The 50466-nt window shown below is 71.6% G+C and carries 34 protein-coding genes and 3 pseudogenes; 21 read left to right on the top strand and 16 right to left on the bottom strand.

Translation table 11 applies throughout. The features are described from left to right. Window positions 1–126: 126 nt before the first annotated feature. From ACF1B9_RS28645 to ACF1B9_RS28635, 3 genes and pseudogenes are all read right to left on the bottom strand, one after another. Window positions 127–615 (bottom strand): annotated as a pseudogene (locus ACF1B9_RS28645) (S8 family serine peptidase); the annotation flags it as partial. Next, a complete protein-coding gene (locus ACF1B9_RS28640) occupies window positions 612–3941 on the bottom strand; it encodes a right-handed parallel beta-helix repeat-containing protein (protein ID WP_391745379.1) in 3330 nt (1109 codons plus the stop codon). The gene ACF1B9_RS28640 and the pseudogene ACF1B9_RS28645, both read right to left, overlap by 4 nt. Window positions 3942–4163: 222 nt before the next feature. After that, the gene (locus ACF1B9_RS28635) at window positions 4164–5438 is read right to left on the bottom strand and encodes a glycoside hydrolase family 18 protein (RefSeq protein WP_391745381.1); all 1275 of its coding nucleotides are present in this window, start codon (window positions 5436–5438) and stop codon (window positions 4164–4166) included. A 375-nt stretch (window positions 5439–5813) separates the two neighbouring features. On the opposite strand from ACF1B9_RS28635, the gene ACF1B9_RS28630 reads away from it, so the two are divergent. Further along, entirely contained in the window at window positions 5814–6986 is a 1173-nt protein-coding gene (locus ACF1B9_RS28630; RefSeq protein WP_391745382.1) for an acyl-CoA dehydrogenase family protein, read from the top strand. 460 nt (window positions 6987–7446) lie between these two features. On the opposite strand, the gene ACF1B9_RS28625 is transcribed toward ACF1B9_RS28630, so the two are convergent. After that, a complete protein-coding gene (locus ACF1B9_RS28625) occupies window positions 7447–7836 on the bottom strand; it encodes a hypothetical protein (protein WP_391745384.1) in 390 nt (129 codons plus the stop codon). A gap of 203 nt (window positions 7837–8039) precedes the next feature. On the opposite strand from ACF1B9_RS28625, the gene ACF1B9_RS28620 reads away from it, so the two are divergent. The 4 genes from ACF1B9_RS28620 to fxsA all read left to right on the top strand — a co-directional run bounded on the left by ACF1B9_RS28620 (window position 8040) and on the right by fxsA (window position 12167). Beyond that, entirely contained in the window at window positions 8040–8480 is a 441-nt protein-coding gene (locus ACF1B9_RS28620; RefSeq protein WP_328892807.1) for an Lrp/AsnC family transcriptional regulator, read from the top strand. 46 nt (window positions 8481–8526) lie between these two features. After that, entirely contained in the window at window positions 8527–10173 is a 1647-nt protein-coding gene (locus tag ACF1B9_RS28615; RefSeq protein ID WP_391745386.1) for an amidohydrolase, read from the top strand. A gap of 549 nt (window positions 10174–10722) precedes the next feature. Further along, window positions 10723–11490, top strand: a complete 768-nt coding sequence (locus ACF1B9_RS28610) for a polyprenol monophosphomannose synthase (RefSeq protein ID WP_391745387.1) — start codon at window positions 10723–10725, stop codon at window positions 11488–11490. A gap of 86 nt (window positions 11491–11576) precedes the next feature. Then, window positions 11577–12167, top strand: a complete 591-nt coding sequence (fxsA, locus tag ACF1B9_RS28605) for an FxsA family membrane protein (RefSeq protein WP_391745388.1) — start codon at window positions 11577–11579, stop codon at window positions 12165–12167. 91 nt (window positions 12168–12258) lie between these two features. Here fxsA and ACF1B9_RS28600 read toward each other — a convergent pair whose 3' ends face one another. From ACF1B9_RS28600 to ACF1B9_RS28585, 4 genes are all read right to left on the bottom strand, one after another. Next, window positions 12259–12633 (bottom strand): RNA polymerase-binding protein RbpA, encoded by a 375-nt coding sequence (locus ACF1B9_RS28600; RefSeq protein ID WP_007262928.1) that lies wholly within the window; start codon window positions 12631–12633, stop codon window positions 12259–12261. Window positions 12634–12907: 274 nt separating this feature from the next. Continuing rightward, complete coding sequence (locus ACF1B9_RS28595; protein ID WP_391745389.1) at window positions 12908–14272, bottom strand: MFS transporter; 1365 nt, start codon at window positions 14270–14272, stop codon at window positions 12908–12910. A 46-nt stretch (window positions 14273–14318) separates the two neighbouring features. After that, on the bottom strand, window positions 14319–15083 hold the full coding sequence (locus tag ACF1B9_RS28590) for a glycerophosphodiester phosphodiesterase (RefSeq protein ID WP_391745390.1): 765 nt from the start codon (window positions 15081–15083) through the stop codon (window positions 14319–14321). Continuing rightward, a complete protein-coding gene (locus ACF1B9_RS28585; RefSeq protein ID WP_391745391.1) occupies window positions 15080–15775 on the bottom strand; it encodes a YitT family protein in 696 nt (231 codons plus the stop codon). Before ACF1B9_RS28585 ends, ACF1B9_RS28590 begins: the two co-directional genes overlap by 4 nt. 151 nt (window positions 15776–15926) lie before the next feature. Here ACF1B9_RS28585 and ACF1B9_RS28580 point away from each other — a divergent pair, with 151 nt between their 5' ends. After that, window positions 15927–17426 (top strand): PLP-dependent aminotransferase family protein, encoded by a 1500-nt coding sequence (locus ACF1B9_RS28580; RefSeq protein ID WP_391745393.1) that lies wholly within the window; start codon window positions 15927–15929, stop codon window positions 17424–17426. A gap of 71 nt (window positions 17427–17497) precedes the next feature. On the opposite strand, the gene ACF1B9_RS28575 is transcribed toward ACF1B9_RS28580, so the two are convergent. Both ACF1B9_RS28575 and ACF1B9_RS28570 read right to left on the bottom strand, forming a co-directional pair. Further along, a complete protein-coding gene (locus ACF1B9_RS28575; RefSeq protein ID WP_391745395.1) occupies window positions 17498–19135 on the bottom strand; it encodes a hypothetical protein in 1638 nt (545 codons plus the stop codon). Between the two features lie 36 nt (window positions 19136–19171). Continuing rightward, entirely contained in the window at window positions 19172–19366 is a 195-nt protein-coding gene (locus ACF1B9_RS28570) for a hypothetical protein (protein WP_018103962.1), read from the bottom strand. Window positions 19367–19691: 325 nt separating this feature from the next. On the opposite strand from ACF1B9_RS28570, the gene ACF1B9_RS28565 reads away from it, so the two are divergent. From ACF1B9_RS28565 to ACF1B9_RS28530, 8 genes and pseudogenes are all read left to right on the top strand, one after another. Further along, the gene (locus ACF1B9_RS28565; RefSeq protein ID WP_391745397.1) at window positions 19692–20084 is read left to right on the top strand and encodes an ankyrin repeat domain-containing protein; all 393 of its coding nucleotides are present in this window, start codon (window positions 19692–19694) and stop codon (window positions 20082–20084) included. Window positions 20085–20303: 219 nt separating this feature from the next. Next, window positions 20304–21722, top strand: a complete 1419-nt coding sequence (locus ACF1B9_RS28560; protein WP_391745398.1) for a HEAT repeat domain-containing protein — start codon at window positions 20304–20306, stop codon at window positions 21720–21722. A 152-nt stretch (window positions 21723–21874) separates the two neighbouring features. Continuing rightward, window positions 21875–22007 (top strand): annotated as a pseudogene (locus tag ACF1B9_RS28555) (glycosyltransferase family 1 protein); the annotation flags it as partial. Window positions 22008–22200: 193 nt separating this feature from the next. Beyond that, window positions 22201–23105, top strand: a pseudogene (locus ACF1B9_RS28550) (glycosyltransferase). Window positions 23106–23203: 98 nt separating this feature from the next. After that, window positions 23204–26860 (top strand): hydantoinase B/oxoprolinase family protein, encoded by a 3657-nt coding sequence (locus ACF1B9_RS28545; RefSeq protein WP_391745400.1) that lies wholly within the window; start codon window positions 23204–23206, stop codon window positions 26858–26860. 83 nt (window positions 26861–26943) lie between these two features. Next, window positions 26944–28470, top strand: coding sequence for a hypothetical protein (locus ACF1B9_RS28540; protein ID WP_391745401.1), 1527 nt, complete (start codon window positions 26944–26946; stop codon window positions 28468–28470). A 169-nt stretch (window positions 28471–28639) separates the two neighbouring features. Next, window positions 28640–29569: a hypothetical protein gene (locus tag ACF1B9_RS28535; RefSeq protein ID WP_391745402.1), complete on the top strand. Its 930-nt coding sequence runs from the start codon at window positions 28640–28642 to the stop codon at window positions 29567–29569. Between the two features lie 59 nt (window positions 29570–29628). Beyond that, a complete protein-coding gene (locus ACF1B9_RS28530; protein ID WP_391745404.1) occupies window positions 29629–34458 on the top strand; it encodes a hypothetical protein in 4830 nt (1609 codons plus the stop codon). Between the two features lie 224 nt (window positions 34459–34682). Here the strand turns inward: ACF1B9_RS28530 and ACF1B9_RS28525 are convergent, their stop codons facing one another. Further along, window positions 34683–35135, bottom strand: a complete 453-nt coding sequence (locus ACF1B9_RS28525) for a hypothetical protein (RefSeq protein WP_391745405.1) — start codon at window positions 35133–35135, stop codon at window positions 34683–34685. A gap of 429 nt (window positions 35136–35564) precedes the next feature. Between ACF1B9_RS28525 and ACF1B9_RS28520 the strand changes: the two genes are divergently transcribed. The 4 genes from ACF1B9_RS28520 to ACF1B9_RS28505 are packed head-to-tail and all read left to right on the top strand — an operon-like array spanning window position 35565 to window position 39989. Further along, window positions 35565–38531, top strand: coding sequence for a nitrate- and nitrite sensing domain-containing protein (locus ACF1B9_RS28520; protein ID WP_391745406.1), 2967 nt, complete (start codon window positions 35565–35567; stop codon window positions 38529–38531). Next, window positions 38528–38971 (top strand): roadblock/LC7 domain-containing protein, encoded by a 444-nt coding sequence (locus ACF1B9_RS28515; RefSeq protein WP_351083768.1) that lies wholly within the window; start codon window positions 38528–38530, stop codon window positions 38969–38971. The genes ACF1B9_RS28520 and ACF1B9_RS28515 overlap by 4 nt, the downstream gene beginning before the upstream one ends. A 9-nt stretch (window positions 38972–38980) precedes the next feature. After that, window positions 38981–39403 carry a DUF742 domain-containing protein gene (locus tag ACF1B9_RS28510; protein ID WP_351083770.1) on the top strand — a complete coding sequence of 141 codons (423 nt, stop codon included), beginning with the start codon at window positions 38981–38983 and terminating at the stop codon, window positions 39401–39403. Then, on the top strand, window positions 39384–39989 hold the full coding sequence (locus ACF1B9_RS28505) for an ATP/GTP-binding protein (RefSeq protein WP_391745408.1): 606 nt from the start codon (window positions 39384–39386) through the stop codon (window positions 39987–39989). The genes ACF1B9_RS28510 and ACF1B9_RS28505 overlap by 20 nt, the downstream gene beginning before the upstream one ends. 377 nt (window positions 39990–40366) lie before the next feature. Here the strand turns inward: ACF1B9_RS28505 and ACF1B9_RS28500 are convergent, their stop codons facing one another. Together ACF1B9_RS28500 and ACF1B9_RS28495 are read right to left on the bottom strand one after the other, a co-directional pair. Beyond that, the gene (locus ACF1B9_RS28500; RefSeq protein ID WP_376281694.1) at window positions 40367–40714 is read right to left on the bottom strand and encodes an Mpo1-like protein; all 348 of its coding nucleotides are present in this window, start codon (window positions 40712–40714) and stop codon (window positions 40367–40369) included. A 106-nt stretch (window positions 40715–40820) separates the two neighbouring features. Next, window positions 40821–41624 carry a M15 family metallopeptidase gene (locus tag ACF1B9_RS28495; RefSeq protein WP_391745410.1) on the bottom strand — a complete coding sequence of 268 codons (804 nt, stop codon included), beginning with the start codon at window positions 41622–41624 and terminating at the stop codon, window positions 40821–40823. A gap of 57 nt (window positions 41625–41681) precedes the next feature. Here ACF1B9_RS28495 and ACF1B9_RS28490 point away from each other — a divergent pair, with 57 nt between their 5' ends. Further along, on the top strand, window positions 41682–42224 hold the full coding sequence (locus ACF1B9_RS28490; RefSeq protein ID WP_391745412.1) for an NUDIX domain-containing protein: 543 nt from the start codon (window positions 41682–41684) through the stop codon (window positions 42222–42224). Between the two features lie 35 nt (window positions 42225–42259). Here ACF1B9_RS28490 and ACF1B9_RS28485 read toward each other — a convergent pair whose 3' ends face one another. Next, window positions 42260–44611: a glycoside hydrolase family 31 protein gene (locus ACF1B9_RS28485; RefSeq protein WP_391745414.1), complete on the bottom strand. Its 2352-nt coding sequence runs from the start codon at window positions 44609–44611 to the stop codon at window positions 42260–42262. Between the two features lie 222 nt (window positions 44612–44833). On the opposite strand from ACF1B9_RS28485, the gene ACF1B9_RS28480 reads away from it, so the two are divergent. Together ACF1B9_RS28480 and ACF1B9_RS28475 are read left to right on the top strand one after the other, a co-directional pair. Further along, on the top strand, window positions 44834–46810 hold the full coding sequence (locus ACF1B9_RS28480; RefSeq protein ID WP_391745416.1) for an acetoacetate--CoA ligase: 1977 nt from the start codon (window positions 44834–44836) through the stop codon (window positions 46808–46810). Between the two features lie 67 nt (window positions 46811–46877). Next, window positions 46878–47804 (top strand): hypothetical protein, encoded by a 927-nt coding sequence (locus ACF1B9_RS28475; RefSeq protein WP_391745418.1) that lies wholly within the window; start codon window positions 46878–46880, stop codon window positions 47802–47804. 61 nt (window positions 47805–47865) lie between these two features. Here the strand turns inward: ACF1B9_RS28475 and ptsP are convergent, their stop codons facing one another. Further along, window positions 47866–49536, bottom strand: coding sequence for a phosphoenolpyruvate--protein phosphotransferase (gene ptsP / locus ACF1B9_RS28470; RefSeq protein ID WP_391745420.1), 1671 nt, complete (start codon window positions 49534–49536; stop codon window positions 47866–47868). A 76-nt stretch (window positions 49537–49612) separates the two neighbouring features. Then, the gene (locus tag ACF1B9_RS28465; protein ID WP_391745422.1) at window positions 49613–50062 is read right to left on the bottom strand and encodes a PTS glucose transporter subunit IIA; all 450 of its coding nucleotides are present in this window, start codon (window positions 50060–50062) and stop codon (window positions 49613–49615) included. Window positions 50063–50466 lie beyond the last annotated feature (404 nt).

Here is a 50466-nt window from a genome sequence, read left to right as displayed (position 1 = left end):
GGGGGCCCGCCCCCCCCCCCCCGGGGGGGGGGGGGGGGGGCCGGGGGGGGGGGGGGGGGCGCCCCCCGCCCCCCCCCCCCCCCCGCGGGGCCCCCCCCCCCCCCCCCCCCCCCCCCCCCACGCCGCGGTTGCGGTCCCGCGCTCGTTCGTGCCTCGTACCGCGATGATCCGGGACTCCTGGGCGACGCCCGCGACGCGCACGTTCGCGGCGGGGGCCGCCGCGATCAGCCCGGCCACGAACGTGCCGTGGCCGACACAGTCCGCCCCGGCTCCACCGACCGCCGAGACCCGGCCCGCGAGGGTGGGCGCGTCGGCCGAGACCCCGGTGTCCACCACCGCGACCTTCACCCCCGCCCCCTTGCCGAACGCCCAGGTACGGGCGAGCTGGAGGTTCTGCTGCTCCCACGGCACCGCAGTGGCCCGCGCTTTCGACCCACCGGTGCACGGATCACCGGCTTCGAGCCGTGCGGGCATCACCGGCAGCCTGACCTTCTGCCCGTCGGCCGCGGTCGCGGGACCGGCTCCCGGCAGGACCAGAGCCGCGGCGAGGAGCGCCGCGGCCGGAAGGCGACCGGTGCGGCGCCGCACGCACCGTCCACGAGGGCCGGGCGTCATTCGGGCACCGCCTGCGGACGTACGACATCCTCCGGGAGCAGCAGCCGCAGATCGTCCAGACCCGGTGCCGCCATGGCGCTCACCCGGCCCGCCTGGCGCGTCATCATGCCTTCCAGAACCTGCCGCGCCAGCCGCGCGTTGCCGAACGAACGGTCCCTGGGCAGCGCGTCGAAGTACTCCCGCATGACGGCACCCGCCCCCGGACCGCACTCGTATCCGGACGCGGTCGCGTGCTGGCGGACGATGGTGACCAGCTCGTCCGAGGAGTAGTCGGCGAACTCCACCCGCCGGGAGAACCGCGAGGAGAGGCCGGGGTTGGACGCCAGGAAGCGCTCCATCTCACCGGTGTAGCCGGCGACGATCACCACCACCTCGTCGCGGTGGTCCTCCATCAGCTTCAGCAGCGTGTCCACCGCCTCGCGCCCGAAGTCGCCGCTGCCCGAGGCGCCTTCCGGAGTCAGCGTGTACGCCTCGTCGAGGAACAGCACCCCGCCCCTGGCCCGGTCGAACACCTCCCGGGTGAGCTGGGCGGTGTGTCCCACGTACCGGCCGACCAGGTCCGCCCTGGCCACTTCGACGAGCTGGCCGCGCGGCAGCACACCGAGCGACTTCAGCAGCTCGCCGTAGAGCCGGGCGACCGTGGTCTTGCCGGTGCCGGGCGGGCCGGTGAAGACCAGATGGTGGCTGATCCGCGGCGCGGGCAGCCCGGCCGCCTCCCGCTTCTTCGCGGTGGCCAGCAGATTGACCAGATCGGTGACATCACGTTTCACGGCGGCCAGCCCCACCAAGTCCCCGAGCCGGGCGAGCGGATCGCTCTCCGTCCCGCCGTCGGCCGACTGCCCGGACACCGCGGCGGCGGCCTCCTCGCCGACGTCCTCGGGCAGCAGCCGGGTGAGGTCCAGTTCATCGGCGTCGGGGAGTGCGGCCAGCCGGTACGCCTGGCGGTCCACCATCTCCTCGAACACCTGCCGGGCGGCCCGGCCGTTGCCGAAGCCGGCGTCCCTGGGCATCCGCTCGAAGTGCGTGGCGAGCGCGGTGAGTGTCGACTCGTCGAGCTCGTATCGGTGATGGGCACACATGCTCTCGATGATCGCGACCAGTTCGGGGACCGCGTAGTTCTCGAACTCGACCGTACGGGAGAAGCGCGAGGCGAGTCCCGGGTTGGAACCGAGGAAATCACGCATCTCGTCGGCGTATCCGGCGGCCACCACGACCACGTCGTCGCGATGGTCCTCCATCAGCTTCAGGAGCGTGTCGACGGCCTCACGGCCGAAGTCGGCGCCCGAGCCCCGCCCGTCCGACAGCAGGCTGTACGCCTCGTCGATGAACAGCACCCCGCCCAGGGCCCGTTTGAACGTCTCGGTGGTCTTGATGGCGGTTCCGCCGACGATCTGCGCCACCAGGTCCGCGCGCGAGACCTCCACCAGGTGGCCGGAGGGCAGCGCACCCAGTTCGGCGAGGATCGCCCCGTACAGCCGTGCCACGGTCGTCTTGCCGGTGCCGGGCGGACCGGAGAAGACCAGATGGCGGCTCATCGGCGGAGCCGGCAGGCCGAGGCGGGCACGCCGCTGGGCGAGCTGGATCAGATTGACCAGCGTGCGCACCTGGTGCTTGACGTTCTCCAGGCCGATCAGCGCGTCGAGTTCGGCCAGCGGGCCGTCCTCGCGGGCCGTCCCGGCATCGCTCCCAAAGGCGCCCGTCCCGGCCGGGTCGGTGCCCTCGGCCTCGCCGAGCCCCCAGGCGTCCCGCTTTCCGTTGCCCGTACTGGTCAGCTGCTCGACCGCCAGCCGGTCGCCCGCCAGAGCCTGCACCAGACCGCCGCCCTCGTTGTCCCGGGCGGTGCAGTTGACCACCGACACCGCGGCCGTGGTCTCCACCCGGAAGCCGTCCCGGCCCGAGCCGCCGACCTCGCAGGCGGTGAAGGCGCCCCGGCCGCCCTGGGCCAGCAGCACACCGTGTCCCGCCGCTGCGGTGACCCGCAGCCGGGTCGCGGTCAGTTCGCCGCCGTCCTCGACCAGAACACCTGTGTCCGTGGACTCCTGGACGTCGCAGTCCCGGACGGTGACGCTGCCGCCCGCCGCCACGGAGATGCCGTGCGCGGCGCCGCGCACGGCGCCCCCGCCGACGTAGACGCTGCCGTCGTCGGCGACCCGGATCCCGGCGTCACCGGGACGGTCGATCTCGCAGTCCTCCAGCCGGCCGCGGCCGTCCTTGACGATCTCCACGCCGTTGCCCTTCGGGGCGCCGATCCTGGCCCTGCGCACCAGCGGGTTGGCGCCGGACCGTATCCGGACACCCGTGCCGCCGGCGTCGAGCACTTCGAGGCGGTCCAGCTCGGCGACCGACTCCTCCTCCAGCAGTACGCCCGTCTGCGCGCAGTCCCGGACGGTCAACCCGATGAGCACCGGGGACGCCGAGCCCCGCACATGCAGCGCGGCGTCCTGCGCCGAGTCCAGCCAGCAGTCCTCGAAGGTGCCGCGGGCCCGGTCCGAGACGAGCAGCCCGGGGCCCTTCGTACGGGCGGTGCGGCACCGGCGCAGCAGCGGATCGGTGCCGCCCGACAGGACGATGCCCGGCCCGCTCGTGCCGGTCACCCGGATGTCCTCCAGCACCGTCCGGGCCGACGAGGAGAGGTGGAGGCCGACACTGGTGTCGTGGACCACGGTCCTCAGCACCTGGGTGGTGCTCTGCTCCTCCAGCGCGATGGACGGCTTGTCGGTGGAGGAGATGTCGCACTCCTCGACCGAACCCTGGCCCTCGCCATTGGCGAGAACTCCGTTGGCGCGGGCGTCGCGGATGGTGCAGCCCCGCAACGTGATCCGGCCGCGCTCGCCGATCACCACACCCGAGGTGCCCAGGTGCTGCACCGTGCAGGACTCGGCGGAACTCTCCACCGTCGAGGTCACCACCAGCCCCGCGCCGCGCGGATTGCTCACCCGGCAGTCCCGCAGGGCCACCGAGCCGGCACCGCGGGCCAGCAGGGCGGTCCACGAGGCGCCGGTGATGTCGCAGCCGTCCATCGCGATCTGGCCGCGTGAGGCGTCCACGACCGGCAGCTCCTCGTCCCGGCCGCGCAGCACCAGGTCGGTGAGCATCACGGCTTCGGCCTGGAGCACCACGGCGCTGCCGTGCGGCGGGCATATCTCGACGCTGCCGCGGGACTGCTCGGCGACGACGGTGACGGGGACGGTGATGACCAGACTCTCGGCATAGGTGCCGGAACGGACGCTGATCACGGCGCCGTTGCGCGCCCTGGCCAGCGCCTCCCCGATCGTTCGAAAGCCGTCGGGCCGCTCTGGACAGACCGTCAGAACCTGGCGTGACAAGCGGAATCCTCCTCCTTGGGGCCACACCTCGGTCCGGGGAACACATTGTCGGAGCGGGTGCGGCACCATCATGCCGGAGTGGGCCGCGGGAGCTTCGTCCGGAGCGGGAACGCCGCGTGAACCACCGCCGGTCGGACCCTTTTGGGACCGACTCGACGTGGACGAAACGGGGCGGAAGGCCGATCGGCCCGCCGCCCCGCCCCTCGTGCCATGGCTACGTGACTAGTCGATGGCCTTGATCAGCTCGCCGTCGGTGGTGTCGCCGCTGAGCTCCCAGAAGAAGGTGCCGCCCAGTCCCTGCTGGTTCTTGTAGGTCATCTTGGTGGCGATGGTGGCCGGGGTGTCGTAACTCCACCAGTTGGTGCCGCAGTGCGCGTACGCCGTGCCGGCGACGGTGCCGGTCGCCGGGCAGCTGTTCTTGAGCACCTTGTAGTCCTCGATGCCCGCCTCGTATGTGCCCGGAGCGGCGCCGGTCGCGGTGCCACCGGGCGCGTCCTGGGTGACCCCGGTCCAGCCGCGGCCGTAGAAGCCGATGCCGAGCAGCAGCTTCGAGGCGGGGACGCCCTGGGACTTCAGCTTGTCGATGGCGGCCTCGCTGTTGAAGCCCTCCTTCGGGATGCCGCTGTAGGAGGTCAGCGGGGAGTGCGGGGCGGTCGGCCCCTTGGCGTCCCAGGCGCCGAAGAAGTCGTACGTCATCGGGTTGTACCAGTCGACGTACTTCGCCGCGCCACCGTAGTCGACGGCGTCGAGCTTTCCGCCGTCGGAACCGTCGGCGGAGATCGCCGAGGTGACGAGATGGTCCGCACCGAACTTGGAGCGCAGGGCGGCGAGCAGGTTGCCGTAGGCGTCACGTCCGCTGGTGTCGCAGGTCAGACCGCAGGCGTTGGGGTACTCCCAGTCGATGTCGATGCCGTCGAAGACATCGGCCCAGCGGGGGTCCTCCACCAGGTTGTAGCAGGACTCGGCGAACGCGGCCGGGTTCTTCGCCGCCTCGCCGAAGCCGCCGGACCAGGTCCAGCCGCCGAACGACCAGATGACCTTGAGGTTCGGATGAAGCTTCTTCAGTTTGCGCAGCTGGTTGAAGTTGCCGCGCAGGTCCTGGTCCCAGGTGTCCGCCACACCGTCGACCGACTGGTCGGCCGTGTAGGCCTTCTCGTGGTCGGCGTAGGAGTCGCCGATCGCGCACTTGCCGCCGGTGACATTGCCGAAGGCGTAGTTGATGTGCGTGAGCTTGTCGGCCGAGCCCGAGGTCTCGATGTTCCTGACGTGGTAATTGCGCTGGTAGACACCCCAGTTGGTGAAATATCCGACCACCTTGTCGCCGGCCGCTGTGGGGGCGGCCCGGTCGGCTGCGGGGGCCGCGGCCCGCGGGGTGGTGGGGGCCGCGCCGGCCGGTGCGGTGCCCGCGACACCCAGCAGGGCGGCGCCGAGGGCGGCGGTACAGGCGGCTGCGGCGAGCGCCCGGAAACGGGCGCGGGGACGCTGCGGTCCAAACATCTTGTCTCCTCGTGGGGGAGGGAACTCGCGAGTGGGGGGCGTGCTTCCGGCCGTCCGGTCGAATTGGCATGAACGCGGAAAGCCCGGTTGGAGTGGAACCGTAGATGGACTAGACCAGTTGGGTCAATGGTTCGGACCAATCTCGGTGATCGTCCCGCCCGCCGCCGAGTCGCTCCCTCACCCCGTGACGGATATCGTCCGATCGGGCATACTCAAGCCGCCACAGCCGCTGGCCAGCAGCTCTCGTAATCCGAGGGGTGGGCATCGGTTGAGCAGCAGTGCTCTTCCGGGCCCCGCCCGGAAGCCCCCCGGCGGCGCCGCCCACACCCCGCGCGCGCGACCGTCGCAACGCCCGACAGGGAGGAGAGCGCCGTCATGTCCGACCGTGCCCCGCAATTGGTGGAACGCCGTCTGCCCACCGAGGAGTCCCGGCAGCTCATCGCGCTCGTGCGCGACATGGCCCAGCGAGAGATCGCGCCACGGGCGGCCGAGGAGGAGGACGCGGGCCGGTTCCCGCGCGAAGTCTTCACCCTCCTCTCCGAGTCCGGACTGCTCGGGCTGCCCTACGACTCGGCCCACGGCGGTGGTGACCAGCCGTACGAGGTCTACCTCCAGGTCCTGGAGGAGCTCGCGACCGCCCGGCTCACCGTCGGTCTCGGCGTCAGCGTCCACTCCCTCGCCTGCCACGCGCTCGCCGGATACGGCACCAAGGAGCAGCAGGCCGAACACCTCCCGGCGATGCTGGGAGGGGGTCTGCTGGGTGCCTACTGCCTCTCCGAACCCGCCTCCGGCTCCGACGCCGCCTCGCTCCGCACGAAGGCCGTACGGGACGGCGACGACTGGGTCGTCACCGGCACCAAGGCGTGGATCACCCACGGCGGCATCGCCGACTTCTACACGGTGCTCGCCCGCACCGGGAACGAAGGTCCCCGGGGCATCACCGCCTTCCTGGTCCCGGGCGACGCCGAGGGGCTGAACGCGGCCGCCCCCGAGAAGAAGATGGGCATGAAGGGCTCGCCCACCGCCCAGCTGAACTTCGACGGCGTACGGGTCGCCGACGCGCGCCGGATCGGCGAGGAGGGCCAGGGCTTCGCGATCGCCCTGTCCGCACTCGACTCCGGCCGCCTGGGCATCGCCGCCTGCGCGATCGGAGTCGCCCAGGCGGCCCTGGGCGAGGCCGTCGCCTATGCCACCGGACGGCAGCAGTTCGGCCGTCCCATCGCGGACTTCCAGGGCCTGCGCTTCATGCTCGCCGACATGGCCACGCAGATCGAGGCGGGCCGCGCGCTGTATCTGGAGGCGGCCCGGCTGCGCGACGAGGGAAAGCCCTTCTCGCGCCAGGCGGCCATGGCCAAGCTGTTCTGCACGGACGCGGCCATGCGGGTCACCGTCGATGCCGTCCAGGTGCTCGGCGGATACGGCTACACCCTCGACTTCCCCGTCGAGCGGCTGATGCGCGAGGCCAAGGTGCTGCAGATCGTCGAAGGCACCAATCAGATCCAGCGGATGGTCATCGCGCGCCACCTCGCGGGCCCTGAGACACGCTGATCCGCAGCGGCCGCTCCGACCACACGGGCGTCGTCATGATCCGGTTCCACTCCTGGTCGTGGCGGCCCGGCAGGGTCCGGCCGGAGCCCTCCCAATGACGGAGCAGGGCCCGGTAGATGGGGGGATCGGTGGAGTGCGGCACCGTTCGCGGTGCCGGCCGGGGAGGCGCGGGCTGCGGCACCGGCTGTGAACCGGGCTGCGGAACCGATTCTTCGGCGGTGGGATCGGCGAGACGGCGACGACCGGGACCGGCCGTTGAATGCAGCAGGGTCATGCCTGGCCAACGGCGCCGGGCGTGCCCTGGTCACTGCCCGGACGATTCGCGAGCCCGTTCGCCCGGGCCCCCGGGCGGCGGAGTCTTCGGCAGCGGGCACCACGCCGGTCGGGCCGTCGTGGTGCGGCACAGCTGCGTCGTGCGGACCCGGAGAGATCCGGGCGGTCCCGCGCGGACGCGGGGGCCTCAGGCGGCTTCGCGCCGTATCCGCAACGGTCGCGACCCGGGGCCGCCGGCGTGCGAGAACGGCTGCATCCGCCAGTCGAACCCCTGAGGAAGCGTCAACAGCAGGCCCGTCTCCTGCTCCTGGAGGTCGAGCGACTCGTCGGCGGGCCGGGCGTGCGACGCCGCGCGGCCCGTACCGTCGCAGACCGTCAGGACGAACGGGTTCCACGGGGTCGGGCACAGCGCGTGCTCCGGCAGTACGTCCTCGTCCGCCAGCAGCGCGATCGGCTGCGCGCAGTCCGGGCAGATCACTCGGTACATCTCGAGCGTCTCGTACGCGTCGGGAGCGACGTCCTCGACCGGATCAGCGGGATCCGGTTCGGTACGACGGGTGAGCTTCAGGCTCTGCATGGGAAATTCCCCCCTCGGGTGGGCCGACAAGGCGCCACGGCCTCGACCACAGCAAGCACTTCCCGTCGCGCCTCGGCCGTAACCGCCAGTGGGGTGGCTACCGCCCCGTAAACCTGTGGCATTCGTCACATGCTCGCCTCGGGTGCCCTTCCGGGCCCCTCGCCGCTGTGCCTGGAGGTGCCCGGGGCAATAGATTGATCCACATGGAGGAGCTGGACCGACAGATCGTGGAGTTGCTCGTCAAGGACGGGCGGATGAGCTACACCGACCTGGGCAAGGCCACGGGCCTGTCCACCTCGGCCGTTCATCAGCGTGTCCGCAGGCTGGAGCAGCGCGGGGTGATCCGGGGCTATGCCGCGGTCGTCGACCCCGAGGCCGTCGGCCTGCCGCTCACCGCCTTCATCTCGGTGAAACCCTTCGACCCGAGCGCGCCGGACGACATCGCGGACCGGCTCGCGGGCGTCCCGGAGCTGGAGGCGTGCCACAGCGTCGCGGGTGACGAGAACTACATCCTCAAGGTGCGGGTCGCGACGCCGCTGGAGCTGGAGCACCTGCTCACCCGGATCCGTTCGCTGGCCGGTGTGTCCACCCGGACCACCGTCGTCCTCTCCACGCCGTACGAGGCCAGGCCGCCGCAGATCTGAGGGGGCCGCGGAGCGGGCGGGTCCGGGCAGGCGCGAGACTGGTCCCATGACCGAGAGCACCGCCCCCCAGAGTGAACACCGCACCGTGCTGCTGCGCGGTGGAGACGTCCACAGCCCCGCCGATCCGTTCGCCACCGCCATGGTCGTCGAACGCGGCCGCGTCGCCTGGGTGGGCTCGGAAGGAGCCGCCGACGCCTTCGCGAGCGGCGTCGACGAGGTGATCGACCTCGAAGGCGCGCTGGTCACCCCCGCGTTCACCGACGCCCACGTCCACACCACATCGACCGGACTGGCTCTCACCGGCCTCGACCTCTCCGGTGCCCGGACCCTCGGCGAATCGCTCGGCCTGCTGCGCGCGTACGTGGCGGCGCACCCGGCGGACCGGGTCGTCCTCGGCCATGGCTGGGACGCCACGCGATGGCCGGAGCAGCGCCCGCCGTCGCGCGCCGAACTCGACGCCGCCGCCGGTGGACGGCCGGTCTACCTGCCCCGTGTCGATGTGCACTCGGCGGTGGTCACCACCGCCCTGCTCGATCTGGTCCCGGGCGTCACCGCGCTGACCGGGTACCACCCCGACGCCCCGCTGACCGGCGCCGCCCACCACGCTGTGCGCTCCGCGGCCCACGGCGCCGTCTCGCCGCAGCAGCGCGCCGACGCCCAGCGCGCCGCCCTGCGCCACGCCGCGTCGCTCGGCATCGGCACCGTCCACGAGTGCGGCGGCCCCGACATCTCCGACGAGGAGGACTTCGTCGCTCTGCTGAAGCTCGCCGCCGCGGAGAACGGACCGCGGGTCTTCGGCTACTGGGCCGAGCAGGTCGCCGACGAGAAGGACGCGCGTCGCGTCCGGGAACTCGGCGCGATCGGCGCGGCCGGGGACCTCTTCGTCGACGGCTCCCTCGGCTCGCACACCGCCTGCCTGCACGAGCCGTACGCCGACGGTCCGGCCGGACACACGGGTACCGCCCACCTGGACGCGGCGGGGATCGCCGCCCATGTCACCGCCTGCACCGAGGCCGGGCTGCAGGCCGGCTTCCATGCCATCGGCGACGCGGCGGTCACCGCCGTGGTGGAGGGCGTCCGCGCCGCCTCCGAGACGCTCGGCCCGGCCCGGATCCGGGCCGCCCGGCACCGTGTCGAGCACGCCGAGATGCTCACGCCCGAGACCGTGGCCGCCTTCGCGGAACTGGGCCTGACCGCCTCCGTGCAGCCCGCCTTCGACGCGGCCTGGGGCGGCGAGGAGGGCATGTACGTCCAGCGGCTCGGGGCCGAGCGGGCCAGGACCCTCAACCCGTACGCGGCGCTCCTGCGGGCCGGTGTGCCGCTGGCCTTCGGCTCGGACAGCCCGGTGACCCCGCTGGACCCGTGGGGGACCGTGCGCGCCGCCGCCTTCCATCGCACGCCCGAGCACCGGATCTCCGTGCGGGCCGGCTTCACCGCCCACACCAGGGGCGGCTGGCGGGCCGTCGGCCGCGACGACGCGGGGACCCTGGTGCCCGGTGCCCCGGCCGACTACGCGATCTGGCGCACCTCCGACCTGCTGGTTCAGGCACCGGACGACCGGGTGGCCCGCTGGTCGACCGACCCGAGATCGGGAACGCCCGGACTGCCGGATCTCACCCCGGGCGCGGAGCTCCCGGTCTGTCTTCGCACCGTGGTCTTCGGACAAACGGTCTTCGTACGGCCGAACGAGTGACGTCCGGACATTTCGTACCGCCGATCGAAGAAGCCCCTGTTCCGCCGCGACCTGCGGATCTTCGCTACTGACCAGGCAAGTTCCGTAAACATTGCAGGTCAGGCGGCTATTGACAGAACGCGCCCACCGGCCGGTAGGTTCGGCCGAGTCCACCACAGGACGTCCGACCGGTTAAACCTCCACGCAGTCGTCGAACGCCGCTGGGTCATGGGGTGGTGTGCCGCACCGGCGCACCACCACTGACAGCCAGGTTCAGCGCCCGCGCCTCGGGGGCGAGGGAAGGTTTCAGCCGGACGGTAGGTGCGACCCGGGTGGGGCCCGGACGTTCAGTAGACAACGGCTCTAGGTCGATCCGCAGCCAGCGGGTCCCAGGTCGGCCCGAAGGGCGCTGGGCCCCCATCCGTAGTTCCCGTCGTTCCCCCCAGGGAGTCTGTCCGCACTTCCCTCCATCTGTCCGCGGCGGTGCCGGTTTCCGGCCGACCGTGTCGGCAACGGGCCCCCGCGCGCTGGATATGGTGTGCACCTGCGTACGGACTTAAGGGGCAGTAAGTGAACGACGGCGGTCAGAGGCGATACGGCCCGCTGGGCAGAACCTTGGTGATCATTCCGACCTACAACGAGGCCGAGAACATCAAGCCGATCGTCAGCCGGGTGCGCGCCGCTGTGCCGGAAGCCGACATCCTGGTCGCCGACGACAACAGCCCCGACGGCACGGGCAAGGTCGCCGACGAGCTCGCCTCCGCGGACAGCCAGGTCCAGGTGCTGCACCGCAAGGGCAAGGAAGGGTTGGGTGCGGCCTACCTCGCGGGGTTCGACTGGGGCATCGAGCACGGTTACGGCGTGCTCGTGGAGATGGACGCCGACGGCTCCCACCAGCCCGAGGAACTGCCCCGGCTGCTCACCGCGCTCAAGGGCGCGGACCTGGTGCTGGGTTCCCGCTGGGTGCCGGGCGGACGCGTGGTCAACTGGCCCAAGTCCCGCGAAATGATCTCCCGTGGCGGCAGCACGTACTCCCGGCTCCTCCTCGGCCTGCAGACCAGGGACGTCACCGGTGGGTACCGGGCCTTCCGCGCCGAGACCCTGCAGGGCATCGGTCTCGACCGGGTCGCCTCGCAGGGCTACTGCTTCCAGGTCGACCTGGCCCGCCGCGCCATCGATGCCGGATATCACGTCGTCGAGGTTCCGATCACCTTCGTCGACCGTGAGATCGGCGACTCGAAGATGAGCCGCGACATCCTGGTCGAGGCGCTCTGGCGGGTCACCTCGTGGGGGGTCACCTCCCGTACGAACCGGGTCCTCGGCCGCAAGGCGACCTGATCCGGCGGGGGGCGGCGGGCTCCGGTCCGCCGCTCGTGATCACCCCCATACCCCGCTTGGACGCGCGTACGGGCACACTGGGGACCATGACGACCGGCAGCACACCGCCCCCGACCGCCCCGAGGCCTTCACGCGCCCGCACCTTCGTCCCCCTCGCCATCGCCGCCTGGGCGGTGCTGGAGATCTGGCTGCTCACCGTCGTGGCCGACGCGGCGGGCGGTTTCACCGTGCTGCTGCTTCTGGTCGCGGGGATCGTGCTCGGGGCCGCGGTGATGAAGCGGGCCGGCCGCCGGGCCTTCCGCAACCTCACCGAGACGCTCCAGCGGATGCCGGGGCAGCCCGGGGCCTCCGCTCCGCAGACCGAGCCCCAGGGAAGCAGGGGCAATGGCTTCCTGATGCTCGGCGGGCTGCTGCTGATGATCCCGGGGCTGATCTCCGACGTCGCGGGGCTCCTGCTGCTGGTGCCGCCGGTCCGTTCGGCGCTGGGCCGGTACGCGGAGCGGTCGCTGGATCGCCGGATGCGTGCGGCGGCCCCCGGCAGCCTCTCCGACGCCTTCCAGCAGGCCAGGATTCACCGGCCGGACGGAAAGGTCGTGCAGGGTGAGGTCATCCGTCAGGACGGCGCACAGCCGGGTTCCCGTCCCGGCGAGGGCCCCCGGCCGCCGCTGACTCCCTGAGCACCGACCCGCGACGCGACAGAGCCGCGGGCTGCGACACACACTCGGTGTGTCACAGCCCGCGGCTCTCTCGCGCTGCGATGCCCTGCGGTCAGGCAGACTTCCTGCTGTCCCGCGGATGCACGGCGATGTTCATGGCTCCGGAGCGCAGAACCGCCAGCCTCTCGGCCAGCACCTCCTCCAGCTCCTCGCGTGTGCGCCGCTCCATGAGCATGTCCCAATGCGTACGCGCAGGCTTGCCCTTCTTCTCCTCGGGGCCATCCCCGTCCACCAGGAGTGCCATGGCGCCGCACGCCTTGCACTCCCACTCCGGCGGAATTTCCGCCTCTACCGAGAACGGCATCTCAAATCGATGTCCGTTCTGGCATGCGTACTCCACCGCCTGGCGCGGGGCCAGATCGATGCCGCGGTCCGTCTCGTAGCTGGTAACCACGAGTCGCGTGCCGCGGAGAGCTCGCTCACTCATGAATCGTGCCTCCCGGGCTTGTCGCCCACAGGACAGGTGTCGCTGTCGTCGTCATCCGGTCAACGTCCGGTCGGCGGTAAAGATTCCCGTTGCCGGTCATGCGTCGCCCGTCGTGCCGCTGCTTATTCAGGTTTCCCAGGGTTCAAGTACCCGCCAATGCCCGGTTTGTCACATCTAGCAGAAGTTGTCACCCAACGGTTCGGCTTCTTCCACTCGCAGTAACGGTCCTCCGGGCAGGCCAAAGGCGTACACTACCGGCCTTTCACTTCAACGTCTAAATCCGTTCCGGAACGGGATTGCCCGCGGCCGCCACGGCATGCCGGACCGGCACCCTCGCGAGCAGTACGGAACCGATCACGAAGAAGATCACCAACGAGATGATCGCATCGCGGTAGCTTCCGGTCAGCTGGTACGCGAGACCGAACACCAGCGGTCCCAGCCAGCTCAGTCCGCGGTCGCTCATCTCGTACGCGGAGAAGTACTCGGCCTCCTTGCCGCGCGGGACCAGATGGGAGAACAGTGAGCGCGACAGCGCCTGGCTGCCGCCGAGCACCAGACCGATCGCCGAGGCCAGCACATAGAAGAAGACCGGTGCGTCGGCGGGCAGGAAGTAGCCGGCCACGAGAATCAGCGTCCAGACGGCGAGCGAGCCGAGGATCGTGCTCTTCGCCCCGTACACCCGGGCCAGTCGGCCCATCGCCAGCGCTCCGGCCACCGCCAGCACCTGCACCAGCAGTACGGCCGTGATCAGCGTCGTCTGGTCGAGCCCCAGCTCCTCGGAGCCGTATACGGAGGCTTGGGAGATCACCGTCTGCACACCGTCGTTGTAGACGAGATACGCCAGCAGGAACGAGAGCGTCAGCGGATGGCGGCGCATGTCGCGCAGGGTGGCCAGCAGCTGCCGCCACCCCGAACCGACCGCCCCCTCGCCGCCCGGCGTCACCCGCCGGTCGCGCAGCCGTCGCAGCGGCACGATGGTGAAGGCGCCCCACCACACGCCGGCCGACGCGAGACAGATCCGCACCGCGTCGGACTCGGAGAGGCCGAAGGAGTCGTGGCCCGTGTACAGGACCAGATTCAGGACGAGGACGAAGGCGCCCGAGGTGTACCCGAAGGCCCAGCCGCGGGAGGAGACCGCGTCCCGCTCGTCGGGCTCGGCGATCTGCGGGAGGTAGGCGTTGTAGAGCACCATCGACACGGACATCGAGGCGTTCGCCACGATCAGCAGGAACGCGCCCAGCAGATAGCGGTGACCGTCCAGGAAGAACATGCCGGTGGTCGCGGCGGCGCCCACGTAGGCGGCGGCCGCGAGCAGCGGCTTCTTCCGCCCCGTCCGGTCCGCGGCGGCACCCACGATCGGCATCACGATCACCGCGACGACGACGGACACGGAGACCGCGTAGGCGAAGAGCGATCCGGCACGCACGGGTATGCCGAGCGGATGGACGAAACCGTCGGCGTCGGCGGCCGCCTTGGCGACCGACGTCAGATAGGGGCCGAGGAACACCGTCAGTACGCTCGTCGAGTAGACGGAGCAGGCGAAGTCGTAGAAATACCAGCCGCGCTGCTCGCGTCTGCGGCTCGCGGCGTAGGCGGAACCCGTCGTGAGTCCCGTCGGCTCGGCGGTGTCGGCGCTCAAGGCGCACCCCCTCGTCTCTCCCCGTGGAGACCCCGCACGGCCGGCGTCAGGCCCACGCCCCCCGCTCGCTCAGCACCGTGCGCAGCGTCTCGATGTGATCGGTCATGATGCCATCCACACCGAGGTCGAGGAGCGCTGCCATCCGCTCCGGTTCGTTCACCGTCCAGACGTGCACCTGGAGTCCGCGTGCGTGCGCCTCGCGCACGAAGCGCCGGTCGACCACCTTGACGCCGTTCTGGCTCTCCGGCACCTGTGCGCACACCGCGCCGGACCGCACTGCCGCAGGGATGCCGTACGAGCGCAGCCGCAGGCCGAGCACGCCGCGCACGCCGTAGGAGGTGGCCAGCCGAGGCCCGCCGAGGCGGTGCGCCCTGGCCACCCGGGCCTCCGAGAACGAGCCGACGCACACCCGGTCCCAGGCATCCGTCCGGCGGATCAGACCGATCAGTGGGACCAGGGCGGACTCGGCCTTGATGTCGACGTTCCAGCGGGCCTCGGGGAACGTCTCCAGCAGTTCCTCGAACAGCGGCAGCGGCTCCCGGCCCGCAACCCTGGCCTGCCGCACCTCGCTCCACGGCAGCTCGGCCATCCGGCCCCGGGCGTCCGTCACCCGGTCCAGAGTGCTGTCGTGGAAGGCCACCAGGCGGCCGTCCGCCGTGGTGTGCACATCGGTCTCGAAGTAGCGGTATCCGGCGTCGGCGGCCCGACGGAACGCGGCCGTCGTGTTCTCGATCCCGCCCGCCGCACCGCCTCGGTGCGCGAAGGGGATCGTCGCGGGATGGTCCAGGTAGGGATGGCGTACGGAGGTCACTTGGGCAGTATGGCCCGATCCGGTGTCCGGGCGGTGGCGTCGCCGCCGTTCGGCCCGCAGGCGTCGGTGGCGCTTTCGCCGGACGCGGCGGCCGGTTCCTCGGCCGGCTTCTCGGTCGGCTTCTCGGCAGGCTTTCCGTCGATGGCGAAGAGGCGCAGGAAGAACTGGGCGAGCGGGCCGATGGCCAGGGCGTACAGCACCGTGCCCGCGCCGAGGGAGCCGCCGAGCACGAAGCCGGTGACCACGACCGCCACCTCGATCAGGGTGCGGACGAGCCGGATGGAGCGGCCGGTACGCAGATGCAGGCCGGTCATGAGCCCGTCGCGCGGTCCCGGGCCGAACCGCGCGGCGATGTACAGCCCCGTCGCGACGCCGTTGACCGCGATGCCCACGACCATCACGGCGATCCGTGCGGCGAGGCCGTGCACATCGGGTACGAGCGCGAGCGTGCCGTCCATGGCGATGCCTACGGCGAAGACGTTGGAGACGGTGCCGAGGCCGGGGCGCTGCCTGATCGGTATCCACAGCAGCAGAACGACGGCGCCGACGATGATCGACACGACTCCGATGGACACCCCGGTGCGCTCCGCGAGGCCCTGATGCAGCACCCCCCAGGGTTCGAGACCGAGGCCGGCGCGGACCAGGAGCGCCGAACTCGCCCCGTACAGCGCGAGGCCGACGTACAGCTGCATGAGCCTGCGTGTGACGTGCGCCCCGCGAGGGACGGGCGTGATGGACAAGAGGTGCCCCCCTGATGTGGTGGTAGTGGACTGGCGCATGTCACTCTGTGGCAGGGGATTGGCTGCCAACTATGGCCAATCCGAGGAAGGTGGACTGATTTTCATGGCGCAGTGGACTTCGGCGGTCGGCGCGGCACAGCTCGCCCGGCAGCTCCAGGCCCAACAGCCCCGGTCCGCCGTACCGGGTGCTCGCCGGCCGCCCGCGTATCGCGCGCTGGCCGACGGGGTGCGTCTGCTCGTCCTCGAAGGCCGGGTGCCGGTCGCCGCCCGGCTCCCCGCCGAGCGCGAACTGGCGCTCGCCCTGTCCGTCAGCCGCACGACCGTCGCCGCGGCGTACGAGGCACTGCGGACCGAAGGGTTCCTGGAGTCCCGCCGGGGAGCCGGCAGCTGGACCGCCGTGCCCGCGGGCAACCCGCTGCCCGCACGCGGCCTGGAACCGCTTCCCCCGGAGTCGCTCGGTTCGATGATCGATCTGGGCTGCGCGTCGCTGCCCGCCCCCGAACCGTGGCTGACCCGGGCGGTCCAGGGCGCCCTGGAGGAGCTCGCACCGTACGCCCACACCCACGGCGACTACCCGGCAGGTCTGCCCGCGCTGCGGCAGATGATCGCCGACCGCTACACGGGCCGCGGCATCCCGACCATGCCCGAACAGATCATGGTCACCACCGGCGCGATGGGCGCGATCGACGCGATCTGTCACCTCTTCGCGGGCCGCGGCGAGCGGATCGCGGTGGAGTCCCCCAGCTACGCCAACATCCTGCAGCTGATGCGGGAGGCGGGTGCCCGGCTGGTGCCGGTGGCGATGGAGGAGGGACTCGGCGGCTGGGACATGAACCGGTGGCGGCAGGTCCTGCGTGACGCGGCGCCGCGGCTCGCCTATGTCGTCGCCGACTTCCACAACCCCACCGGTGCGCTGGCCGACGAGGACCGGCGACGCGATCTGGTGGAGGCCGCCCGTTCCGCCGGTACGGTCCTGGTCGTCGACGAGACGATGAACGAGCTGTGTCTCGACCCCGACGTACGGATGCCGCGCCGGGTCTGCGCCTTCGATCCGGCGGGCTCCACCGTGCTCACGGTCGGATCGGCGAGCAAGGCCTTCTGGGCCGGTATGCGGATCGGCTGGGTGCGTGCGGCCCCCGATGTGATCCGCAGCCTGGTGGCCGCCCGCGCCTACGCCGACATGGGGACGCCCGTCCTGGAGCAGCTCGCCGTCAACTGGCTGATGCGCACCGGAGGCTGGGAGGAGGCCGTGCAGGTCCGCCGTGAGCAGGCGCGGGACAACCGGGACTCGCTCGTCGCCGCCCTCCGCCGCGAGCTGCCGGACTGGGAGTTCTCCATTCCGCGCGGCGGGCTGACGCTCTGGGTGCGCACGGGCGGACTCTCCGGTTCCCGCCTCGCGGTGGCGGGGGAGCGGGTGGGCGTGCGTGTGCCCTCCGGACCCCGGTTCGGTGTCGACGGCGCCTTCGAGGGGTATGTGCGGCTGCCGTTCACGGTCGGCGGGCCGGTCGCGGACGAGGCGGCGGCACGGCTCGCGGCGGCGGCCCGGCTGGTGGGTTCGGGGGCGGGTGCGGGGGTGGAGGCACCGAGGACGTTCGTCGCCTGACCGGCGGGGCGGGCGCGGGGGTGACGGACCGGGTCGTCCCTCACCCGCGCCCCCGCCCCGTACCGGCCCGTTCAGTCGCCGACCTTCATGCTCTCGACGGCGACGGCCGCGGTCAGAGGGTGCGGCATCGCCGGGTCCGGGACGTTCACCTCGACCGGCACGGGCTCCTCGACGGCCTCGACCGCGACGGCCGCCCCGTCCGGCGCCTGCCGGCCGGGAAGCAGGCCGAGGACTGCCTGCCGCTGTGCCTCACTGGTCGCCTCGTCGTACGGGTCGGGGGTGGCCGGCACCTGGAGCCGCAGCACGGGACCGGTGCCGAGACGTGCGTACCCCCGGCCGGGGAGGACATCCGGCGTCGGGGTGGTGTGCGGCTCCACGCCGAGCACCGACTCGACCTGGTCGCGGGAGCAGTGGCCGAGGACGACCCGGGCCCGGGTATGCGTCCGTACGGTCTCGCCGAGGGCGTCCAGGCTGTCGAACTGGTCGGTCATGACCACGGTGACGTTGGCCGCCCTGCCGTGCCGCAGCGGTACCTGGAGCAGTTCCTGGGGGTCCGGCCTGCCGTCGGCGGCCGCCAGATGGCCGAGGACGCTGGGCCGGTCCAGCAGGATCCAGAGCGGGCGCCTGATGTCATCGGGGGCGGGGTGGCCGGACTGCCGTGCCCGGTTCGCGGCGATCAGTCGCCGCTCCGTCTCGTGGGCCGCCCACTCCAGGGTCGCCAGCGCGCCGGCCGGCCCGCACTCCACGGCCAGCACGCCGTCGCGTCCGGTCAGGCAGGCGTACTCGCCGGTCCCGCTTCCTTCGATGATCAGGATGTCGCCGTGCTGGAGGGCCTGCAGCGCGATGGCGCGCATCAGTGTGGTGGTGCCGCTGCCGGGCTGCCCCACGGCCAGCAGATGCGGCTCGGTGGAGCGGGCCCCCGTCCGCCAGACGACCGGTGGCGCGTCGCGGGTCGCGTCGCCGTCGTGCACGGGAACGGTGCGCTGTACCGCGTCGTCGTCGGTGAACCCCAGCACGGTCTCACCGGGTGCGGTGACGAAGCGCTGGGCCCCGATCGAAGTGGGCAGGGCGTCGAGCACGGTCATGACGAGTTGGTTGCCCTCCTCGTCCCAGGCGAAGTGGTACTCCCGGCCACGGCCCGACTTCGCGTGCAGCAGCCGCTCGATCCGGCTGCGGGAGGCGGCCTCGCTGTCGGTGAAGTAGGCGGGGTACGTCACCCGGAGGCGGGTCAGGCGCCCGTCTCCGTCGAACTCGTATTCGCTGAAAGCCTTGTCCCAGTCGCCGCCGTGGGAGAACAGCGGGCTCGGGTCCTCGGCCGCGGAGAAGTACGGCACGAGTGCTTCGTACAGCGACCGGAGCCGCCCGGTCTCCGCCTCGCCGGGACCGGTCTTCACCGGAGTCCGCTCCCGCCCCTTCCACGCGGCGGCGCCCATCACCGCGACCAGGGTGATCACGGACCCGTACGGGATCGTCGCGACGACGAGCAGGCAGGCCGCGACGGAGAACAGCGCCGGACCACGCTTGTCCTTGGGCGTCGCGGCCCACTTCTGCCGTCCGGCACCGGCGAGCAGCCGCAGACCACGCGTGATCGTGATCAGTGGATGGAGGACATCGGTGGCGTTGTCGGTGGCCGTGCGCGCGAACTCGCGACTGCGAGCGATCGGGGCGCTGCCGCTGCTCAGAATGCGGGGGAGTGGTCGCCGGGCCACGTCGGTCTCCTGAAGGGGTGGGAGCGGTCGGGGGGGTCAGAACTTGATCCCGCCCAGGAGGCCGGCGAGACTCGCGCCGCCCGCCGTGATGCTCGGGGCGATGGCGGTGCCCGCCAGGTAGAAGCCGAACAGGGCAGTGACGAGGGCGTGCGATGCCTTGAGGCCGTCCTTCCTGAAGAACAGGAAGACGATGATGCCGAGGATGACTACGCCTGACATGGACAGGATCATGAGAAGTTCTCCTGGTTGGGGGGACAGTCACCATGAGTCCTTCCAGGTTCACCAGAAGTATCTATACGATAAAAGCCGCATTCGAGTGAAAAGTCTGTATTTTCACTGGATTGGCCGACAAGGGTTGTCGTTGGGGTGCCGGGGTGACGGAACATGCGGAGCCGCGTGCTCCGCCGCCCTCGCGGGATGTGATCCTCTGCCTCGGGCGGGCCGGGTGATGTGTGCGGCCGGGCAGTACCCTGTCGGTTCACTCGTACGGCCCCCACGGCGTACGGCCCGGCAGGTCAACAGTGGTGAAACCGGATAATGGAAGGCGGTCCGTCCGATGAGTGAAACCCCCGATCCCGAGGTGGTCGAGCTGGCGACGAAGGTCTTCGACCTGGCCCGCCAGGGGGAGACGGACACGCTCGCCGCGTATGTCGACGCCGGCGTCCCCGCGAACCTGACCAACGACCGCGGTGACTCGCTGGTGATGCTGGCCGCCTATCACGGTCACGCCGCGGCGGTCACCGCGCTCGTCGCCCGTGGCGCCGACCCGGACCGGGCCAACGACCGCGGGCAGACGCCGCTCGCCGGAGCCGTCTTCAAGGGCGAGGGTGAGGTGATCGAGGCGCTGCTCGCCGCAGGGGCCGACCCGGCGTCCGGAACGCCCTCCGCGCTGGACACCGCGCGCATGTTCGGCAAGGCCGACCTGCTGGAACTCTTCGGCGCCCGCTGACCGGGTACGCCGTAAATGTGGTCGCGGTGGCGAAATGGCTGGGTCATCATGACGTCTCGGGCCCGGTTCGGGCCACGGACGAGAGGCAGAGGAAGATGGTCTACACCAAGCAGAAGACGGCGGTCGGCCGATCATGTTGCTGCGCGGCGTAGTGCCCCACCCGGCACTTGGAACTGCACAGTCCCGGTTGCGTCGACAGCTTGATGTGAGGCTTTTTCCATGTTTGATCCGTTCATAGCGCCGAGCGGCACCCTGCTCGGCCTGCTGCAGAGGGGCCGTGGCGACGGCACGCTCCACGCACTCGCCGCACCACGCCCCGAGGCCCTGGCGGCTCTCAACCACTGTGTCCTGAGCGATCCGCGTCACGACTGGCAGGTGGAGAACCGCTCGCTCTACTACGCACGCCTGTATCTCGACCTCGACGGCGGCATCGAGGAGATCGAGCGCCACCTGTGCGATCCCGACGACCACCTCGACACCGACGACTCCCGCACCGGGCTGGCCCTCGCCGTGCTCGGCCACCTCGCCTCGTACGGACGGGACGACGCGCTGGCCCTGCTGCGGCGGTACGCCGCGACCGGAGCCAACTGGGCCTGGGCCCTGGACGAGCTCGCCCTGCGCGACGACGACGCAGGGCTGCGCGCCCTCGCCGTACCCGTGCTCGGCCGGTTCCCGGACACCGAGGACGGCGCCGCCGAGCTGGCCGCAGCCGTACGGGACGCCTACGAACCCCGTCCCTGGCGGCTCTGGGCCGACGACCCGCGCGAAGCGGTCGGGGCCAGGATCAGGGCCGCCTCGGAACAGGGCTCCTTCGACCGCTGGCAGCGGCAGATGCGGCCCGGCGGCCCCCGCCCCGGCTGGAGCGTCCAGGCCGTCTTCGACTGGGCCCAGCAGGGAATCGAACGCGGCAGTGTCCTCCATGTCCCGGCCGCGCGCTGCCTCGCCGCCGTCGCCGGTCCCGAGGACCGGTCCACGATCGTCGAGGCCGCCCGCAGCGGCCCCGACGGCGCCCGCTGCGCCGCGCTGCACTACCTGGCCGAGGCCAGGGATCCCGCTGTGCTCGACCTGATCGAGGCCGCCGCGGTCAGCGTCTCGCGCACCGTCGCCGACGCGGCGGTCGCCGCCTTCGAGCGGATGTGCGGTGACGCGGCGGTGGACCGTGCCAGGCGCTGGGCCAGGCGGCCCGACGCGCTCGGTGCCTCCGCGGCCGGTGTGCTCGCCTGCCGGGGCGGGGCCCAGGACGCCCCACTGGTCCTCGGCGCACTCCGCGAGGCCGTAAGGGGCGAGGGGCCGGACGCCCCACGCCTGTGGACCCTCGTCGACGGAACGGGCCGGCTGGGCATCGCCTGTGCCGCCCCCGTACTGCGCCATGTCTACCGGGAGACGTCCTCCTCGCATCTGCGTGGTCGGGCGGCGCGCGCACTGGCCGCGACCGACCCCTCCTTCGCCACCGGCTTCGCCGTCGAATGCCTGTGGGACTGCGAGGAGACCACCCGTGAGGTCGCCGCACTCCATGCGGAGACCGGCGACATCAGGGTCGCCGAGCGACTGCGCCGGCTGGCCGCCGACCCGGCCGAGGAGGCAGAGGTGCAGACGGCGGTACGCAGCAGGATCGGGCCCGACACCCCGGCGGTCTGACCCGTACGCACAGCGGCGCGCGTCGGGGGCGCGCGGCGCGAAGGGGCGAGCGGCGCGTCGAGGGCGGGCTCGGCTCGAACGCTCACGGGCCGTTCCGCGGCCGGAAAGATCCAAGTCGGCTCCGCCACGTCCGGCACGGCGACAACACCCGTATGCGTGTCGTCATCGTCACCGAATCCTTCCCTCCCGATGTCAACGGCGTGGCCCACTGCGCCCTGCAGACCGCCCGGCACCTCGTCGGCCGCGGCCACGAACCGCTCGTCGTCGCACCCGCCCCGGCCGGCGCGACGACCACGTCCCGTCGACCCCTCGGTGCCGTGACGGCGGCGGTCGGCGTGCTCGCCGCCGATCCCGTGCGCGCGGCGGCCTACGGCGCCGCCGGCCGGGCCGCTGTCGAGGGCCGGACCTGGCAGGCCGTGGGTGACCGACTGCTCGACCACTACGACGAGGTGCTGCGCGACCGGACGGCGGTGGCGGCATGACCGGCCGCGAACGGCGCACGGTCATCGTCCGGCTGGCGAACTTCGTCACCCCGTCGTCGGGCGGCCTGCGCACCGCCCTGGAGGAGCTCGGCCGCGGCTACCTCGCGGCCGGGCACGAACCGGTGCTCATCGTGCCCGGCGACACCCGGAGCGAGGAGCGCACCGCCCAGGGAAGGGTGATCACGCTCCCCGGTCCGGTCCTTCCGGGCAGCGGCGGCTACCGCGTACTGGCGGACCGGCGCAGGCTCCGCCACCTCCTGGAAACGCTGCGGCCCGACCGTCTTGAGGTCTCCGACCGCACCACGCTGCGCTGGACGGGGGCGTGGCCGCGCCGTGCCAGGGTGCCGGCCGTGATGATCTCCCACGAGACCGCCGACGGGGTGCTGCGCACCTGGGGCGTCCCGGCCGGGCCCTGGAGGCACTCGCCGGGCTGCGGCACCGAGGTGTGCGCGCGGCGCTGGTCGTCGCGGGCGACGGACCGTTGCGGACGGGCCTGGAGAGCAGGGCGAGGGCGCACCGGCTGCCGGTCGAATTCCTCGGCCATGTGCGGGACCGCGAGTGCCTGGCGGATCTGCAGGCGGCGGCCGACATCTGCCTGGCGCCCGGACCCGCCGAGACGTTCGGCCTGTCGGCCCTGGAGGCGCTGGCCTGCGGCACCCCGGTCGTGGCGAGCGCGAGCTCCGCGCTGCCCGAGGTGATCGGTGCCGCGGGGGTCGCCGCCCCGGACACGGGAGAGGCGTTCGCCGCCGGGGTACGGCAGTTGCTCGGGCGCCCGGAGGACGAGCGCCGGGCCATGGCGAGGCGACGGGCCGAACTCTTCGGCTGGGACCGCTCGGTGGCCGCGTTCCTGGCGGCGCGCGATGTGCCGGACCTGGGCGGGATCGCGGAGGCACGGGCATGAGCGGGGCGGCGCGGTGCGGCGTTCCACGGCCCTGCGTCACCCGGGGAGCCGCCCGCGCCGCCTGGCCCGTTGTCCGTGGAGCGGGTCAGTATGGGGGGATGAGCGGACGCTGGGACTTCTGGATCGACCGTGGCGGGACGTTCACCGATGTGGTGGGACGAGACCCCGACGGAGACCTGGTCACCCGCAAGCTGCTCTCCCACGACCCGGACCGCTACCGCGACGCCGCCGTGGCCGGCATCCGGGGCCTGCTCGGCCTCGGCCCCGCCGACCCGGTCCCCGCCGACCGGGTCGGCACGGTGAAGATCGGCACGACGGTCGCCACCAACGCCCTGCTGGAGCGGCACGGCGAGCCGACCGTCCTGGTCATCACGGAAGGCTTCCGGGACGCTCTGCGCATCGCCTACCAGAACAGGCCGAGGCTCTTCGACCGCCGGATCCTGCTGCCCGAGGCCGTGTACGAGCGGGTGATCGAGGTCCCCGAACGGATCGACGCCCGCGGCGGGGTCGTGACCCCACTGGACCGGGAAGCGGTGGCCGAGCGGCTCAAGGCCGCACGGGCCGATGGTCTGCGCAGCGCGGCCGTCGTCCTGATGCACGGCTACCGCCACCCCGCGCACGAGAGCGCCGTGGCCGCCGTGGCCCGCGAGGCGGGCTTCACCCAGGTCAGCTGCTCGCACGAAGTGAGCCCGCTGATCAAGCTCGTGCCACGCGGTGACACCACCGTCGTCGACGCCTACCTCTCGCCGATCCTGCGCCGGTACGTCGACGAGGTCGCTGGCGAACTCAAGGGCATCCGGCTGATGTTCATGCAGTCCAACGGCGGCCTGCGCGAGGCCTCCCACTTCCGGGGCAAGGACGCGGTGCTCTCCGGCCCCGCCGGTGGTGTGGTCGGCATGGCCCGTACGTCCGAACAGGCCGGATTCGACCGGGTCATCGGCTTCGACATGGGTGGCACATCCACCGATGTGTCGCACTACGCGGGCGCGTTCGAACGCGAACTCGGCACCCGGGTCGCCGGCGTGCGGATGCGCGCCCCCATGATGAACATCCACACCGTCGCGGCCGGCGGCGGCTCCGTCCTGCACTTCGACGGCCACCGCTACCGGGTGGGCCCCGACTCGGCGGGCGCGGTCCCCGGCCCGGCCTGCTACCGCCGTGGCGGGCCGCTGACCGTCACCGACGCCAATGTGATGCTCGGCCGGGTCCAGCCCGCACACTTCCCGGCCGTCTTCGGACCCGACGGCGACCTCCCCCTCGACGCGGATCTCGTCCGCGAACGCTTCGACGCGCTCGCCGAGGACGTGGCGCGTGCCACCGGAACGCGGCGCACGGCGGCCGAGGTCGCCGCCGGATTCCTGGAGATTGCCGTGCTCAACATGGCCAACGCGGTCAAGAAGATCTCCGTACAGCGCGGGCACGACATCACCCGCTACGCCCTGACGGGCTTCGGCGGCGCCGGAGGCCAGCACGTCTGCGCCGTCGCCGACGCCCTGGGCATCGACACCGTCCTCGTACCGCCCCTGGCCGGCGTGCTGTCCGCGTACGGCATCGGTCTCGCCGACGCCACCGCCATGCGCGAACAGTCCGTGGAGGCGGAACTGAACGAGGCGACATGGACCCGGCTCGGCGGACTCTGCGACGAACTCGCCGCCCGCACCCGCGCCGAACTGCGGGCCGACGCCGTCCCGGACAGCGCGATCAGCACCCACGCCCGGGTCCTCCTGCGCTACGCCGGTACGGACTCCAGCCTGTCCGTCGACCTGGACACCGCACCCGCCATGGCCGAGGCGTTCACCGCGCAGCACCGCGCACGCTACGCCTTCACCATGGACAAGCCCCTGGTCGTCGAGGCGGTGTCGGTCGAGGCGACCGGAACGGCGGGGCGGCACGCACCGGGCACGGCCGACCGTGCTCCTCGTACGAGCTCACCGCCCCGACCCCACGACACCGTAAGGATGTTCGCGGAGGACCGATGGCAGGACACCCCGCTCCACCGACGTGAGGAACTGCGCCCCGCGGCCACCGTGACCGGCCCCGCCGTCATCGCGGAGGCGGACGCCACCACCGTCGTCGACCCCGGCTGGCAGGCCATCCGCGCCGACACCGGGCATCTCCTGCTCACCCGCGTCCGCCCGCGCCCGGACCGGACGGCCGTCGGCACCCGCGTCGACCCCGTCATGCTGGAGATCTTCAACAACCTCTTCATGTCGATCGCCGAACAGATGGGCGTGCGACTGGAGAACACGGCACACTCCGTCAACATCAAGGAGCGGCTCGACTTCTCCTGCGCCCTTTTCGACGCGGAGGGCAATCTGATCGCCAACGCCCCGCACATTCCCGTCCACCTCGGCTCGATGGGGGAGTCCATCAAGGAGGTGCTCCGGCGCAACGGCGGAGCGATGCGGCCCGGTGACGTGTACGCCATCAACGATCCGTACCACGGGGGCACGCACCTGCCCGATGTGACCGTTGTGACGCCCGTGTTCGACGAGAGCGGTGACGAAGGACCCCGGCTCCGCTTCCTCGTCGCCTCACGCGGACACCACGCCGAGATCGGCGGCATCACCCCCGGCTCGATGCCCGCCTTCAGCCGCACCATTCACGAGGAGGGGGTGCTCTTCGACAACTGGCTGCTGGTACGGGACGGCAGGCTCCGCGAGGCCGAGACGCGCGAGCTGCTCACCGGTGCCGCCCACCCCTCCCGCGACCCGGACACCAACCTCGCCGACCTGCGCGCCCAGATCGCCGCGAACGAGAAGGGCATCGCCGAACTGCGCCGCATGGTGGAGCAGTTCGGTCCCGATGCGGTCGCCGCGTACATGGGACACGTACAGGACAACGCCGAGGAGTCCGTCCGCCGGATCATCGCCGAACTGCGCGACGGTAGCTACCGCTACGAGACCGACAACGGTGCGGTCATCGAGGTCGCCCTCACCGTGGACCGGGCCACGCGCGGTGCGGTCATCGACTTCGCCGGCACCTCACCGCAGCAGCCGGGGAACTTCAACGCGCCGAAATCCGTGGTCATGGCGGCGGTGCTGTACGTCTTCCGGACCCTGGTCGCCGACGACATCCCCCTCAACAGCGGCTGCCTCAAGCCCCTGGAAGTCAGAATTCCGCAGGGCTCCATGCTCGCCCCCGTCCATCCGGCGGCCACCGTAGCGGGAAACGTGGAGACGTCCCAGGCCGTCACCGGCGCCCTGTACGCGGCGCTCGGCATCCAGGCAGAGGGTTCGGGAACCATGAACAACCTCACCTTCGGCAACGAACGGGTCCAGTACTACGAGACCGTGGCGAGCGGGTCGGGCGCGGGCGACGGCTTCGACGGCGCCGACGCCGTGCAGACCCACATGACCAACTCCCGCCTCACCGACCCCGAAATCCTCGAATGGCGCTACCCCGTGCTGCTGGAGAGCTTCCGGGTACGGGACGGCAGCGGGGGCGCGGGGCGCTGGCACGGCGGCTGCGGCGTGGAGCGGCGCATCCGATTTCTCGAACCCGTCACGGTGGCGCTGCTCTCCGGACACCGCCGGGTCCGGCCCTACGGAATGGCGGGCGGCGAACCCGGCGCTGCCGGCGAGCAGTACGTCGAGCGCGCGGACGGCCGGACCGTCACGCCGCTGCGCGGCTGTGACACGGCCGACCTGCAGCGGGGGGACGTACTCGTGCTCCGCACACCGGGCGGCGGGGGCTACGGAGCCCCGGATTCGGCCCCGGACGGCCGTCCCGGGCGCCCCGCCGAACAGGAGTGAGGCCGCCGCCTGCGGACTCCCGGCAACGGGTCGCTTCTGCGCCGTTTCGACCGTTGTCAGTCCGAGGACCTAATCTGTGCAGCGTGACTTCGCCTGCCTACACGGACAACGCTGCGCCCCAGCTCAGCGCGGGGCCGCGGCCCGCCCCGGGCCCGGCCGCCGACGAGGGGCTCTCGCGGCGGCTGCGAGCGCTCGCCTGTACGGCGCCGCTGCACGACCTCGATGTGCGCAAGGCGAATCTGGCCGGTGAGTACACGATCTACACGATGGCCGAGATCGCGCTCGCCGCCATCGACCTCGTCACCCTCAACATGGACTTCGACACGGGTGCCGACCACGACCAGATAGTGACCAGGGTCCTTCCCCGCGTCGCCGCCCAGGCCCCGGACCGCCCGGCCGCCGAGCACGAGCGGGTCGCCCGCTGGGTGCTGGAGAATCTGATCAATGTCGGCAGCGTCGACCGTGGATTCCGTGCGGTGTACGGAACTTTCGGCCCTGATGGGGTGTATGTCCGCCGCGATTACGACTTCAAGCTGATCGAAGAGGTCCCGGGGCACGGCGGCACCGTCTTTCTCCGGGCCACCGACGAAGCGGTCAACGTCCTGGTCGGAGCCCTCGACACGGACGTCACCAGCGCCCAGATCGCCGCCGAGGTGAAGCTGGAGGTCCTCATCAGCCGGGGCCGCCTCGCGGACGCGCAGCTCGCCGCCGAGCAGGCCCGCTACCGCACCGTGCAGTACGCGGAGACCCTGCGCAAGACGCTGGAGGCCACCCGGCGCAACGTCCGGGCCGTAGACTGGCTCAACGCCGTGCCCGACATGATCGCCGAAGCGCTCGACCACGTCGCCGACCGCTACCGCCACGAGAACGCGATCCTCACCAACATCCGCAAGGCACGCGACGAGGCGGAGGAGCCCGAGCACAAGCGGCGCGCCGCCGAGCTCGTCGACATCGTCAAGGACTGCATCCGCCGCCACACCCAGCTGCAGTCCCGTCTGCTGGAGGCCGGACCGCTGTTCCGCGCCGAACAGGACCGGCAGGCGTTCGCCACCCCCGCGGCCCGCACCGGCCTCGATCTGTACGGTCAGCTGGTCGGCCCGCTGCTCCCGCTCCCCGTCGAACACGCCATCCGCGTCACGGACGCCTTCTTCGCCCACGGCACCGGACTGCGCACCCCCACCTCGGTGCGGGTGGGCGACCTCGTCGACATGCTGCTCACGCCACCCCTGGAACGCGAGCACCTGGGCGCAGAGATGCCCGAACCCGACCTGATCGCCACTCCGGACGACAGCAGGTTCAGCGAGGAGCAGCTCGCGAGCGCCATGGAACTCCTGGATCTGGAGCACGACGCCCCGCGCCGGCTCTCCGGACTCCTCGCCGAGGCCCGGCGCCGCGATCCCGAACTGCCGTACCTGGTCGCCCTGCTCGCGGTGCACGCCGCGAGCCCGCCGGTCGGCACCGCCTACCGGCAGGGCGAGCAGCGTCTGTTGTTCTCCGTCGACGACGGGACGCAGCTCGACGATCCGGAGTTCGGCGGCGCGGACCTGATAGTGGGTACGGCCCTGCTGGACGCGGCCGGAATGGCCGCGGACCGCTCGGAGGCGTCATGAGGGGCGCGCCGTGGGAGGCGCACGAGTCGCCGATCCGACCGGCGCACCTCGTCCGGGAGCGTCGCCGCCCCGCCGGAGCCGTGCCGCTCGGGACGGACAGGGCGAGAGCCGGCGTCATCCACCCCGTCCACCCCGTACCGAAGAGTTTCCGCAGCAAGGAGCGACAGTCGTGAGCGACCACCGCGCACAGCACGCCGACGCGTGGAGCGAGCCGACCGCCGCGTACGCGACCGAGAGTCCGGCCTCCGCGGACCCGGCCGGGCCCGCCGCCACCGCACCCGTCACGCCGGCCGACGCGGCCGACGCGGCCCGGCTCGTCGCCTTCGGACTCCAGCCCAAACTGCTGCCCGCACGCGACGCCGAATACGCCGAACTGCTCCGCCGCTACCGGGAGGAGCCCGCTTTCGCCCGGCTCGCCGACGCCGTGGCGACCGGACTCGGCCTGGTCGTGCTGGAGGTGTCCACCCGCGCCGGGATGGCCGTCACCGCAGGTGAGGACTCGGTCTTCGCGGTCCGCATGGGCGACTACGCCCGTCGCGCGTCGTCCGACTCCGCCGACCGGTTCCTGCACGGGCTCGCACACCTCGCCGTCGCCGCGATGGCCTTCCCCCGTCCCGAGGACCTCGCCGACGACGCGTACATCGGCCGGATCACCGTCAACGGCGTCGACTCGTTCGTGCGCCAGGCGTGCCATCGGCTGGAGGAGCGCGCGGAGGAGGAGGGCGACAACACCGACCCGGCCACCGATGCCCCCGGACTGGAGGCGGCCTGGCGTATCTACGCTCGGCGCAGCGCCACCGGAGCCACGAAGGACGCCCGAAGGCTGGCCGGTTCCACCACCGGCATCGTCGGCAAGGCCGTCGCCTTCCTCACCGATTCGGGCTTCCTCCAGCGCACCGGGGACGACGCCGGAGGCGCCTTCCGTACCACCGCGCGCTACCAGCTCCAGGTCCGAGACATGGCCGGTGGCGCCGCCATGGCCGAGTTGCTGGAGCTCGGAGTCGTACCGGTCACCGACGGAACGGCGACGCTGCTGCCACCGCCCGACGCCGACGACCTGGAGCTGGCCGCCGACGCCGGTCTGCCCTTCCACGCCTGACCGGTCCGCCCCACCACCGCCGTCTCCCCCCGCTCCCTGAACGACGAGAGTCCGCCGCCATGTACGAGCTGTCCCGGGTCCGCCTCTACTCCATCGGGCCTGCCGGCGCGCGCTATGCCGACACCGTGCTCGATCTGCGCGGAGTGGGCGAGCCCGTGCCCAACCCCGCCCCGGCCCAGGCGGAGTTCTTCGAGGAGGAGCCGGTCGGCCCGCCGCGCCGCCCCGCCCCCGCCGGGGTGCTCTTCCTGGAGAACGGCGGCGGGAAGTCGGTGCTGCTGAAGCTGATCTTCTCGGTGATGCTGCCCGGCCACCGCAACACCCTGGGCGGCGCCAGCTCCGGCGTGCTGCGCAAATTCCTGCTCGCCGACGACTGCGGGCATGTCGCCCTGGAATGGCAGCACACTCTCACCGGCGAATGCGTGGTCGTCGGCAAGGTCAGCGAATGGCGTGGACGCCAGGTCTCCAACGACCCCAGGAAGTTCGCCGAGGCCTGGTACTCCTTCCGTCCCGGGCCCGGACTCAGCCTGGACTCCCTGCCGGTCGCCGAGGCCACCTCCGTGCACCGCCCGGTCGAAGGCGTCTCCGGCGCACAGGGCCGACGGCGAACGATGAAGGGCTTCCGCGACGCCCTGACCGAGGCCGGCAAGTTCTACCAGCACCTCGATGTCCACTGGGAGGAGATCCACGACCGCTGGAACGAGCACCTCGGCGACCTCGGACTCGACCCCGAACTCTTCCGCTACCAGCGAGAGATGAACGCCGACGAGGGCGAGGCGGCCGGCCTCTTCGCGGTCAAGAAGGACTCCGACTTCACCGACCTGCTGCTCCGCGCCGTCACCGACACCCGCGACACGGACGGCCTCGCCGACCTGGTGAGCGGCTTCGGCAACAAGCTGGGCCGCCGGGCGGAACTGACCGCGGAGCGCGACTTCACCGCGGGCTCGGTCGATCTGCTCGGCCGGATCGTGGAGGCCACCGCCACCCGTTCCCGTGCCAGGGACATCCACGCGGGGGCCGAACGCCGCACCCGTACGCTCGCCCGCAGGCTCTCCGCCCGAGCGGGCCGGGAGCGCGGCCGGACCGCCGAACTGGCCCAGCAGGTGACGGGCGCCGCGCACACCGTCACCACGGCCGAGGAGGCCCGCAGCCGCAGCGCCCTGATCGCCGCCGAACTGGCCTACCGGCACGCCTCGCTGGCTCTGACCGCGGCGGAGAAGGGTGCGGCCGCCCAGCGTCGCGAGCTGGGTGACGCCCGCACGCTGCACTCCGCCTGGCAGGCCGCCGAGGCCGTGCTGCGCCACCGCGCCGCCGCCGACCGGTCCGCACGGGTCGCCGTCGCCATCCGCGAGGCCGAGCGGGACGCGGCGCCCGCGCTCGCCGCCCGGGCAGAGGCCGCCGTCGATCTCGTACGGGCCCTGCACACCGCGGCGGAGGCCGGTGAGCAACTGGCCAACGAGGAGGAAGAGCGCTCCGGCACTCTCCTGGCCGTGGGCGAGACCGCCCACCGCGACGCCACCACCGCCGCCACCGAGGCCCAGCGCGCCCGCAGCGAGGCGGGACATCTGCGCCAGCGCCTCGCCGAGGTCGAGCAGGAGACGGCGCAGGCGGTACGGGCCGGCTGGCTCGACGACACCGCGCCGGACGCCGACCCGGCGCGCGCCGCCCTCGCCGCGAGCGACGCCGAGCAGTCCGCCGTCGCCGCATGGGACACCGCCAGGGAAGCCGCCCGCGCGGCGGCCGATCTGGCCAGGGAGGCCACCGCCGCCGAGAGCCGCGCCGAACTCGCCGCCGCCCGCGCCGCCGACGCCGCACAGGCCGCGGAACAGTCGTACGAGGCCGAGTTGGCCGCCGCCGATTCCCTCGCATCCGACCACCGTCTGGCCGACCTGCTCGGCCTGCCCTCCGTGCAGGGAACCGGCGTGCCCAGGCCCCGCGGCGCGGCGGCCGGCACAAAGACGGACCCCGACGCCCCGTACGGCCGAGGAACGGAAACCGACCCGACCGACACCGACCGACGGCCCGCCGCCACCGGGGCCATCGAGCAGGCGGGTCGGACAGGGCAGTCCGCCCACGGCACGCACACCGTCACGGCCGAACAGCCCGACTCCTACCAACAGCCGCTCACCGCCCAGGAGTTCGACCGCAGCGCCGACGAATTGCGGGAGCTCCTGGATCAGGGCATCGCCTCGGCCGAGCGCCGCCTCTTCGAACTGCGCACCGCGGCCGCCGACGACTCCCGCATCCTCGGCGCACTCGGCGACGGCGGACTGCTGCCGCCCGGCCCCGATGTCCTCGCCACCGTCGAGTACCTCGGCGAGCACGGCATCCCGGCCCTGCCCGGCTGGCGTTACCTCGCCCAGGCCGTCGACCCCGCCGACCACGCGTCCGTACTCGCCGCCCGCCCCGAACTCGTCGACGGTGTGGTCATCACCGACCCCGACTCGCACGCCCGCGCCCGCGACGTCCTGAGCGGCGCCGCCCTGCTGCCGCGCTCCGCCGTCGCCGTGGGCACCGCCGCCGCACTGCTCGCACCCGTCCCGGCGACCGGAGCGGGCACGGCCGCGAGCACCGAAGGGGTCTTCCTCGTCCCGCCGAACCCGGCGATGCACGACGAACACGCGGCCGACGAGGAGCGGCAGGCCCTCAGGAGCAGGGCCGCCGCTCGCGACGAGGACATCCGGATCCTCGCGGCCCGCCTGGCCGGTGACCGCTCCCTCGCCGCCCGTATCGGGTCCTGGCGTGCCGACTGCCCTCCCGGCATGCTGGCCGAGCTGGCCGAGGCCGCGGACACCGCCCGTAAGGCCGCCGAGTCGGCAGAAGCCGCCCTCGCCGAAGCCCGTACCGTGCGCGCCGAGGCCGACGAGGCCGCCGCGGACACCGCCCGTGTCCGCGAGGAGCGCCAGGACGCCGCCCAGCGCGCCCGCCGCGCCGCCGACGCCCTCGCGGGCCTCGCCTTCCGGCTCCGCGAACGCGCGGGCTGGCAGGTGAAACTGCGTGAACTGGTCGACGAGGCGGCCGAGTCCGAGGCCCGTGCCACGGTCTGCCTGGAGCGGGCCCGTGCCGCCGACGAGGACCGCAGGGCCGCCCAGCGCGCCGCCGACGACGCCCGTCGCACCGCCCGTGCGCTGCGTGCCGAACGCGCCGAGATCGCGGGCGCGCCGGAGCACCTCCCGGAGCCCGTGGGCGACACCCCGCGCCCGGCCCTTCCGGCACTGCGGGAGGCGTACCGGGCCGCGTCCCAGCTGTACGAGAAGGTGGGCGTGGGCGCCGACCTGCGCGCCGAGCAGGCCCGTGCGGAGAGCGACGAGAGCGCCGCCCTCGCCGAGCTGGACCGGCTCACCAACAAGGTCCGCACCCGGGCCGCCCAGCTCCTCGAAGGCACGGACGGCGCTGACGGCCCGTCCCGGCAGGCTGCAGCCGCCCGCGCCGAGTCCTTGGTCCACCTGCTGGAGACCAGGGCCTCCACCGCGAGCGAGCAGTTGGGCCGGCTGCGCGGCGAGGCCGAGCGGCTGGCCCCGGTCGACGGCGAGACCCATCACACCGAACTCCCCGACGAACTGGTCCCGGCCGACGCCGAGCAGGCCCAGAACCTCCTGCGCACCGCCACGGCCGAACTGGCCTTTGCCACCGCGGCCCTGGACACCGCACGCGCCGCCCACGCCGAGCTGCTGCACGCCCACCGCACCGCCGAGGACTCGGCAGGCGGCTTCGACGAGACCGCGGCACTTCTGCGCGACCTCCTCAGGGACCACGGCGCGGACGACGACACCGAGGCCCCCGAGCCCTACCCGGGCAGTCTCGACGAGGCCCGGCAGTCGGCCGCCGAGGCCCGCCGTTCGCTGCGCGGCTGCGCCGCCGACCTGTCCGCGGCCGAGAGCGCCGTGAGGGAAGCGAGCGACGTCCTCGTACGGCACGCCAACTACACCCGCTACGAACAGGTCCGTACGCCCGCCCGGCAGCAGATCCGCGAGCTGCCGGCCGCGGCGCTGCCCGAGCACGCCGAGAAGTGGGCGGCGGCCTTCGCACCCCGGCTGCGCGTCCTCACCGACGAGCTGGCCCAGTTGGAGCGCAATCGCGACTCCATCGTCGACCGGCTCCGCGGCCTCGTGGAGTCCGCGCTCACCACCCTCCGCTCCGCCCAGCGGCTCTCCCAGCTCCCCGAAGGACTGGGGGAGTGGTCAGGCCAGGAGTTCCTCCGGATCCGCTTCGAGGAACCCGACCAGGCGACGCTCACCGAACGGCTCGGCGAGGTCATCGACGAGGCCACCCGTGCCGCCCTGAAGAAGAACTCCGATCTGCGCAGGGACGGCATGTCGCTCCTGCTGCGCGGTGTGCAGGCGGCACTGGAACCCAGGGGCATCGCCGTGGAGATCCTCAAGCCGGACGCGGTGCTCCGCGCCGAACGCGTCCCGGTCGGTCAGATGGGCGACGTCTTCTCCGGCGGCCAGCTGCTCACCGCCGCCATCGCCCTGTACTGCACGATGGCCGCGCTGCGCAGCAACGACCGGGGCCGTGACCGGCACCAGCACCGGCACGCGGGCACGCTGTTCCTGGACAATCCCATCGGCCGTGCCAACGCCACCTATCTGTTGGAGCTCCAGCGCGCGGTGTCGGACGCCCTCGGCGTGCAGCTGCTCTACACGACCGGGCTGTTCGACACCACGGCGCTCGCCGAATTCCCGCTGGTCATCCGGTTGCGCAACGACGCTGACCTACGGGCCGGGCTGAAGTACATCAGCGTGGAGGAGCACCTGCGTCCCGGGCTGCCGCAGCAGGACCCGAACGGTGGGACGGTGCACGGCGAGATCACCGCCACCCGCATGTTCAAGCGCACGACGACACCGCCCGAGAGCGCCCGGATCCCCTCCCCGGGCCTGTCCGACGAGTGAGCACGACGAGCAGGCGCGAAACGAGCACGACGAGTCGGCACCACGAGGCAGGCCGCGGGGAACGGGCACGGCGGGTGAGCACAGTGGGCAGGGGCGAGGAACAGGAACACCTCGCGGCGCCCGTCCCTTGATGACACCCCGCCAGGGTCCGGACCTCTCCGCCGGACAGGGCCCGGAGCCCTCCGAGCACCAGTGGCCCTGTCCGGCGGGCAGGGCCGATGACCTCAGGCCCGCGAGAGGCTGCCCGCGCCCCGGCGGCGTATCCGGGCTTCCTCACGCTGTGCGGTCCGCGCCGCCCTGCGGGCTCTGCGGCGCTCACGGCGCAACTGCCGCGCCGAACTGCTCGGCATGGACACCACGCCATGGCGTTGATTCCAGACCTGCCGGGTGATCCAGACGTCCAGCGCCGACCAGGTAGCGACCACCGTGCTGCCCACGCTGCTCAGCACCATCGGAAAGGCCAGCCAGGAGCCCGTCAGCGTGCAGAGGAACGCCACCATGGCCTGGATGATCGTCAGCGACATGATGAGTACGGCACGCACGGCGGCGGTACGGACCGGGTCCGGCATCCGCCGCCGCGTCGCAGGCTCCTCCACCCAGAGTTGCCGCTGCTGGCGCGGGATCTTCGCCCCGACGGTCACCGCCGGGGCCGTCGTCGCGGCCGGTGCCGACGGCACCGGTCTCCGACGCTCTTCCGTATCCAAGGAACCTCAACTCCCCACCGCTGTCCGACCTCAGGGTTGCTGCCCGGCATGCGTCGTTTCTACGCGAGCGGATCGGACCACCCTGCCCCGGGCACTCCGCGTGGTCTCCCTGCCCCGTACAGAGAGACGAGTGAACAGCCGTGAAGATTCCCCCGAACCATCATCGAGCGAAGAATTCCAGCCAACTGCCCTGCCGGGCAACGTGAAGCTCTGACAGGTCTCTTCTGTCGCTTTCGTGAATTTCATTGCCTGGAATACCGGGACAACTCATGATCGACACCGAGGAGCGCGGCTGAAAATCGTCCGGACATCTCTTCGGGTTGTCTCTCTGTCGGTAGTAGGCTCGCGCCGTTTGTTGACGGAACACGACCCCCGCCCCGTGGGGTCGGGCTGGGGGAGGCCATGCGCTTTCGCGGGAAGTCCATCCGCAGGAAGATCGTGGCGCTGCTCCTGGTGCCGCTCGTCTCCCTCACCGGGCTCTGGGGTTTCGCCACCTTCCTGACGGGGCGTGAGGCCGGCCACCTGATGAGTGCGAGCACCGTCGTGGCGAAGGTCGGTCATCCTCTGGAGGACACCGTCCGCGCGATTCAGGACGAGCGCCGTCAGACTCTCGTCTTCCTCGCCGATCCCCGGGCCTCCAACGCCCTCCCTCTTCTGCAGCGCCGGCGCGCGAACACCGACCGTGTCGTGGCGGAGGTCCGGGACAGTGCACTGCAGCAGGACATTCGCGACGCACTGCGACCCGAGGACGAAACGCAGCTGAACTCGGTTCTCGGCACGGTCGAGGGTCTGGGTGCGCTCCGCGATTCGGTCGACAAACGCACCATCGACCGCCTGAAGGCAATGGAGTTCTACGACCGGCTCATAGATCCCTGCTACCGCTTTCTGACCGGTCTCCGCACGATGGAGAACGTATCGATGGACAAGCAGGTCCGTGCGCTGGTCGGCATCTCACGAGCCCGCGAAATGCTCTCCCGCGAGGACGCCCTGGTCGCGTCTGCACTCATCGCCGGGCGGCTGACCGCTTCCGAACTGCGCCGGATCTCCGACCTCGTCGCCAATCGCAAGCTGCTCTACGAGATCAACGGCGAGATGCTGCCCGCGTCGGAGCGCCGGCGCGTGGAGCAGTACTGGACGAGCCCGGACAGCGAAGCGCTGAGGACCGCGGAGAACACGCTCATCGCCGCCGGCCCCACCGACGAACCACGCGCGGTCGACGCCGAGCGTTGGCAGGAAGCGGCACCGCCGGTCCTGGACCGGCTGGCCAACGACTCCACCGAACTGAACAACCGCTTCCAGGACCGTGGAAAGCCGGCCGGCTACAGCGTTCTGATCAAGGCCGGGATCGCGGGCGTCCTCGGCTTCCTCGCCCTGCTCGCCTCGGTGTTCGTCTCCGTGCGCATCGGCCGGGAGCTCATCCGCGACCTCTCCCGGCTCCGCAAGGACGCCCATGAGGTCTCCGGGATACGGCTGCCGAGCGTGATGCGCAGGCTCGCCGCGGGCGAGCATGTCGACGTCGAGACCGAAGCACCGCACCTGCAGTACGAGCGCGACGAGATCGGCCAGGTCGGCCAGGCCCTCAACACCCTGCAACGGGCCGCTGTCGAAGCCGCGGTCAAGCAGGCGGACATGCGGCGCGGGGTGTCCGAGGTCTTCGTCAACCTCGCCCGCCGCAACCAGGTGCTCCTGCACCGGCAGCTGACGCTCCTGGACGCGATGGAGCGCCGCACCGAGAACACGGACGAACTCGCGGACCTCTTCCGTCTCGACCACCTGACCACCCGTATGCGGCGCCATGCCGAGGGCCTGGTCATCCTCTCCGGTGCCGCGCCCTCCCGTCAGTGGCGCAAGCCGATCCAGCTGATGGACGTGGTACGGGCGGCGGTGGCCGAGGTCGAGGACTACGAACGGATCGAGGTCCGTCGGCTCCCCCGCATCGGAGTGGGCGGCCCCGCCGTCGCCGACCTCACCCATCTCATCGCCGAACTCCTGGAGAACGCCACCGTGTTCTCGCCCCCGCACACCGGGGTCCAGGTGCACGGTGAACGCGTCGCCAACGGCTTCACGCTGGAGATCCACGACCGTGGTCTCGGCATGCCTCCCGACGTCCTCCTCGACGCCAACCTGAGACTCGCCGAGACCCCCGAGTTCGAACTCTCCGACACCGACCGGCTGGGCCTCTTCGTGGTCAGCCGCCTCGCCCAGCGGCAGAACGTCCGTGTCTCGCTGCAGAAGTCCCCGTACGGCGGCACGACCGCCGTCGTCTTCATCCCTGCGGCGCTGCTCACGGACGCCCCGGAGACGCACGGCACCGGATTCCGCCTCGACCGCCGGTCCGAGAAGGCGATCGGCGGTGGTGCGCGGGCAGCTGGTCAGGGACCGGGAAGCGACAAGGACCGCAGGGACGGGGCGCCGGACCGCCGGGCCGACGGCAGGCCTTCCGGTCTCGCCCCCGTCCCCACCGGCCTCGTCGACCCGGCCCTCCTGGACGGGCCGGTAGAGCTCGAAGGGCCCGTGGGAGCAATGGGCTTCGCGAGCGACCCCGCCCTCGATCCGGTGCTCGACGCAGGTCTGGCCCCCCTGCTGCGCGGCGCTTCCGACCTCGACGACACCGAGAGCGAACGCGGCGGAATCTTCCGCGCCCGTGATCTGCGGCGCGACGGTGACCGCGAGCAGCACCAGCAGGCCTCCGACCAGGTGGGGGAACCGACGGCCGGTGCACGGGCGAAGCAGCCCGTCGCCCCGGTGCCGCTGCCACGCCGCAAACCTCCGACGCTGGTCACCGAGAACGGCCGCCGGGTCGACGGGGCGGGCCGCTCCCATGCGCCGAGCGCCGAGCGCGATCCCGCACCCGGCCCGGCCGACGCCGACGGCCGCGCTACCGACACCGGGGGCAGGCCCGTGGCCGCCGGTCCCTGGCGCCCCGCGGCCGGCGCCGGCGGGTCCACCGAGCCGCGACCTCCCACAGGACCCCGGCAGCCCACCGGCTTCCGGAAACCCACCGAGCCGGGCACACCGCCGCGGTCCGTTCCACCGGCCGAGCCCGGTGTACCCGCAGAGCCCGACTCACCCACCGAGCCCGCGCCCCCGGGGGCCCCGGGCCCGGCCCGTGAGACCGTGGGCGGGCTGCCGCGGCGCATCCGGCAGGCCAGCCTCGCCCCGCAGCTTCGCGAAGTCACCGGCGGCCGCGACGCGGAGCCGACCCGAACGGAATCGGCTCAGGACTTCGAACGGGACGCGGACGAGGTACGCAGCCGCATGGCTTCGCTCCAGCGCGGCTGGCAGCGCGGCCGCCGGCAGAACGCCGAGGACGTGACCGGTCCCGGTGACACAGCACAAGGAACCACTTCGGGAGGGGACGGTCGATGACCGCACCGAACGCCGCAGCACCCAACGCCGCACGCCGGGGCTCAGGCCAGCTCAACTGGCTCCTCGACGAACTCGTCGAGCGCGTCGCCAGCATCCACAAGGCGCTGGTGCTCTCCAGTGACGGCCTCGCCACCGGCACGTCCAAGGATCTGACCCGCGAGGACAGCGAGCATCTGGCGGCCGTCGCCTCCGGATTCCACAGTCTCGCCAAGGGTGTGGGGCGCCACTTCGACGCGGGCCGGGTCCGCCAGACCGTCGTGGAACTCGACGAGGCGTTCCTCTTCGTCACGGCGGCCGGTGACGGCAGCTGTCTCGCCGTGCTGGCCGACGCCGACTCCGACGTCGGTCTGGTGGCCTACGAGATGACGCTGATGGTGAAGCGCGTCGGTGCCCACCTGGCCAACGCACCCCGGACCACCGGTCAGTCCGCCGGGGGGTGAGTGGACGGCATGAGCGCTGACTCCTCCAGATCACCGGCCACGCCGACGGACCCGCAGGCCTCGCGCTGGTACGACGCCGACGCCGGACCGGTGGTCCGTCCGTACGCGATGACCCGGGGCCGTACCAGCAGCGCCTCCCGCCATCGGCTCGACCTGATCGCGGTCGTCGTCCCCGAACCCGCGGCCGACGACCCCGGCCGGGACCAGACGCTCTCCCCGGAACACGTGGAGATCGTCGAACTCTGCAGTGACATGCCCCAGTCGATAGCCGAGCTGGCGGCCGGCCTGGATCTCCCCGTCGGAGTGGTCCGGGTGCTGGTCGGCGATCTCGTCGAGGACGAGCTGGTGCACGTAACCCGTCCCGTTCCGCCGGCCGAACTGCCGGACGTGAACATTCTTCGCGAGGTGATCAATGGCCTTCGGGCGCTCTAGCCGCAACAGGCGGCCCGTGGAGCCCGTTACCCTGAAAATCCTGGTGGCGGGCGGCTTCGGAGTGGGCAAGACGACTCTGGTCGGCGCGGTCAGCGAGATCAGGCCGCTGCGCACGGAGGAGAGACTCAGCGAGGCGGGCCGCCCGGTGGACGACCTGGCGGGTGTGGAGGCGAAGACCACGACCACTGTCGCCATGGACTTCGGCCGGATCACGCTCCGCGAGGACCTGGTGCTCTACCTCTTCGGTACTCCGGGGCAGGACCGGTTCTGGTTCCTGTGGGACGAACTGGCCCAGGGTGCGCTGGGGGCGGTCGTGCTCGCCGACACCAGGCGACTGGAGGACTGCTTCGCGGCGGTCGACTACTTCGAGCGCCGCGCGATCGCGTTCACCGTCGCCGTCAACTGCTTCGAGGGGGCCGACACGTTCCCCATCGAGACGGTACAGGCGGCACTGGACCTCGATCCGGAGGTACCGGTGGTCATGTGCGACGCACGCGACCGCTCCTCCGCACGGGACGTACTCGTGACGGTCGTCGAGCACGCGGTGGCCCGCGCGGAGCGTCCTCGCGAGCCCGCGACGACATAGGAGACGCCCATTCGGCCACAACGCGGTCAACGCGGCCCGCACCCTCGCCGACCGGGGTGCGGACCGCGCGTCGTTTCCTGACCGGGCATGGATCTTTCTCCCCGGGTGATGGCCCGTCAAGGCAGTTGGCGGCACAGGCTGTCCGGGCAGCGGCCGGACGGTCCGGTACGCGAGCACGTCGGGGCCGGGGGACGGGGCGTCCGGACGGCCGGCAGTGGCCGTCCCTGTACGTACGACCGGACCGTGTCACGCCGCAAGAACGGCACGTCGACCCTCAGCCCGCGCACCGAGGGCCGCGCCAGAAGCCGTCCTGACAGGGAAAGGAGACCGACGACCGGCCGCACGTACTCCTGACGCAACGTCAGAAAACGCTTCGATCAGCGGTTGTCGGCCAGCCACTTGGCCGCGATCTCCGCCAGCTCCCGGTCGCGGCCCGCCAGCATCATCCGGATCATCTGCACGTCGCCACGCAGTGACCATGCGGGATGCCCGAAGGTGGCCGGATTGTTCTTCTCGATCAGGAAGTGGGCGGGCCAGGCGGTCCCGTACCCGATCAGCGGCAGAGCGGCCGCGTACCTCCGGCGTCCCCGCGCCAGGCCGTAGGCGGTGATCGCGAGTCCGGTGAGGGTGCCCGTCAGATGGACCCATCGGGTCGCGGCCCTGGAGTGCATCGCGACGTAGTAGGGCCAGAACTCTTCATATGAATCGAACGTCTGCTGTGACATACGGGCACCGTAATGGCTCACATGGCCACCGGAAACGGTCGATCCGTGTCCGAGAGGGTGAACGGGTGGCCGGAACCCGGAGGGGCCACCCGTTCTCCCTCTCGCGTCAGTGCCCCGCGACGGACCTCCGGGCCACGGGGAAGTCGAAGTACGTGTCAGGGAACGGCTCGGGCTTGAAGGTGTAGTGCCACCATTCCTCGGCCAGATTCACGAAGCCGGCGTCGGTGAGCGTCTTCTTCAGGAACTGCCGATTGGCTCGCTGGGACCCCTGGACGCGCGGGTCATCGGTGTGGGAGAGCGTGTCGAAGCAGTCGAAACCCGTGCCCATGTCCACGGAATCATCCGGGAAACGGTCGGCCTGAGGCGCGTAGCAGGGCACCTGCTTCCCTCCCGGCAGGTACGGTCCCGTCGGTGCGGCGGGCAGTTTCACCAACGTCAGGTCCACCGTGCTGCCACGGCTGTGTCCGGACTTCTCGGCGATGTAACCGTCGGCGAACAGCCGCGCCTTGTCGACCCGGGGATAGAACTCGCCCTTCATCGTCTCGTCGCCGAGATCCTTCGCCCACTGCACGAAGTGGTCGACCGCCCGCTGCGGCCGGTAGCAGTCGTACACCTTCAGCGAGTAGCCCTGGCGCAGCAGGCGGGTCTGGGCGTGGTGCAGGGCCCGGGCCGCGGGCCGGGCCAGGATGCAGAGCGGTTGGCGGTAGCCGTCCACCGGCACGCCCATGAAGTTGTGCGCGGTGGGGTAGCGCATCTCCTGGATGATCGTCGGATCCACCGAGCGCAGTGCGACGAATTCCCCGGGCGCTTTCGGCTCGGGGGCCGCCTGTGCGGCGGGGGCGGTGGCGGTGACGGCGAGCAGGGCGGCAGCGGCCGCCAGGACACGGAGAGCGGAAGCGATACCTGTCATGAGCACATAATCCAGCAATGCGGGGCCACCCGGTGGGCGATCCGATACAGTCCGCGCGTGGCCAACCAGGCGAGCAACTCCGAGAAGCCGGTCAAGGACTCCCACTGCGGGAGCTGCGGAGCGCCGTACGCCGCCTCCACGTCCCCCACCACCTGGCCCCGCACCTGCGCCGTCTGCGGCGACACGGCCTACCGTAACCCGTTGCCGGTCGCGGTGGCCCTGCTTCCCGTCACCGACCGGGACGGCACCGGACTCGTCACCGTCATCCGTGCCATCCCGCCCCGACGCGGCGGACTCGCCCTCCCCGGCGGCTTCATCGACCACGACGAGGACTGGAGGCACGCCGTCGTACGTGAACTCCGTGAGGAGACCGGCATCGAGGCCGACGAACAGGACGTCCGCCTCGCCGACGCCCTCAGCGCCCCGGACGGCCACCTGCTCCTCTTCGGCCTGCTCCCGGAGCGACCCGCAGCCGAGCTCCCACCCTCCGGGCCGACCGAGGAGACGAGCGGCTTCCAACTGCTCCGCGCACCTACCGAACTCGCCTTCCCGCTGCACACCCTGGCTGCCCGCACCTGGTTCGAGGGCGGATACCACTGACCGGCCCGCCCCGGTCGCCGGCACGGTTGACCGGCCTACAAGCCGCGTACCCGCACCGGGCGGTCCACCGGCCCCTCCTCGCCCTCCCGCTCCACCAGAACCTTTCCGTCCACCAGCCGCGACGTGTACCGCTCGACCTCCACCCGCTCCCAGCCGTCACCCGCGTCCCGGACCACCGGACCGCCCCCGCTGCGTCCCGCGGCCGGAGCCCACACCTCCAGCTCCACACCCCCGTCCGCACCCCGCACCGGCAGCACCGAACCGGCCCGCGCCAGCACCGGCACCCGTGACAGCGGTGCATCGAGCAACACCTGACCTGGCCCCTCGTACACCTCGCCCGTCGCCGTGTCGTACCAACGCCCACGCGGCAACCGCACCGCCCGGCGATCCACGCCGCGCTCCAGCACCGGCGCCACGAGCAGCGCGTCACCCAGCAAGAAGGCGTCCTCGCACTCCCGCAACGCCCGCTCCCCGGGCGCCCGCCACCAGAGCGGTCGCACATACGGGGCACCGGTCAGCCTGGCCAGATGCGCCAGCGTCACGAAATACGGACGAAGCCGCTCCCGTTCCTCCAGCGCGGCCCGCGCGTGCTCAAGCACCCGCGGGCCGAATTCCCACGGCTCCCGCCGCCCCGCGTCGATCGCCGCATGGGTACGGAACAGCGGCAGATACGCACCGAGCTGGAACCACCGCAGATACAACTCGGGCGACGGCGACCCGTCGAACCCGCCGATGTCCGGCCCCGAATACGGGACCCCGCACAGACCCAGCCCCAGCACCAGCGCCAGCGAGGCCCGAAGTCCGGGCCAGCCGGTCCCCACATCACCGGACCAGGTGCCCCCGTACCGCTGCATCCCCGCCCAGCCGGAACGCGAGAACAGAAACGGACGTGTCTCCGGCCGCAGCCGACGAAGCCCTTCGTACCCGGCACGCGCCATCGCGAGACCGTAGACGTTGTGGGCCTCGCGGTGATCGCCCCCGCGGCCCTCCAGACAATGCCGCGCGGACCGCGGCAGTGTGGGATCCCCGAACGCCGCGAACGACACCGGCTCGTTCATGTCGTGCCACACCCCGGAGAACCCTTGCGCGAGCCGCTCCTCGTACAGACCACCCCACCACTCCCGCACCCGCGGATCGGTGAAGTCCGGATACACGCACTCACCCGGCCACACCTCCCCGCGCACCACCCGGCCCCGGGCGTCCCGGACGAACGCGCCACCGCTGCCGACCGCCGTACCCGTGTCGAACACCGCGTTCCCCGGCTCCGCCTTCACCGCGGGATCGACGATCGACACCAGCCGCACCCCGTCCTCACGCAATTCCTTGGCCAGCCCCGGCAGATCGGGAAAGCGCTCACGGTCGACGGTGAAGACCTGATGCGCGTCGTAGTGGTCGATGTCCAGATGCAGTACGGACAGCGGCAGCCCCCGCTCCCGGTACCCCGCGACGATCCGCCGGACCTCCTGTTCGCTCCCGAACCCCCAACGGGCATGCTGCGGTCCCAACGCCCAGGACGGCGGCAGTGCCGGCGCACCCGTGAGCGCCGTCCAGCTCTGCAGCACCCGTGCCGGGGTACCGGCCATCACCCAACAGCGCAGCGGCCCCCCGTCCATCCGTACCTCACACATCCCCGGCCGGTCATGGCCGGATCCCGCACCCTCCTCGCCCTCTCGCAGCTTCACCTTCCCCGACCAGGTGTTGTCGTGGAACACCAGATGTGTCCCCGCGTCGGAGACCACCAACTGCACCGGCATCGTCAGATACAGCGGATCGTCGCCGGGCCCGAAGCACCCGCCCGGATCGGTGTTCCACAGTGTGTACGCCCCGTCGCGCAGCCGAGGCCCGGACGCCCGTCCGCCGAGCCCGAAGAACCGGGCGTCCGCGGGCACCTCGGAACGCTGGACCCACCGCGCGGCGCCACCCGCGACCGGCTCCCACCAGCGCGGCGGCAGTTCGCGCCGGAGCACCACCCCGCCAGGCGTGCGCAGCTCCACGGCCCCGTGCCGCGACACCGCGACGGTCAGCCGCTCGGACACCACCTGCCAGCCACCGTCCTTGTCCGGCTCCAGTTCGGCCCGCGGATCCGCCTCGGGCGCCGCGCCGGCCAGCGCGTACGACGGCAACGGCTCCGCCCCGTCCCAGCCCCAGAACACCGCACCGCCCACCGACACCCGGACCCGCAGCTCCGAACGCGCGAATCGCACCACACCCCCGCCCGGCCCCGGTTCCGCCCCCACCACCAGGCCCGGCACTCTGGCCCGCTCCGCACCGCGCCGCGGCAGTGCCCGCGCATCCGCGTTCCGGCGGCGCCAGGAGGCGCGCACCGTGCGCAGCCCCTGCACCGAACCGACCATCTTCACCGAGCGCACCAGGTCACGACCGTCCATGCAGCTCACCCTGCCATCCGACAGGGCGGGTGCGGGCGTCGTTCAACTTCCGTTCACCCGTGGCCGGACCACATATCCGGACACGCGACCATGGGTGGTGAACCCTGGTGCGAAAGACGATCACATGGCATCGTCCGTAAAAGCCGCCTCACGCGCACACCCCAGCACGTGTGCGCGGACCCACGCCCATCCCGCGTATCCGTACAGCCAGGGAGCCGCCCCATGACCGCAGCAGCCAACGAAGCCCCCCTCTGGCAGCCCGGCCCCGACCGCATCGCGGCCGCGGCGGTCACCCGCTTCCAGAGCTGGGCGGCCGAGCGGTACGGAGCACCGGCCGATGGCGGCTACCCGGCCCTGCACCGCTGGTCGGTCGACGAACTCGACACCTTCTGGCAGGCCGTCGCCGAATGGTTCGACGTACGCTTCTCCACCCCGTACGAGTCCGTCCTCGGCAACCGCACCATGCCCGGCGCCCAATGGTTCCCCGGCGCCACTCTCAACTACGCCGAACACGCCCTGCGCACCGCGGAAGACCCCCTGCGCGCCGACGCCCCAGCCCTGCTCCACGTCGACGAGACCCACACCCAGGCCGCCGTCTCATGGTCCGAACTCCGCCGCCGGGTCGGATCGCTCGCCGCCGAACTCCGCGCCCTCGGCGTCACACCGGGCGACCGCGTCAGTGCGTACGTCCCCAACATCCCCCAGGCCGTCGTCGCCTTCCTCGCCACCGCGGCCGTCGGCGGCGTCTGGACGTCCTGCGCCCCCGACTTCGGCGCCCGCAGCGTCCTCGACCGCTTCCAGCAGGTCGAACCCGTCGTCCTCTTCACCGTCGACGGCTACCGCTACGGCGGCAAGGACCGCGACCGCACCGACACGGTCGCCGAGCTGCGCCGCGAACTGCCCACCCTGCGCGCCGTCGTCCACATCCCGCTGCTGGGCACCGAGGCCCCGGAGGGCGCCCTCGAATGGTCCGCCCTCACCGCCGCGGACACCACGCCGGTCTTCGAGCAGGTGCCCTTCGACCATCCGCTGTGGGTGCTGTACTCCTCCGGGACCACCGGGCTCCCGAAGGCGATCGTCCAGTCCCAGGGCGGCATCCTGCTGGAACACTTCAAGCAGGTGGGCCTGCACTGCGACCTCGGCCCCGACGACCGGTTCTTCTGGTACACCTCCACCGGCTGGATGATGTGGAACTTCCTCGTCTCGGGCCTGCTCACCGGAACCACTCTCGTCCTGTACGACGGAAGCCCCGGCTACCCGGATGTCAGCGCCCAGTGGCGCGTCGCCGAACAGACCGGAACAACCCTCTTCGGCACCTCCGCCGCCTACGTCATGGCCTGCCGCAAGGCCGATATCCACCCGGGCCGGGACTTCGACCTCTCCCGCATCCAATGCGTGGCCACCACCGGATCCCCGCTCCCGCCCGACGGATTCCGCTGGCTCCACGACGAAGTCGCGGACGACCTCTGGATCGCCTCCGTCAGCGGCGGGACGGACGTCTGCAGTTGCTTCGCCGGCGCGGTCCCCACCCTTCCGGTGCACATCGGCGAACTCCAGGCCCCCTGCCTCGGCACGGATCTCCGGTCCTGGGACCCCGCGGGCAAGCCACTGGTCGGAGAAGTGGGCGAACTCGTCGTCACCGCCCCCATGCCCTCCATGCCGATCCGCTTCTGGAACGACCCCGACGGCAGCCGCTACCACGACAGCTACTTCGACATGTACCCCGGCGTCTGGCGCCACGGAGACTGGATCACTCTCACCGAGCACGGCTCGGTCGTCATCCACGGCCGTTCCGATTCCACGCTCAACCGCCAGGGCGTACGGATGGGCTCCGCGGACATCTACGAAGCGGTCGAGCGGCTTCCCGAGATCCGGGAATCCCTCGTCATCGGTATCGAAGAACCCGACGGCGGCTACTGGATGCCGCTCTTCGTCCACCTCGCCGACGGCGCCGCACTCGACGACGACCTGCGCGACAGCATCAAGCGGACCATCCGCGAGAACCTCTCCCCGCGCCATGTTCCGGACGAGGTCATCGAGGTCCCCGGCATCCCGCACACCCTCACCGGCAAGCGCATCGAGGTTCCGGTCAAACGTCTTCTCCAAGGCACGGCGCTGGCCAAGGCGGTCAATCCCGGCTCGATCGACAACCTCGAACTCCTCCACTTCTACGAGGACCTCGCCCGCAAGCGTCACTGACCGACCGCGTTGTCAGTGCCCGTGATTACTCTGAGTGAGCAATGATCGACAGCGCACTGGGGGAATCATGGCGCGAACCAGGAACACCAAGCACATCACGACCGGCGGTTCCAGCCGGTCGGGCACATCCATGCGACGCACGCTGCGCCGCGAAGCGCCAAGCACCATCGGCCTCCTGGCCGACGAGCAGGACTTCGCGGCGATGCAGCGCTACCGCACCTTCACCTTCGACGACCACACCGTCTATCTGCGGCAGATCGAGGGCCTGCTCAAGGCCCTCGCCGCACAGGGGATGCACACGACGGTCGCTCTCTTCGACCCGGAGGAGTACGCAGAGTTCTGCCGCGAGTCAGGAATCGCTCCCGACGCCCCCGCCAGCCGCAGCCGCTTCACCGCCGAAATCGCCTCGGCCGGTGCCACCGTCGCGTACACCGGACAGACCATCGACAGCCTGATCCCGCTCCTGGTCGGCCGAGCCGTCCGCCAGGCCACCTGGGAGTACGCCACGATGCTCCTGGCCGAACTAGGAGAATGCGCGGACTGCGGACAGGACGTCGGCCGCGCCGCCTTCGACCGGGCCTCCCACCTCCTGCTGCGCATCCTGGAGACGGCCGGACCGGGTACCCACCACCTCGTCTGCAGCACCCCCACCGAGAACGAGCACCTGCTCGCCGTCCTGCACACCGAGCGCGACACCGCCGGGCCCGCCCGCCTCGAATCGGCGGAGGGAACGGAGTTCGTCACGGTGCTCGCCGTCGGCATCGCCCTCGACAAGCCCGGGGGAGTCGTGCTCCGCACGAGCAGGGCCGGCACCGACGACCGGGTACATGGCTGGCGGCTGGTCGGCGGCAGCCTGACCCCGCTCACGGCCGGCGAGGTATTCAGCGCCTACTGCACCGACGCCGACACCGGCGAACCCGTCGCCCCGGAGTCGCTGGTGGAGTACTGCGCGGGCTTCGATCTCGGCGCCGATGAACCGGAGCCGCACCACTGACCGGCCGAGGGGGCTCCCCGCCACATGGCAGGAAGCCCCCTCAACCTCGGACGACGCGGGACTACTCGCCCGACAGCACCGCTTGAGCCGCCATCCGCGCCTCTTCGGCGGAGTCCGTCGCGCGCGCGGCGGAGGCGGCCCGCTCGCACTGAGCGAGCGTGTACTTCGCCAGCGTGGCACGGACATAGGGAATGGACGCCGCCCCCATCGACAGGGACGTCACACCGAGCCCCGTCAGAACACAGGCGAGCAGCGGATCGGAGGCGGCCTCACCGCAGACACCACAACTCTTGCCCTCAGCCGTGGCCGCCTGCGCCGACAGTGCCACCAGGTCGAGCAGTGCGGGCTGCCACGGATCCTGCAGCCGGGACACCGCACCCACCTGACGATCGGCGGCAAAGGTGTACTGGGCCAGGTCATTGGTGCCCAGCGAGAGGAACTCCACTTCCCGGAGGATCGAGCGTGCGCGCAGAGCGGCGGACGGGATCTCCACCATCGCACCGAACTTCGCACCCAGACCGGCCTCACGACAGGCGTCGGCGAACGCCTTCGCGTCCGCCCGGTCCGCCACCATCGGGGCCATGACCTCAAGGTGGACGGGCAGGCCCTCGGCCGCCTTCGCCAGCGCGGTCAGCTGGGTCCGCAGCACATCGGGGTGGTCCAGCAGGCTCCGCAGCCCGCGCACACCCAGAGCGGGGTTCGGCTCGTCCGCCGGGGTCAGGAAGTCCAGCGGCTTGTCGGCGCCGGCGTCCAGGACCCGCACCACGACACGTCCCTCGGGAAATGCCTCAAGCACCGCGCGGTAGGCCGCGACCTGCTTCTCCTCGGACGGCGCCCGCTCGCTGTCGTCCAGAAAGAGGAACTCGGTACGGAAGAGTCCCACGCCCTCGGCGCCGGCCTCGACCGCCGCCGGCACATCGCCCGGCCCGCCCACATTGGCGAGCAGTGGGATCTTGTGACCGTCCGAAGTCGAACCCGGGCCGGTCGAAGCGGACAGCGCGGCCTTGCGGGCCGCAGCGGCGCTCTCCATCTCCGCCCGCTTCTCGGCGCTGGGCTCGACGAAGATCTCACCCGTGCTGCCGTCCACCGCGATGACCGTGCCCTCGGCCAGCTCACCGGCGCCGGGGAGCGCCACCACGGCAGGCACCCCGAGTGCTCGCGCCAGAATCGCGCTGTGGCTGGTGGGCCCGCCCTCCTCGGTCACGAAGCCGAGCACCAGCGCCGGGTCCAAGAGCGCCGTATCGGCGGGCGCCAGATCCCGCGCGATGAGCACGTAGGGCTCGTCACTGTCCGGCACACCGGGCATCGGCACGCCGAGCAGCCGGGCGACGATCCGGTTGCGCACGTCGTCGAGGTCGGCAACGCGCCCCGCCAGGTACTCCCCGGCGTTGGCCAGCAGCGCCCGGTAGGAGGCGAACGCGTCGTACACGCCGCGCTCAGCGCTGCTGCCGACGGCAATACGCCGCTCGACATCAGCCATCAGCTCGGGGTCCTGGGCCATCATGGCCTGGGCCTCCAGTACGTGTTGAGCCTCGCCACCGGCGAGATTGCCGCGTGCGATCAGGTCGGCCGCCACGGCCTCCACCGCCTGGCGAGCGCGCCCCTGCTCACGCTCCGCGTCCTCGGCCGGGATCTGCTTGGCCGGCGGTTCGAGTACCGCCGTACCCATATGACGCACCTCGCCGATCGCCACTCCGTGGCTCACACCGACGCCTCGCAGCGTTGTCTCCATGTCACCCGTCTCCGGTCGTGCGGCGGTCCCTGCCCCCGCGATGGATATCCAGTCGGCTGTCACCGTGCCGAGCCCGTCACTGCCAGCCGAACAATGTGTCACCGAGCTTCACGTCGCCGTCCTCGCGGACGTCGGAGAGGGAATCAGCGGTGGCTTCCAGTGCGACGATCGGGCACACGGGAGACTTTCCGAGCGCCTCGACGCCGGCGGGGTCCCACCGCACGATGCCCTGACCGCGGGTGACCGTGTCCCCCTTGTTCACGAGCAGCTCGAAGCCCTCGCCATTGAGCTGAACGGTGTCGATGCCGAGGTGCACGAGCACGCCGTGCCCGTGCTCGTCCACGACGACGAACGCGTGCGGGTGAAGGGAGACAACGATGCCGTCGACGGGCGAGACGGCCTCGGACGGCTCACGTACGGGATCAACGGCGGTTCCAGGCCCCACCATCGCGCCGGAGAAGACCGGGTCCGGTACGGCGGCGAGCCCGATGGCCCGTCCGGCAAGGGGGGACGTCACAGTGGTCATGGGGAACCTCCCAGGGGTGGAGCTCGAATGGCGCCGTCACGCCTTGCGGACGACGCCGTGCTGTTCAGCAGACTAAGTCATGGGAAGTTCCGGTTCCGCCCGAGTCCTGACGGTTCGCGACCTTAGAAGGGCACCGGAAACGATTTGCCTCGACTCCCGGAGGCCTGTACTGTCGTACCCCTGCCTGGCCCCACCGCGACTTCACGTCGGGGGTTGGCGGCGACTTTCAAGACCCGACTCTAAACCCGGATCGGCACCCGCATGCCTGCAGGTGGTTGGTCAAGGGAATGGAAAAGGCCTGATAGAGTCGGAATCGCCGGAAAGGGAAACGCGAAAGCGTGGAACTGGAAAGCGGCCCCGCTTCGACCGGGAATCGGACACGAAAGAGTCTGATAGAGTCGGAA

Source organism: Streptomyces sp. NPDC014727 (assembly GCF_043083485.1).
GTDB lineage: Bacteria > Actinomycetota > Actinomycetes > Streptomycetales > Streptomycetaceae > Streptomyces.
Note: the sequence above shows the minus strand (reverse complement) of the source record. Positions and strands in the feature narration are given on the sequence as shown.

Coding starts and splice junctions, on each gene's coding strand:
- ptsP (WP_391745420.1), bottom strand. CDS start 49,536: ATGGAGACAACGCTGCGAGGCGTCGGTGTGAGCCACGGAGTGGCGATC.
- ACF1B9_RS28580 (WP_391745393.1), top strand. CDS start 15,927: ATGGCGCAGTGGACTTCGGCGGTCGGCGCGGCACAGCTCGCCCGGCAG.
- ACF1B9_RS28515 (WP_351083768.1), top strand. CDS start 38,528: ATGACCGCACCGAACGCCGCAGCACCCAACGCCGCACGCCGGGGCTCA.
- ACF1B9_RS28505 (WP_391745408.1), top strand. CDS start 39,384: ATGGCCTTCGGGCGCTCTAGCCGCAACAGGCGGCCCGTGGAGCCCGTT.
- ACF1B9_RS28520 (WP_391745406.1), top strand. CDS start 35,565: ATGCGCTTTCGCGGGAAGTCCATCCGCAGGAAGATCGTGGCGCTGCTC.
- ACF1B9_RS28620 (WP_328892807.1), top strand. CDS start 8,040: ATGGAGGAGCTGGACCGACAGATCGTGGAGTTGCTCGTCAAGGACGGG.
- ACF1B9_RS28495 (WP_391745410.1), bottom strand. CDS start 41,624: ATGACAGGTATCGCTTCCGCTCTCCGTGTCCTGGCGGCCGCTGCCGCC.
- ACF1B9_RS28625 (WP_391745384.1), bottom strand. CDS start 7,836: ATGCAGAGCCTGAAGCTCACCCGTCGTACCGAACCGGATCCCGCTGAT.
- ACF1B9_RS28560 (WP_391745398.1), top strand. CDS start 20,304: ATGTTTGATCCGTTCATAGCGCCGAGCGGCACCCTGCTCGGCCTGCTG.
- ACF1B9_RS28630 (WP_391745382.1), top strand. CDS start 5,814: ATGTCCGACCGTGCCCCGCAATTGGTGGAACGCCGTCTGCCCACCGAG.
- ACF1B9_RS28565 (WP_391745397.1), top strand. CDS start 19,692: ATGAGTGAAACCCCCGATCCCGAGGTGGTCGAGCTGGCGACGAAGGTC.
- ACF1B9_RS28600 (WP_007262928.1), bottom strand. CDS start 12,633: ATGAGTGAGCGAGCTCTCCGCGGCACGCGACTCGTGGTTACCAGCTAC.
- fxsA (WP_391745388.1), top strand. CDS start 11,577: ATGACGACCGGCAGCACACCGCCCCCGACCGCCCCGAGGCCTTCACGC.
- ACF1B9_RS28570 (WP_018103962.1), bottom strand. CDS start 19,366: ATGATCCTGTCCATGTCAGGCGTAGTCATCCTCGGCATCATCGTCTTC.
- ACF1B9_RS28465 (WP_391745422.1), bottom strand. CDS start 50,062: ATGACCACTGTGACGTCCCCCCTTGCCGGACGGGCCATCGGGCTCGCC.
- ACF1B9_RS28585 (WP_391745391.1), bottom strand. CDS start 15,775: ATGCAGCTGTACGTCGGCCTCGCGCTGTACGGGGCGAGTTCGGCGCTC.
- ACF1B9_RS28530 (WP_391745404.1), top strand. CDS start 29,629: ATGTACGAGCTGTCCCGGGTCCGCCTCTACTCCATCGGGCCTGCCGGC.
- ACF1B9_RS28475 (WP_391745418.1), top strand. CDS start 46,878: ATGGCGCGAACCAGGAACACCAAGCACATCACGACCGGCGGTTCCAGC.
- ACF1B9_RS28480 (WP_391745416.1), top strand. CDS start 44,834: ATGACCGCAGCAGCCAACGAAGCCCCCCTCTGGCAGCCCGGCCCCGAC.
- ACF1B9_RS28545 (WP_391745400.1), top strand. CDS start 23,204: ATGAGCGGACGCTGGGACTTCTGGATCGACCGTGGCGGGACGTTCACC.
- ACF1B9_RS28500 (WP_376281694.1), bottom strand. CDS start 40,714: ATGTCACAGCAGACGTTCGATTCATATGAAGAGTTCTGGCCCTACTAC.
- ACF1B9_RS28635 (WP_391745381.1), bottom strand. CDS start 5,438: ATGTTTGGACCGCAGCGTCCCCGCGCCCGTTTCCGGGCGCTCGCCGCA.
- ACF1B9_RS28510 (WP_351083770.1), top strand. CDS start 38,981: ATGAGCGCTGACTCCTCCAGATCACCGGCCACGCCGACGGACCCGCAG.
- ACF1B9_RS28615 (WP_391745386.1), top strand. CDS start 8,527: ATGACCGAGAGCACCGCCCCCCAGAGTGAACACCGCACCGTGCTGCTG.
- ACF1B9_RS28485 (WP_391745414.1), bottom strand. CDS start 44,611: ATGGACGGTCGTGACCTGGTGCGCTCGGTGAAGATGGTCGGTTCGGTG.